Origin of the sequence: Pseudomonas sp. F8002, from assembly GCF_013385495.1 — a bacterium.
Classification (GTDB): Bacteria; Pseudomonadota; Gammaproteobacteria; order Pseudomonadales; family Pseudomonadaceae; genus Aquipseudomonas.
This window is the reverse complement of the sequence record NZ_JACAPW010000010.1, coordinates 112,746-162,943: the sequence shown is the minus strand read 5'-3', so window position 1 is coordinate 162,943 and position 50,198 is coordinate 112,746. Positions and strand designations below refer to the sequence as shown.

47 protein-coding genes (1 of these 47 only partly in view) are annotated in these 50,198 nt (G+C 61.7%); 21 read left to right on the top strand and 26 right to left on the bottom strand.

Annotated features, from left to right (window positions below):
• The 8 genes from HX811_RS31855 to HX811_RS08945 form a co-directional block, all read left to right on the top strand.
• Positions 1-242 (top strand): hypothetical protein (locus HX811_RS31855; protein WP_218172272.1); only part of this gene is annotated, 242 nt, incomplete at its 5' end.
• 21 nt (positions 243-263) lie between these two features.
• Entirely contained in the window at positions 264-845 is a 582-nt protein-coding gene (locus HX811_RS08975; RefSeq protein WP_003211820.1) for an alpha/beta hydrolase, read from the top strand.
• 48 nt (positions 846-893) lie between these two features.
• The gene (locus HX811_RS08970; RefSeq protein ID WP_177045603.1) at positions 894-1,820 is read left to right on the top strand and encodes a sigma 54-interacting transcriptional regulator; all 927 of its coding nucleotides are present in this window, start codon (positions 894-896) and stop codon (positions 1,818-1,820) included.
• 148 nt (positions 1,821-1,968) lie between these two features.
• Positions 1,969-2,751, top strand: coding sequence for a MetQ/NlpA family ABC transporter substrate-binding protein (locus tag HX811_RS08965; protein ID WP_003211822.1), 783 nt, complete (start codon positions 1,969-1,971; stop codon positions 2,749-2,751).
• A gap of 559 nt (positions 2,752-3,310) precedes the next feature.
• Positions 3,311-3,976 (top strand): amino acid ABC transporter permease, encoded by a 666-nt coding sequence (locus tag HX811_RS08960; RefSeq protein ID WP_003211825.1) that lies wholly within the window; start codon positions 3,311-3,313, stop codon positions 3,974-3,976.
• Complete coding sequence (locus HX811_RS08955) at positions 3,957-4,616, top strand: amino acid ABC transporter permease (RefSeq protein WP_008435829.1); 660 nt, start codon at positions 3,957-3,959, stop codon at positions 4,614-4,616. The genes HX811_RS08960 and HX811_RS08955 overlap by 20 nt, the downstream gene beginning before the upstream one ends.
• Positions 4,613-5,389: an amino acid ABC transporter ATP-binding protein gene (locus HX811_RS08950; RefSeq protein ID WP_003211829.1), complete on the top strand. Its 777-nt coding sequence runs from the start codon at positions 4,613-4,615 to the stop codon at positions 5,387-5,389. Before HX811_RS08955 ends, HX811_RS08950 begins: the two co-directional genes overlap by 4 nt.
• On the top strand, positions 5,386-6,261 hold the full coding sequence (locus tag HX811_RS08945; RefSeq protein ID WP_003211830.1) for a transporter substrate-binding domain-containing protein: 876 nt from the start codon (positions 5,386-5,388) through the stop codon (positions 6,259-6,261). Before HX811_RS08950 ends, HX811_RS08945 begins: the two co-directional genes overlap by 4 nt.
• 134 nt (positions 6,262-6,395) lie before the next feature.
• On the opposite strand, the gene HX811_RS08940 is transcribed toward HX811_RS08945, so the two are convergent.
• Positions 6,396-7,556: an AAA family ATPase gene (locus HX811_RS08940; protein ID WP_177045601.1), complete on the bottom strand. Its 1,161-nt coding sequence runs from the start codon at positions 7,554-7,556 to the stop codon at positions 6,396-6,398.
• A gap of 122 nt (positions 7,557-7,678) precedes the next feature.
• On the opposite strand from HX811_RS08940, the gene HX811_RS08935 reads away from it, so the two are divergent.
• The 4 genes from HX811_RS08935 (at position 7,679) to HX811_RS08920 (ending at position 15,204) form a co-directional block, all read left to right on the top strand.
• Positions 7,679-8,782: an efflux RND transporter periplasmic adaptor subunit gene (locus HX811_RS08935; RefSeq protein WP_177045599.1), complete on the top strand. Its 1,104-nt coding sequence runs from the start codon at positions 7,679-7,681 to the stop codon at positions 8,780-8,782.
• Positions 8,779-9,849, top strand: coding sequence for an efflux RND transporter periplasmic adaptor subunit (locus HX811_RS08930; RefSeq protein WP_177045597.1), 1,071 nt, complete (start codon positions 8,779-8,781; stop codon positions 9,847-9,849). Before HX811_RS08935 ends, HX811_RS08930 begins: the two co-directional genes overlap by 4 nt.
• A complete protein-coding gene (locus HX811_RS08925; protein ID WP_087692737.1) occupies positions 9,846-12,899 on the top strand; it encodes an efflux RND transporter permease subunit in 3,054 nt (1,017 codons plus the stop codon). The genes HX811_RS08930 and HX811_RS08925 overlap by 4 nt, the downstream gene beginning before the upstream one ends.
• Before the next feature lie 121 nt (positions 12,900-13,020).
• Entirely contained in the window at positions 13,021-15,204 is a 2,184-nt protein-coding gene (locus tag HX811_RS08920) for a glycoside hydrolase (protein WP_177045595.1), read from the top strand.
• A 94-nt stretch (positions 15,205-15,298) separates the two neighbouring features.
• Here the strand turns inward: HX811_RS08920 and HX811_RS08915 are convergent, their stop codons facing one another.
• The 12 genes from HX811_RS08915 to HX811_RS08860 all read right to left on the bottom strand — a co-directional run bounded on the left by HX811_RS08915 (position 15,299) and on the right by HX811_RS08860 (position 27,162).
• Positions 15,299-15,925, bottom strand: a complete 627-nt coding sequence (locus tag HX811_RS08915) for a bifunctional 2-polyprenyl-6-hydroxyphenol methylase/3-demethylubiquinol 3-O-methyltransferase UbiG (protein WP_177021017.1) — start codon at positions 15,923-15,925, stop codon at positions 15,299-15,301.
• A gap of 39 nt (positions 15,926-15,964) precedes the next feature.
• Positions 15,965-16,609, bottom strand: a complete 645-nt coding sequence (locus HX811_RS08910) for a methionine ABC transporter permease (protein WP_003211840.1) — start codon at positions 16,607-16,609, stop codon at positions 15,965-15,967.
• Positions 16,599-17,717 carry a methionine ABC transporter ATP-binding protein gene (locus tag HX811_RS08905; RefSeq protein WP_003211842.1) on the bottom strand — a complete coding sequence of 373 codons (1,119 nt, stop codon included), beginning with the start codon at positions 17,715-17,717 and terminating at the stop codon, positions 16,599-16,601. The genes HX811_RS08910 and HX811_RS08905 overlap by 11 nt, the downstream gene beginning before the upstream one ends.
• Positions 17,714-18,529 (bottom strand): MetQ/NlpA family ABC transporter substrate-binding protein, encoded by an 816-nt coding sequence (locus HX811_RS08900; protein WP_177045593.1) that lies wholly within the window; start codon positions 18,527-18,529, stop codon positions 17,714-17,716. Before HX811_RS08900 ends, HX811_RS08905 begins: the two co-directional genes overlap by 4 nt.
• 81 nt (positions 18,530-18,610) lie before the next feature.
• The gene (locus HX811_RS08895) at positions 18,611-19,963 is read right to left on the bottom strand and encodes an LLM class flavin-dependent oxidoreductase (RefSeq protein ID WP_177045591.1); all 1,353 of its coding nucleotides are present in this window, start codon (positions 19,961-19,963) and stop codon (positions 18,611-18,613) included.
• A complete protein-coding gene (locus HX811_RS08890) occupies positions 19,963-21,156 on the bottom strand; it encodes an SfnB family sulfur acquisition oxidoreductase (protein ID WP_177045589.1) in 1,194 nt (397 codons plus the stop codon). The genes HX811_RS08895 and HX811_RS08890 overlap by 1 nt, the downstream gene beginning before the upstream one ends.
• Positions 21,157-21,179: 23 nt before the next feature.
• On the bottom strand, positions 21,180-22,421 hold the full coding sequence (locus HX811_RS08885; protein WP_008435817.1) for an SfnB family sulfur acquisition oxidoreductase: 1,242 nt from the start codon (positions 22,419-22,421) through the stop codon (positions 21,180-21,182).
• 184 nt (positions 22,422-22,605) lie between these two features.
• Positions 22,606-23,391: a hypothetical protein gene (locus HX811_RS08880; protein ID WP_177021886.1), complete on the bottom strand. Its 786-nt coding sequence runs from the start codon at positions 23,389-23,391 to the stop codon at positions 22,606-22,608.
• 337 nt (positions 23,392-23,728) lie between these two features.
• The gene (gene tcyN / locus HX811_RS08875; RefSeq protein WP_003211855.1) at positions 23,729-24,475 is read right to left on the bottom strand and encodes an L-cystine ABC transporter ATP-binding protein TcyN; all 747 of its coding nucleotides are present in this window, start codon (positions 24,473-24,475) and stop codon (positions 23,729-23,731) included.
• A gap of 3 nt (positions 24,476-24,478) precedes the next feature.
• Positions 24,479-25,144 carry a cystine ABC transporter permease gene (gene tcyL / locus HX811_RS08870; protein WP_003211857.1) on the bottom strand — a complete coding sequence of 222 codons (666 nt, stop codon included), beginning with the start codon at positions 25,142-25,144 and terminating at the stop codon, positions 24,479-24,481.
• The gene (gene tcyJ, locus HX811_RS08865) at positions 25,144-25,938 is read right to left on the bottom strand and encodes a cystine ABC transporter substrate-binding protein (protein WP_003211859.1); all 795 of its coding nucleotides are present in this window, start codon (positions 25,936-25,938) and stop codon (positions 25,144-25,146) included. The genes tcyL and tcyJ overlap by 1 nt, the downstream gene beginning before the upstream one ends.
• Before the next feature lie 231 nt (positions 25,939-26,169).
• On the bottom strand, positions 26,170-27,162 hold the full coding sequence (locus HX811_RS08860) for a D-cysteine desulfhydrase (RefSeq protein ID WP_008435811.1): 993 nt from the start codon (positions 27,160-27,162) through the stop codon (positions 26,170-26,172).
• A 166-nt stretch (positions 27,163-27,328) separates the two neighbouring features.
• Here HX811_RS08860 and epsC point away from each other — a divergent pair, with 166 nt between their 5' ends.
• Positions 27,329-28,255: a serine O-acetyltransferase EpsC gene (gene epsC, locus HX811_RS08855; RefSeq protein WP_008435810.1), complete on the top strand. Its 927-nt coding sequence runs from the start codon at positions 27,329-27,331 to the stop codon at positions 28,253-28,255.
• A 422-nt stretch (positions 28,256-28,677) separates the two neighbouring features.
• Positions 28,678-30,639: a choline transporter BetT gene (gene betT, locus HX811_RS08850; RefSeq protein WP_003211865.1), complete on the top strand. Its 1,962-nt coding sequence runs from the start codon at positions 28,678-28,680 to the stop codon at positions 30,637-30,639.
• A gap of 3 nt (positions 30,640-30,642) precedes the next feature.
• On the opposite strand, the gene HX811_RS08845 is transcribed toward betT, so the two are convergent.
• Positions 30,643-30,891, bottom strand: coding sequence for a hypothetical protein (locus tag HX811_RS08845; protein WP_003211868.1), 249 nt, complete (start codon positions 30,889-30,891; stop codon positions 30,643-30,645).
• A 177-nt stretch (positions 30,892-31,068) separates the two neighbouring features.
• Positions 31,069-31,800: an SDR family oxidoreductase gene (locus HX811_RS08840; RefSeq protein WP_008435807.1), complete on the bottom strand. Its 732-nt coding sequence runs from the start codon at positions 31,798-31,800 to the stop codon at positions 31,069-31,071.
• Between the two features lie 119 nt (positions 31,801-31,919).
• Between HX811_RS08840 and HX811_RS08835 the strand changes: the two genes are divergently transcribed.
• The 3 genes from HX811_RS08835 (at position 31,920) to mgrA (ending at position 35,447) form a co-directional block, all read left to right on the top strand.
• The gene (locus HX811_RS08835) at positions 31,920-32,810 is read left to right on the top strand and encodes a LysR family transcriptional regulator (protein ID WP_177045587.1); all 891 of its coding nucleotides are present in this window, start codon (positions 31,920-31,922) and stop codon (positions 32,808-32,810) included.
• A gap of 161 nt (positions 32,811-32,971) precedes the next feature.
• On the top strand, positions 32,972-34,300 hold the full coding sequence (locus HX811_RS08830) for an OprD family outer membrane porin (RefSeq protein WP_177045673.1): 1,329 nt from the start codon (positions 32,972-32,974) through the stop codon (positions 34,298-34,300).
• Positions 34,301-34,409: 109 nt separating this feature from the next.
• Positions 34,410-35,447, top strand: coding sequence for an L-glyceraldehyde 3-phosphate reductase (mgrA, locus tag HX811_RS08825; RefSeq protein WP_003211877.1), 1,038 nt, complete (start codon positions 34,410-34,412; stop codon positions 35,445-35,447).
• A 147-nt stretch (positions 35,448-35,594) separates the two neighbouring features.
• Here mgrA and tauD read toward each other — a convergent pair whose 3' ends face one another.
• The 7 genes from tauD to HX811_RS08790 all read right to left on the bottom strand — a co-directional run bounded on the left by tauD (position 35,595) and on the right by HX811_RS08790 (position 43,828).
• Positions 35,595-36,431 (bottom strand): taurine dioxygenase, encoded by an 837-nt coding sequence (tauD, locus tag HX811_RS08820; RefSeq protein WP_003213162.1) that lies wholly within the window; start codon positions 36,429-36,431, stop codon positions 35,595-35,597.
• 21 nt (positions 36,432-36,452) lie between these two features.
• Positions 36,453-37,289, bottom strand: a complete 837-nt coding sequence (gene tauC, locus HX811_RS08815; RefSeq protein ID WP_003213163.1) for a taurine ABC transporter permease TauC — start codon at positions 37,287-37,289, stop codon at positions 36,453-36,455.
• Entirely contained in the window at positions 37,286-38,065 is a 780-nt protein-coding gene (gene tauB, locus HX811_RS08810) for a taurine ABC transporter ATP-binding subunit (RefSeq protein ID WP_177045585.1), read from the bottom strand. The genes tauC and tauB overlap by 4 nt, the downstream gene beginning before the upstream one ends.
• 18 nt (positions 38,066-38,083) lie before the next feature.
• Positions 38,084-39,061 carry a taurine ABC transporter substrate-binding protein gene (gene tauA / locus HX811_RS08805; protein WP_003213167.1) on the bottom strand — a complete coding sequence of 326 codons (978 nt, stop codon included), beginning with the start codon at positions 39,059-39,061 and terminating at the stop codon, positions 38,084-38,086.
• A gap of 261 nt (positions 39,062-39,322) precedes the next feature.
• Positions 39,323-40,906 (bottom strand): glutamate--cysteine ligase, encoded by a 1,584-nt coding sequence (gshA, locus tag HX811_RS08800; RefSeq protein WP_177045583.1) that lies wholly within the window; start codon positions 40,904-40,906, stop codon positions 39,323-39,325.
• A 214-nt stretch (positions 40,907-41,120) separates the two neighbouring features.
• Positions 41,121-41,504: a PaaI family thioesterase gene (locus HX811_RS08795; RefSeq protein ID WP_003213170.1), complete on the bottom strand. Its 384-nt coding sequence runs from the start codon at positions 41,502-41,504 to the stop codon at positions 41,121-41,123.
• Positions 41,504-43,828 carry a Tex family protein gene (locus HX811_RS08790; protein ID WP_177045581.1) on the bottom strand — a complete coding sequence of 775 codons (2,325 nt, stop codon included), beginning with the start codon at positions 43,826-43,828 and terminating at the stop codon, positions 41,504-41,506. Before HX811_RS08790 ends, HX811_RS08795 begins: the two co-directional genes overlap by 1 nt.
• 357 nt (positions 43,829-44,185) lie before the next feature.
• Here HX811_RS08790 and ompR point away from each other — a divergent pair, with 357 nt between their 5' ends.
• Together ompR and HX811_RS08780 are read left to right on the top strand one after the other, a co-directional pair.
• The gene (gene ompR / locus HX811_RS08785) at positions 44,186-44,926 is read left to right on the top strand and encodes a two-component system response regulator OmpR (protein WP_003213175.1); all 741 of its coding nucleotides are present in this window, start codon (positions 44,186-44,188) and stop codon (positions 44,924-44,926) included.
• A gap of 116 nt (positions 44,927-45,042) precedes the next feature.
• Positions 45,043-46,356, top strand: coding sequence for an ATP-binding protein (locus HX811_RS08780; protein ID WP_003213176.1), 1,314 nt, complete (start codon positions 45,043-45,045; stop codon positions 46,354-46,356).
• Positions 46,357-46,480: 124 nt separating this feature from the next.
• On the opposite strand, the gene rimK is transcribed toward HX811_RS08780, so the two are convergent.
• From rimK to HX811_RS08765, 3 genes are read right to left on the bottom strand one after another with little or no spacing between them, the layout of a single operon-like run.
• Complete coding sequence (gene rimK, locus HX811_RS08775) at positions 46,481-47,386, bottom strand: 30S ribosomal protein S6--L-glutamate ligase (protein WP_003213178.1); 906 nt, start codon at positions 47,384-47,386, stop codon at positions 46,481-46,483.
• Complete coding sequence (locus HX811_RS08770; RefSeq protein ID WP_371132397.1) at positions 47,383-47,847, bottom strand: ATP-dependent zinc protease; 465 nt, start codon at positions 47,845-47,847, stop codon at positions 47,383-47,385. Before HX811_RS08770 ends, rimK begins: the two co-directional genes overlap by 4 nt.
• A gap of 34 nt (positions 47,848-47,881) precedes the next feature.
• Positions 47,882-48,661 (bottom strand): EAL domain-containing protein, encoded by a 780-nt coding sequence (locus HX811_RS08765; protein WP_177045579.1) that lies wholly within the window; start codon positions 48,659-48,661, stop codon positions 47,882-47,884.
• A gap of 116 nt (positions 48,662-48,777) precedes the next feature.
• On the opposite strand from HX811_RS08765, the gene HX811_RS08760 reads away from it, so the two are divergent.
• Complete coding sequence (locus HX811_RS08760) at positions 48,778-49,185, top strand: RNA-binding S4 domain-containing protein (RefSeq protein ID WP_003213184.1); 408 nt, start codon at positions 48,778-48,780, stop codon at positions 49,183-49,185.
• A gap of 42 nt (positions 49,186-49,227) precedes the next feature.
• On the opposite strand, the gene HX811_RS08755 is transcribed toward HX811_RS08760, so the two are convergent.
• Entirely contained in the window at positions 49,228-50,028 is an 801-nt protein-coding gene (locus tag HX811_RS08755) for a phosphatase PAP2 family protein (RefSeq protein WP_134325547.1), read from the bottom strand.
• Between the two features lie 125 nt (positions 50,029-50,153).
• On the opposite strand from HX811_RS08755, the gene hslO reads away from it, so the two are divergent.
• Positions 50,154-50,198, top strand: partial view of an Hsp33 family molecular chaperone HslO gene (gene hslO / locus HX811_RS08750; protein WP_102367891.1) — the 5' portion only. It continues 858 nt past the right edge of the window; only the first 45 of its 903 coding nucleotides appear in the window; the start codon lies at positions 50,154-50,156; its stop codon lies off the right edge, out of view.

The window sequence follows — 50,198 nt, the reverse complement described above, 5'->3', positions numbered from 1 at the left end:
CAAAAGCTGAAGCGGGCACGGTTCAAATGTGGGAGCTGGCTTGCCTGCGATGGCATCTCCTCGGTGTGTCTGATGTACCGAGTTGTCTGCATCGCAGGCAAGCCAGCTCCCACAGAAAAGCAGCTCTGCTTTCGCTCTGGTTTTTGATTTGGCTTTTAACACTCGATTTTTGGTTATTAATAAATAGCTTCTTATTCCTTAACGAATATATACCCCGTGCCTATACTGACCCACAACGTTAAACGCTGCAGGAGGGCACACCCATGCACAGCGAGTCGATTCGTTATCTGATCGTGCCGGGCTGGCAAGGATCGCCAGAAGATCATTGGCAAAGTCATTGGCAGAACAGCCTGCCCAACAGCGCTCGCGTGGAGCAGGCCGACTGGCTCACCCCACGCCGCGAAGACTGGGTGGCAGCCCTGGCCGAAGCCATCGCCGCCGACAGCACCCCGGTGATTCTGATCGCCCACAGCCTGGGCTGCATCACCGTCGCCCATTGGGCGGCCACCGCACCGGTGCAGTTCCTGCGTCAGGTACGCGGCGCCCTGCTGGTGGCCCCGGCCGATGTCGAACGCCCTGCCTGCGCACCCGCCCTGCGTAACTTTGCGCCAATCCCCAGCCACCTGTTGCCCTTCCCAAGCCAGGTCGTCAGCTCCGACAACGACAGTGCCGTCAGCGCCACCCGCGCCCTGGAACTGGCACGTAACTGGGGCGCCGAAGCGGGAATTCTCGCGGGCGCCGGGCACATCAACGTGAAGTCCGGCCATCAACGCTGGGAACAGGGTTTCGCCTACCTCTATCGCCTGCAAAATCGCCTGGAACATCACTCCCGGCGCCGTGCATAAAATTTTTTAAACGCCCCTTCCCCTTCGTGGATGGGGCGGGAGCCTGCCATGAGCCTGCATGAAACCTTCGGTCAGCCCCTGCTGACCTTCCCCGACGCCGAAAAAAGCCCCCTGAGCATTCGTGCCAAGGCGCTGGTGTTTGTCGACCCGCGTTCGCGGCAACTGCGCGAAGACCTCGAAAACCTCGCCCCCCGCGCCTTGCCCGTGTTGATACGCGGCGAAACCGGCAGCGGCAAGGAGTTGCTCGCCCGGCATATCCACCGTGGCAGCGACCGCACCGGCCTGTTTGTCTCGGTGAATTGCGGCGCCATCAGCCCGACATACGCCGACGCCGAACTGTTCGGCTACGCCGCAGGCAGCCACAGCGGCGCAGCCAGCAGCCGCGCCGGCTGGTTTGGCTCAGCCAACGGCGGCACGTTGTACCTGGATGAAATCGGCGACTTGCCGCTGCCGATCCAGGTCAAGCTGCTGGCGGCGCTGGAAAACCACGAAGTCACTCGCGTCGGCGCCCATCAGCCAAGCCCGGTGGATGTGCGGCTGGTGGCGGCCACCAGCATCGATCTCGCCCAGGCCGTGGCGGCCGGCAAGTTTCATGAGCGCCTGTTCCATTACCTCAGCGAAGGCCAACTGGAGCTGCCCGCACTGCGCGAGCGGGTGGGCGACATCCTGTCACTGGCCGAATATTTCCTCGGCATCTACAGCCAGCGCCTCGACCTGCCGGTGCCGCTGATCAGCGACGAAGCCCAGCGCGTGCTGGAGCATCACAGCTGGCCGGGCAACACCCGGGAGTTGGAGAACGTGATTCACTTTGCCTTGCTGGTCAGCAGTGGCGACGAGATTTTGCCTGAGCATTTGAACCTGCCGCTGCCTTCGGTGGAGCAGATCGAACATCAGGCGCGGCAGATCCTCAGCAGCGGTACCGAGGCCGAACGTGATGCGTTGAAGCGTCTATTGAAAGGGTTGGGGTCTGCATGAACAAAATGGAATATCAAAGTGAATAAAAAGTATTGTTCTGGAATAAAAAACCTCGGTATTGTCCGCTGCACGCCGCGATAGCACTTCGCTGGCATCCACTAAAAAAGCGGCCGTCCCAGACGACCCGGATTTTCGATAAGGACACTGCATGAAAAAGGTTCTGTTGTTTACCGCACTGGCGGCTGCCCTGACTGCAAGCTTCGCCCAGGCCAACGAGAAACTGGTGGTAGCCGCTACCCCGATCCCGCACGCCGAGATCCTTGAGCTGGTCAAGCCGACCCTGGCCAAAGAAGGCGTGGACCTGGAAATCAAAGTCTTCACCGACTACGTACAACCGAACGTACAGGTGGCCGAGAAGCGTCTGGACGCCAACTACTTCCAGACCCTGCCGTACCTGGAAAACTTCAACAAGGGTAAAGGCACCAACCTGGTCACCGTAGTGGGTGTGCACGTTGAACCCTTCGGCGGCTACTCGAAAAAGATCAAAAACATCTCTGAGCTCAAAGATGGCGCCACCGTGGCGATCCCGAACGAAGGCAGCAACTCCGGCCGTGCCCTGCTGCTGCTGCAAAAGGCTGGCGTGATCACCCTGAAAGACCCGACCAACGCCCTGGCCACGCCGAAAGACATCGCCAGCAACCCGAAACACCTGAAATTCAAAGAGCTGGAATCGGCGCTGCTGCCACGCGTCCTGGACCAGGTTGACCTGGACCTGATCAACACCAACTACGCCCTGGAAGCCGGCCTGAACCCGGCCAAGGACGCGTTGATCATCGAAGACGCCAAGTCGCCGTACGTGAACTTCCTGGTTGCCCGCCCGGACAACAAGGACAGCGACGCGATCCAGAAGCTGGCCAAAGCCCTGACCAGCCCTGAAGTGAAAGCTTTCATCGAGAAGAAATACAACGGCGCGGTCGTGCCGGCGTTCTGATCGAACCCAAAAACCTCCTTCAAGGTTTAAACGCCGACGGCTTCTACAGCGTCGGCGTTTTTTATGGCTGGAACACAATCGAAATGTGGGAGCGGGCTTGCTCGCGAATGCGGTGGGTCAGCCAACACATCTGCTGACTGATACACCGCATTCGCGAGCAAGCCCGCTCCCACATTTGGGACTGTGTCAGCTCAGATATTTCGACTGTTAATGGCCCTGCGCAGTGCCACCAGCCACTTCACCAGTTCCTGCGGATCAATCGGTTTTGCCTCGTTCATCGTTCACTCCCTCGCTGTTGATTGGCCGTCAGTCTGGCCACGCGCTGCCTATTCCTGAAGTGCAGCTCCGATAAAAAGACCCGTCCTACTTCCCTGGGAACAGTAGCTGTCATCCATCTGCACCGCGAATCCGCAGGTTATCTATTTGGGTGATATCAATATGCTATTTCGGTATTTAAATTTTGCTTTTTATACCTTTAAAGTCGGCGCTACCCGGCGTTACCCACGCTGGACCGGACCGCACCAACGCCGCTTTACCCCTGCGGCGTCAGGGATTTCAGATGACCTTCGATTACGCATTTATCCTCAGCACGCTGCCAGCGTTTCTCAAGGCCGTGGGCGTTACCCTGCAAGTCGGCCTGATCGCCATTGGCACCTCCATGCTGGTGGCCTTGATCAACGCCGCGCTGCTGGTGTTTCGCACGCCCTACGTGTGGCGCCTGGTGGCGCTGTACGTGGAGTTGGCGCGCAACACACCGCTGCTGATCCAACTGTTTTTCGTCTATTTCGCGTTGCCGGCCCTGGGGCTGAATATCTCCGGGTTCTGGGCGGCAATCATCACCATGACCTTTCTCGGCGGCGCCTACCTCACGGAAGTGTTGCGCGCCGGTGTCGAGGCGGTGCCGCTGGCACAGATCGAATCGGGCAAGTCCATCGGGCTGTCCCACTGGCAACTGCTGCGCCATGTGATCCTGCCCCAGGCCGGGATCCTCAGCCTGCCGGCGCTGTTTGCGAACTTTATTTTCCTGCTCAAGGAAACCACGATCGTGTCGGCGGTGGCGGTGCCGGAGATTCTCTACACCACCAAAAGCTATATCGCCCTCTACTACAAAACCTACGAAATGCTCGCGGTGCTCACGTTGATCTGCGTGCTGTTATTCCTGCCACTGTCGCTGCTGCTCAGCCGCCTTGAAAGGAGGCTCCAGCATGGCCAGTTCGGGTCTTGAATTACTCTGGGTGTCCTTGCCGCAACTGGGCAAGGGCGCGGCGCAAACCCTGTCGATCTCGTTCTTGAGCATCGCCTTCAGCACTGTCGGCGGCGTGGTGTATGGCGTGCTGCGCACGTTGAATTCGAAAGCGATCAACCTGGTGCTGCGGATTTACCTGGAGCTGTTCCGCGCCATTCCGGTGTTGGTGTGGTTGTACTTGCTGTTCTTCGGCCTGCCGATTTTCTTTGGCCTGAGCATTCCGAGCTTCTGGTGCGCCGTGCTGGTGTTGTCACTGTGGGGCGCCAGTGAAGTCGGCGAAGTGGTGCGCGGTGCGTTGCATTCGTTGCCCCGTGGCCAGCGTGAAGCCGGCCTGTCGATTGGCCTGTCGGACCCGCAACTGTACGGCTACGTGCTGCTGCCCCAGGCCCTGAAACGCATGACCCCGCCGACCATCAACGTCTACACCCGCATCATCAAGACCAGCTCCCTGGCGGTGCTGATCGGTGTGGTGGACGTGATCAAGGTCGGCCAGCAAATCATCGAGCGCACCTACGAGTCGGTATTGATCTACGGCGCGCTGTTCCTGTTTTTCTTCTTTATCTGCTACCCGTTGTCGGCCGCCTCCAAGGTGCTGGAACGGCGCTGGGCCCAAGCATGAGCGCATTGATCGAGTTCCAGGGTTTCAACAAGTTTTTCGGCGACCAGCAGGTGCTCGACGGCATCGACCTGAGTGTGCAAAGCGGCGAAGTGGTGGTAATCCTCGGGCCCAGCGGTTGCGGCAAAAGCACCTTGCTGCGGTGCCTCAATGGCCTGGAAGTGGCCCACAGCGGCAGCCTGCGTTTTGCCGGCAAGGAGCTGCTGGACAAGGCCACCGACTGGCGCCAGGTGCGCCAGGACGTGGGCATGGTGTTCCAGAGTTATCACCTGTTCCCGCACATGAGCGTGCTCGACAACCTCCTGCTCGGCCCGCTGAAAGTGCAAAAGCGCGAGCCCCGCGAAGCCCGGGCCCAGGCAGAAAAACTGCTGGAACGGGTGGGCCTCTCCGACAAACGCGACGCCTACCCGCGCCAGCTGTCGGGCGGCCAGCAGCAACGCATCGCCATCGTTCGCTCGCTGTGCATGAACCCGCAGGTCATGCTGTTTGACGAAGTCACCGCCGCCCTCGACCCGGAAATGGTCAAGGAAGTACTGGAAGTGATCCAGGGCCTGGCCCGGGACGGCATGACGCTGCTGATCGTCACCCATGAAATGGCCTTCGCCCGCGCCGTCGCCGACCGCGTGGTGTTCATGGAGGCCGGCCGCATCCTCGAACAAAACACCCCCGAGGCATTCTTTACGAACCCGCAAACCGCACGCGCGCAGCAGTTCCTGGAGAAGTTCTCCTTCGTTTCAACACTGCCCAAAAGAACCAAGGAACTGGAGCTGTCATGAAAACTGCCAAGTTGTTATTCCCCCTGTTCGGCCTCGCTTTGCTGGCCGGCTGCAATAAGTCCGAAGAGCCCGCCAAGACGGCTGCCGCTGCCACCCCGGCACCCGCTGCGGTGAGCTACATCGACAAGATCAAGGCGCGGGACAAGCTGATCGTCGGCGTATTCACCGACAAGCCGCCGTTTGGTTTCGTGGATGAGTCCGGCCGCTATGTCGGCTTCGATACCGACATCGGCCGCCGTTTCGCCAAGGACCTGCTGGGCGACGAGAACAAGGTTGAATTCGTCGCCGTGGAGCCGGCGAGCCGCATTCCGTTCCTGCAAAGCGACAAGGTCGACCTGATCCTCGCCAACATGACGGTGACGCCGGAGCGCAAGGAAGCGGTGGACTTCACCAACCCGAACCTGAAAGTCGCGGTGCAGGCCCTGGTGCCGCAGGACAGCTCGGTGAAGAGCCTGGACGACCTGGCGACCCGCACCACCATCGTCACCACCGGCACTACCGCGGATATCTGGCTGACCAAGAACCACCCGGACTGGAAACTGCTGAAGTTCGAGAAAAATTCCGAGTCGCTGCAAGCGTTGTCGGCGGGCCGTGGTGATGCCTATGCCCAGGACAACCTGGTGCTGTTCAGCTGGGCCAAGCAGAACCCGGGCTATCGCGTGCTGGAGCAGAAACTGGGGGATGAAGCGCCGATTGCGCCGGCGGTGAAGAAGGGCAACATCGAATTGCGGGATTGGGTGAATACCGAGCTGGCAAAGTTGGGCGAAGAGAAGTATTTGCTCAAGCTGTATGACCAATATGTTCGCAAGGAACTGAGCGATGACACCAAGCCGGAAAGCGTGATTGTTGAAGGCGGGAAGTGGCAGGGTTGATCAGTTAGCTGTTGGGTGACTGATCTACCGTCTTCGCGAGCAAGCCCGCTCCCACATTCGACCGAGTTCCACCTTTGGAATGCGGACAAATGTGGGAGCGGGCTTGCTCGCGAAGAGGCCCTCACAGGCGCCGCCTAACTGGGCCAATGCCACGCCGGCTCATCCAGCACCCGCTGCCCCACCACCTGCGTCTGCCCCATCACCTTCTCCAGCACAATCGAATTACACCCTTCACCCTGCTGCAACGCCGCAATCAAGCGGCTGGCATGGGACACCACCCACACCTGACACTGCTGCGACACCTGAATGATCAGCCGCGCCAACGCCGGCAAAAGATCCGGGTGCAAGCTGGTTTCCGGTTCGTTCAATACCATCATCGTCGGTGGCCTCGGCGTCAGCAGCGCCGCCACCAGCAGCAAGTAGCGCAAGGTCCCGTCAGACAGCTCCGCCGCCGATAACGGCCGCAGCAATCCTTCCTGATAAAACTCGATGGCAAAGCGTCCGCCCTGCAACGGCTCGATATTCAACCGCGCGCCCGGAAACGCATCGCTGATCGCCCGCTGCAACGCCTCGGGGTCGCCGATCTCGCGGATGGTCTGCAACGCCGCCGCCAAGTCCCGCCCATCGTGATGCAGCACCGGCGTACGCGTGCCCAGTTGCGGCTGGCGCACCGGGGCGTCGACGTCGCTGCGAAAGTGGTCATAAAAGCGCCAGCCGCGAATGCTTTCGCGCAGCAGCAATACCTCCGGCGAACCCCGCAGGCTGCCGACCTGATCGAACAGGCTGTGGTAGTTCGGCGTGTGCTGGGCCAGTACATCCCAGGCGCGGCCATCGCGGGCACGTACCATCGGGCCGGAGCGCTGCACCAGCAGGCTCGCCGGGCGAAATACATGCCCGGCCCAGATGCATTCTTTCTTGATCTCCGGGTCCAGGGAAAAATAGGACAAGGTTTTCTCGGGCAACCCCAGGGAAATCGCATAGCTGAAATCCTCTGCGGCAAACCCCAGGCGCAGGCGCTTGGCGCCCTGGCGCACGATGGGCTCCACCGCCACTTCACCACTGAGCATGCGCCGACTGATGCTTTCCGGCCCGGCCCAGAAGGTTGAATCCAGCCCACCCTCGCGGGCCAGTGCGTTGATCACGCCGCCCTGGGCCGTTTCCGCCAGCAGCCGCAGGGCGCGGTACAGGTTGGACTTGCCGCTGCCATTGGGGCCGGTAATCAGGTTCAACCGATCCAGCGGCACCACCAATTTGTTGATCGAGCGGTAATTGGCCACCGCGAGGGTCTTGAGCATGAGAAAAATTATCGGTTTGGGAACCCCTGGAGTATGGGATTCTCCATGCAGATAAGGAACCCTGTTCTAAGCTCACAGTCGCATAGACACTGGCACGTCGGCATCACGCAAAAGGAGCCTGCATGGGCGGTCCCAAACTCACATTTATCCTCGGCCTTGGCCTGCTGGCGCTGCTGAGCGGTTGCGGCCAGGAAAAAGCCGAACCCAAGGAACATTCCCGGGTGTTTGTGCAGACGGTGAAGTCCACCGACTTTGCCGCCGCCGTGACCTTGACCGGCGATATCCAGGCCCGGGTGCAGACCGATCTGTCGTTCCGCGTCGGCGGCAAGATCATCCAGCGCATGGTGGATGTCGGCGACCGCGTCAGCGCCAAGCAGGTGCTGGCCAAGCTCGATCCGAAAGATTTGCAGACCAACGTCGACTCCGCCCAGGCCCAGGTGGTCGCCGAGCAGGCGCGGGTCAAACAGACCGCCGCCGCGTTTGTGCGCCAGGAAAAACTCTTGCCCAAGGGCTACACCAGCCGCAGCGAATACGACTCCGCCCAGGCCGCGTTGCGCAGCAGCCAGAGCGCGCTGACCGCGGCCCAGGCGCAGTTGGCCAATGCCCGCGAGCAGTTGGGCTACACCTCGCTGGTCGCCGACGCGCCGGGCATCATCACCGCCCGCCAGGCCGAGGTGGGCCAGGTGGTGCAGGCCACCGTGCCGATTTTCAGCCTGGCCCGGGATGGCGAGCGCGACGCGGTGTTCAACGTCTATGAATCGCTGCTGGTGGAGCCGCCGCCGGACAAACCGATTACCGTCAGCCTGCTGGAAAATCCGCAGATCACCGCCGTGGGCAAGGTGCGCGAAGTCACCCCGGCCGTTGCCGCCAATACCGGCACGGTGCAAGTCAAAATCGCCCTCGACGCGCTGCCCAAGGGCATGCAACTGGGCTCGGTGGTCAGCGCCACGGCCAACGGGCCGGCCAAGGCCAGCATCGAATTGCCGTGGGCAGCCTTGACCAAAGACATCAGTGCGCCGGCTGTCTGGCTGATTGACGGCGACGGCAAGGCGCAACTGCACAAGGTCACGGTCGCGCGTTATCTCACCGGCAAGGTGATCATCAGCGACGGCCTCAAGGGCGGCGAAAAAGTCGTGGTGGCCGGCGGGCAATTGCTGCATCCCGGCATGATCGTGGAAATCGCCCAGCCGCCGGATCAGGCCCAGGCCCAGGGAGTGCAGCCATGAAGCAGATGACGTGTGTTCTCGCCGCCAGCCTGCTGTTGATGGCGTGTTCCGAGGAAGAACCGGCGCCGGAACCGGTGCGCCCGGTGCTGTCGATTGAAGTGAAAGCCGAGGACCAGGAAAACCTCGGCCGCTTCGCCGGAACGATCCAGGCCCGCTACGAAAGCAATCTCGGTTTCCGTGTGCCAGGCCGTATCGCCCGGCGCGCGGTCGACGTGGGCGCTGAAGTGCAGCAGGGCGCGTTGCTCGCCGTGCTCGACCCCACCGATCAACAGAACCAGTTGCGCGCTGCCCAGGGCGACCTGGCCCGGGTCCAGGCACAGTGGATCAACGCCCAGGCCAATGCCCGCCGCCAGCAGGAATTGTTCAACCGTGGCGTCGGCGCCCAGGCCCAACTGGACATCGCCCAGACTGACTTGAAAACCACCCAGGCTTCCCTGGATCAGGCCAGGGCCTCGGTCAACCAGGCCAAGGACCAGCTCAACTACGCCGAACTGCGCACCGACCATGCAGGCATCGTCACCGCCTGGAATGCCGAGGCCGGCCAGGTGGTCAGCGCCGGGCAGCAAGTGGTGACCCTGGCACGACCGGACATCAAGGAAGCCGTCATCGACTTGCCCGCCGGCCTCGCCGAACGCCTGCCACCGGATGTGGTGTTCCTGGTCGCCGGGCAGATGGACCCCACGGTCAGCACCACCGCCACCGTTCGCGAGATCGAACCCCAGGCCCAAAGCGCCACGCGCACCCGTCGCGCCCGCCTGACCCTGGCGGAAACACCGCCCGCGTTCCGCCTTGGCACCGCCATCAGCGTGACCCTGAGTTCAGCCATCGCGCCGCGTATCGAACTGCCCCTCAGCGCCTTGCAGGAAGCCGACGGCAAGACCCGCATCTGGGTCATCGACACCCAAAGCCAGACCGTACAGCCCCGTGACGTCAGCATCGTCAGCCGTGACGCCGACAGCGCCTTGCTCAACGCAGGCGTCAAACCCGGCGAGCGGGTGGTGAGTGCCGGCGTTAACAGCCTGAAGCCCGGGCAAAAAGTCAAAATCGACGAGGACAGCCCGCGATGAAAGGGAGCTTCAACTTATCCGACTGGGCCCTCAAGCATCAGTCCTTCGTCTGGTACCTGATGTTCGTCGCGCTGCTGATGGGCGTGTTCTCGTACATGAACCTCGGTCGCGAGGAAGACCCGTCGTTCACCATCAAGACCATGGTGATCCAGACCCGCTGGCCGGGCGCGACCCAGGAAGAAACCCTCAAGCAGGTCACCGACCGCATCGAGAAAAAACTCGAAGAGCTGGACTCCCTCGACTACGTGAAGAGCTACACCCGGCCCGGCGAGTCCACGGTGTTCGTGTTCCTGCGGGACACCACCAGCGCCAAGGACATCCCGCAGATCTGGTACCAGGTCCGCAAGAAGATCGACGATATTCGCGGCAGCTTCCCCCAAGGCTTGCAGGGGCCGGCGTTCAACGACGAGTTCGGGGATGTGTTCGGCTCGGTGTACGCGTTTACCGCCGACGGCCTGTCGATGCGCCAGCTGCGCGATTACGTGGAGCAAGTGCGCGCCGAAATTCGTTCGGTACCGGGGCTGGGCAAGGTCGAGATGATCGGCCAGCAGGACGAAGTGATTTACCTGAATTTCTCCACTCGCAAACTCGCAGCGCTGGGGATCGATCAGCGCCAGGTGGTGCAGAGCCTGCAATCGCAGAACGCCGTGACCCCGGCTGGGGTGATCGAGGCCGGGCCGGAGCGGATTTCGGTGCGCACCTCCGGGCAGTTCGCCTCGGAGAAGGACCTGGCCAACGTCAACCTGCGGCTCAATGACCGTTTCTATCGGCTGGCCGACGTGGCGGAAATCACCCGTGGCTATGTCGACCCGTCGACGCCGATGTTCCGCTTCAACGGCAAACCCGCCATCGGCTTGGCCATCGCCATGCAGAAGGGCGGCAACATCCAGGACTTCGGCAAGGCCCTGCACAAACGCATGGACGACCTGACCGCCGACCTGCCGGTGGGTGTGGGCGTGCATAAGGTTTCCGACCAGGCCGAGGTGGTGGAGGAGGCCGTCGGCGGCTTTACCAGCGCGTTGTTCGAGGCGGTGATCATCGTACTGGTGGTGAGCTTTATCAGCCTCGGCGTGCGTGCCGGGTTGGTGGTGGCGTGCTCGATCCCGCTGGTGCTGGCGCTGGTGTTCGTGTTCATGGAATACAGCGGCATCACCATGCAGCGGGTGTCGCTGGGCGCGTTGATCATTGCCCTCGGCCTGTTGGTGGACGACGCGATGATCACCGTGGAGATGATGATCACGCGCCTGGAAAAAGGCGAGACCAAGGAGCAGGCGGCGACGTTCGCCTACACCTCCACCGCATTCCCGATGTTGACCGGCACGCTGGTGACCGTCGCCGGGTTTGTGCCGATTGGCCTCAACGCCAGTTCGGCGGGGGAGTACACCTTCACGCTGTTCGCGGTGATTGCCGTGGCAATGCTGGTGTCGTGGGTGGTCGCGGTATTGTTCGCGCCGGTGCTGGGCGTGCACATCCTCAGCAGCAAGGTAAAACCCCACAATGCCGAGCCCGGCCGGGTGGGCCGGGCGTTCAATGGCGGTATGCTGTGGGCGATGCGTAACCGCTGGTGGGCCATTGGCATTACCGTGCTGCTGTTTGTGGCGTCGGTGTTTTCGATGCAGTTTGTGCAGAACCAGTTCTTCCCGTCTTCTGACCGTCCGGAAATTCTCGTCGACCTCAACCTGCCGCAAAACGCCTCGATCAACGAGACCCGCAAGGCCGTCGACCGTCTTGAGGCGATCATCAAGGACGACCCGGACATCGCCCGCTGGAGCACCTATATCGGCCAGGGCGCGATCCGCTTCTACCTGCCGCTGGACCAGCAACTGGAGAACCCGTACTACGCGCAACTGGTGATCGTCAGCAAGGGCCTGGAAGAGCGCGGCGCCTTGATTGCGCGCCTGCAAAAACGCCTGCGGGAAGATTTTGTCGGCGTGGGCAGTTTCGTGCAGCCACTGGAAATGGGGCCGCCGGTGGGGCGTCCGATCCAGTATCGGGTGTCTGGCAAGGACATCGACCAAGTGCGCAAACACGCGATCGAGCTGGCGACCATGCTCGATAAAAACACCCACATGGGCGAAATCATCTACGACTGGAACGAGCCCGGCAAAGTCCTGCGGGTGGACATCGCCCAGGACAAGGCGCGGCAACTGGGGCTGTCGTCGGAAGACGTGGCGCAGTTGATGAACAGCGTGGTCAGCGGTGCGTCGGTGACCCAGGTGCATGACGATATCTACCTGATCAATGTGGTCGGTCGCGCCGAAGATGCCGAACGCGGTACGCCGGAAACCTTGCAGAACCTGCAGATCGTCACGCCCAACGGCACCTCGATTCCGCTGCTGGCGTTTGCCACCGTGCGTTATGAGCTGGAACAGCCGTTGGTATGGCGTCGCGACCGCAAGCCGACCATCACCATCAAGGCGGCGGTGCGCGACGACATGCAGCCGACCGACCTGGTGAAACAGCTCAAGCCGGACATCGACAAGTTCAGTGCTGGGTTGCCGGTGGGCTACAAGGTCGCCACCGGCGGCACCGTGGAAGAAAGCGGCAAGGCCCAGGGCCCGATTGCCAAGGTAGTGCCGTTGATGCTGTTTCTGATGGCGACCTTCCTGATGATCCAGCTGCACAGCGTGCAGAAGATGTTCCTGGTGGCCAGCGTGGCGCCGCTGGGGCTGATTGGCGTGGTGTTGGCGCTGATTCCCACGGGCACGCCCATGGGCTTTGTGGCGATTCTCGGGATCCTTGCGCTGATCGGCATCATCATCCGTAACTCGGTGATCCTGGTGACGCAGATCGACGCCTACGAGCGCGACGGCTACACGCCGTGGGACGCGGTGGTGGAAGCTACCGAACACCGGCGCCGGCCGATCCTGCTGACCGCAGCAGCGGCCAGCCTGGGCATGATCCCTATCGCCCGTGAAGTGTTCTGGGGCCCGATGGCCTACGCGATGATCGGCGGGATCATCATCGCCACCTTGCTCACGCTGCTGTTCCTGCCGGCGCTGTACGTGGCCTGGTACAAGATTCGCGAGCCGAAGAAAGAACAAGCCTGACGGCCACAGCGGTGACATTCCTACACGGACGTGGGAATGTTCCCTGAAACATTTTTTTGCCCTTCGCACCCGATCAATTGTTTTACCCTCCGGGCCTGATCCTTTTGTCAAGGCCTGCCCCATGCGTTGTTTCCTGCTGGTTTGTAGCTTGTTACTGTCGCCCGTGGCCCTTGCCGGCACGGTGCTGGAGAACGCCCTGTGGCGGGTTGAGATCGACCCGGCGACCCTTGCGATCCACGTTTTCCCCAGCGACAAGACCGCTGTGCAGGCTTCAAGCGGAGGCCCTGCGCACAGGGTCAACCAGCTCTCCCAAAGCACCCGTCAGGCCAGTTGGCAATGGGACGATGGCGCCTATCGCCTGAGCGCCACCCTCGAGCAACGGGATCTTGCCCTGACGATTGCCGCCCGTGATGCCGGTGAGTTGGCGATCCTGCGCCAACCCGCCAGCGCCATGGGCAAGGGCCTGATCTGGCCCCTGGCCGAGGGGCATTACGTGCCGGCGGGCAATGGTGTGTGGCAGGACTTCCTGCTGGAACAGGGCGACGTCAACACCACCCAGGACCTCAGCTTGCCGCTGTGGGGCGTGGATCACGGCGCGTTTACCCTCAACTGGCTGATGACCAATCCTTACAACAACCGTCTGCACTGGCAGGCCGACGGCAAAGGACTGGCGTTGTCCGCCTTCCATGAATTCACCACGCTGGACCCCGCAGCGCCGATGACCGTTCTGTTGCACCTGGGCGAAAGCGACCCGCTGGCCGGCGCCAAGCGTTATCACCAGTGGCTGGTGGAGCAGGGACTGTTTGAACCGTTGGCGGACAAGTTGCGGCAAACCCCGGAAGCGGAAAAGCTGCTGGGCGCCAGCCATATCTACCTGTGGGGCAATGATCTGCTGGCTCCGGGGGATGTGCGCGACTGGCCGCAACTGCTCAAGCTGCTACGCAGCGGCAAAGGCTTGGCGGCTGAATTGAATGGCTTGCTGGACAAAGAGGCTGCGCAGGTTCGGCAGGTCAAGCAACCGTATGAGCAGGCTGTCCTGCTGCGCGGCCTGAACGCGGCGATCAACACAAAGGCCCGGCAAAGCTGGCAGCCCTCCACCGAGCCGAATATGACCCAACTCGCTGATGGCTATGGTGCTCTGCGTCGTGAGTTGGCCGTGGCTTTTGCGGGTGCATTGAGCGCAACGCCCGAGACCTGGGGCAATACCTTGTCGGTCACCAATGCATTGAAAGGCGCTGGCCTCAAACGCTTGTTGGTGACCCAGGGCGAAGGCTGGGAAGGCGGGCTCTGGCATCCTGAGGCGGTGAAGACCGGGGTCGACGCCGGTTACTTGATGGCGCCCTACGACTCTTATGAAACGGCACTGTCGGCCACCGAAAATCCCGACTGGACCACCGCGCACCTGGGCAGCAAGGCCTATGGCGAGTGCGCGATCGTGTTGAAGGGCGGCCAGCTCAAGACAGGCTTCCAGAAGTCCGGCCACTACACCGACCCGCGCTGCGTGCGGCCGTTGCTGGAGGCGCGGATCAAGGCGGTGCAGGCCAAGTCCGGGTTCAACGCCTGGTTCCTCGACGCCTATGCCACCAGCATGTTGTTCGACAGCTATCGCACGGGTGCGAGCATGACCCAGGCACAAAATGCCGAAGGCAATATCGATGCGGCCCGCTGGATCAATACGGCGCTGAAGTTGCCGGCAGGTTCCGAGGACGGCAACGCGATCACCGCCCGAGGCATCCTGTTTGCCCACGGCATGCAAACGCCGGTGCTGGGCTGGGGTGATCGTGAGATGACCAAGGACAAGCAGTCGCCGTATTACGTCGGGGCTTGGTACCCGCTGGAACAGCCGGCGGTGTTCTTCAAGTCGGTGCCGTTGAAAGAGCCGTTTCGCACGGTCTACTTTGACCCGACGATGCGCCTGCCGCTGTATCAGGCGGTGTTCCATGGCTCGGTGATCACCACCCACCATTGGCTGTTCGACAGCCTGAAACTGAGCAACGTGCGGGCCGAAAACGAGCTGACGCAACTGCTCTACAACGTGCCGCCGCTGTATCACCTGAGTGCGGCGACAGTGAAGCAGCGCTTGCCGGTGATTCAGCGCCAGGACGCGTTCTTCCGGCCGCTGCATGAGCGGTTGGCGACTCAGGCGATGACCGATTTTCGCTGGCTGACGGAAGATAAACAGGTGCAGCAGACCACGTTTGCCGATGGGACGCGGTTGGTGGCGAATTTTGCTGAGGGGCGTATTACGGCTTTTGTACCTGGCGCCCAGGCTGTGGTGTATCAGGTGGATGAGTGGCGGCTGTGAGTCCTTCGCGAGCAAGCCCGCTCCCACAGGGGAATGCATTCCAAAATGTGGGAGCGGGCTTGCTCGCGAAGGCGTAAGCCCAAACAACAAAGACCTACAGCTTGCGCCACACACTCGCCAGCCACGGCTGTTGTTCCCGAGGCAATCCCGCTGGCCGGTAGTAATGCTCCAGCTCCACAAACCCCGCAGCCGTCAGCAATTCCTGCCACGCCTGCAAGTCGTGATACGAGCCATACCGCGGCCCATTCCAGCCCTCCTGGTTTTCACCTCGAGGGTTTGAGCTGAACAACACTCCACCGACCTTCAACGCCCCATGCAACTGCCCAAGAATGCGCGGCAGTTCCTGCTTGGGAATATGAAACAGCACCGCATTGGCGAAGATCCCGTCGAAACGGCCGGCCGGCAAATCCAGCTTCAGGAAGTCCTGTTGCAGCACTTCACAGCCGCTGTCTTCCCGGGCCATCTGTGCAAAGCGCTCCGAACCATCGAGCCCCACCGCGATGTGGCCCATGCGGGTAAACGTCTGCAAATCCCGCCCCGGCCCGCAGCCGAAGTCCAGCACGGTAAACGGTGCGTCGCCCTGGATATGCCGCAGCAACGCATCAATGTTCTGGCTCACATCGTGATCGCGGGTGCCTTCACGAAAATCCTCGGCCACTTTGTTGTAGTGGCCAAGGGTGGTGGAGGTGATCTGGTCGAGGTCGTCGGGGGCGAGTTTCATGGCGGGTTATACCGGGCGCTGAGATGGCCCGACTATACCTCACCTCTTGTTCAGAACCCTGGCCAACCGATCGCCGCCCAACTGAATCACGGCTACCAGGATCACCAGCAGCACAATCACGGTGAGCATGATCTGCGTGTCAAAACGCTGATAGCCATAGCGATAGGCAATATCCCCCAGCCCACCGGCGCCAATTGCCCCGGCCATGGCCGAGGAGTTGATCATCGTCACCAGGGTAATCGTGAACCCGCCGACAATCCCCGGCAGCGCCTCCGGCAGCAGCACATGCCAGACGATATGCCAGCGCCGGCAACCCATGGCCTGCGCCGCCTCGATCAAGCCGTGGTCGACTTCGCGCAAGCTGACTTCGGCGATCCGCGCAAAGAACGGCGTGGCCGCGATGGTCAACGGCACCACCGCCGCCCACACGCCATAGGTGGTGCCGACGATCAACCGGGTGAACGGAATCAGCGCCACCATCAAAATCAAAAACGGGATCGAGCGGAACAGGTTAACGAACGCCCCCAGCACCCGATTCAAGGCAGGCGCCTGATAGATGCCGCCCTTGTCGCTGGTCACCAGGAACACCGCCAGCGGAATCCCCACCAGCAATGCAATCAACGACGACACTCCGACCATCAACAGTGTGTCGATGGCGCCCTGCAATAAACGATCAAACCACATAGCCCAGCACCTCCACCTGTTGTGCCCAGCGCCCGGCGCGGCTGCGCAGTTCTTCGGCGGTCAGGGACGAGCCGCTCACCGCCAGCAGCAATTGCCCCAAGGCGTGGCCCTGGATGCGTTCCACACCGCCTTGCAGCAAGCGCACGCGCCCGCCGAGGGCGCTGAACAACGCAGCAAGATCGGGTTCGTCTTCGGCACTGCCAGTCAGTTGCAAGCGCAGCACCACGGCGGCGTCCTTTGAGGTCGGATTGGCCTGCAGGCGGCTTTGCAACTCTTCAGGCAGGCCATGTTGCAGCGGCGCCAGCAGGGTTTTACTGACCTCATGCTGCGGGTTGCCGAACACTTCCCACACCGGGCCTTGCTCGACCACATGGCCGTGTTCCAGCACCACCACGCGGTCGCAGATTTCGCGAATCACGGCCATTTCGTGGGTGATCAGCACGATGGTCAAGCCCAGGCGTTTGTTGATCTCCCGCAGCAGGCCGAGGATGGATTGCGTGGTCTCAGGGTCGAGCGCCGAAGTGGCTTCATCGCACAACAGAATCTGTGGGTCATGCACCAGTGAGCGGGCGATGCCCACCCGCTGTTTCTGCCCGCCGGACAGCTGCGCCGGGTAAGCCTTGTGCTTATCCTGCAAACCGACCAATTCCAGCAGTTCACGAACCTTCTTCTCGCGCTGCTCCTTGGGCACGCCTGCGACTTTCAACGGCAGTTCGACGTTCTGCCACACAGTCTTGGCCGACATCAGGTTGAAGTGCTGGAAGATCATGCCGATGCGTCGGCGCAGGGCGACCAGGCGGTCTTCGTCGAAGTCGCCGATGTCCACCTGGTCAATCAATACCCGGCCGCTGCTCGGTTGTTCCAGGCGGTTGATGGTGCGGATCAGCGACGACTTGCCGGCGCCGCTGCGGCCGATGATGCCAAAGACTTCGCCGCGCTGGATCGCCAGGTCGATGCCTTGCAGGGCGGGCACGGATTGGCCGTCATAGGTCTTGCCCAGGTTGATAAAGCGCACGTGCGCGCGGTTCAGGTCCGGGTGCAGTTCTGTCTGCTCGGCGTCCCTGGGCGGCAGGCCCAGGTCGCGCAGTTGAGAGTGGGCGGCGGTCATTTTTTATCTTCCCAGCCCACTTGGTAGAGCTTGCCAAGGGATTTATCCAACGCGGCGCGCACCACCGGCGAGTGCTGGTAGATGTCGACGAACTTGATCACCCGCGGGTCGGTTTTGCTCTTGGGCTGGACCACGAACTGGATCACGTATTCCGGGTGGTCGAGGCCGTCGAACAGCAGCGCTGACTCGGCATCGAAGGTCTTGGACAGGCGGATATACGCCGGGTAGCCCTGCACCAGGTCGGCGTCGTCATAGGCGCGCACCAGTTGCACGGCTTCGACTTGCAGGATCTTGATCTTCTTCGGGTTGGTGACGATGTCTTCTTCAGTGGCCTTGTAGCCCACGCCCGGCTTGAGCGTGATCAAGCCGGCCTTGGCCAGCAGTTGCAAGCCGCGACCGCTGTTGATCGGGTCGTTGGCAATCGCCACGCTGGCGCCCTGGGGCAGGTCGTTGATGCTCTTGTACTTCTTCGAATACAGCCCGACGTTGTTGATGATGCCCGGCGCGTACGGCACCAGGTCAAAGCCGGCGGCGGCCTTGGCGTTTTCCAAAAACGGGATGTGCTGGAAGTAGTTCACGTCGATATCGCCGGCTGCCAGGCTGACGTTGGGTGCGATCCAGTCGGTGAATTCCACCAGTTCGACTTTCAAACCCTGTTTGCCGGCCTCGGAGGCGGCGGCCTCCAGTGGAATGGCGAAGGCGGCGGTGGTGCCGACTTTCAAGGGAGCGTCAGCGGCGAATACCGCCGAGCTGAACAATCCGAGGGCGAGCGCCAGTGCTTTGACTGGGTGGCTGAGCAATGTTTTTTTCATAGTGGATTTCCAGTCATAAGGTGTGAGTGCAAACAACTCGGTCAACTGTGGGAGCAGGCAAGCCAGCTCCCACATTTTGGTTCAGTGGCGGTAGGTGGAGCCGGTGTGTTGTTCAGGCAGGTGCGCGGAGTGGTGGAAGACTTTCTCCCGCAGCGTCCCGGTGTCATACGCGGTCTTGTACGAGCCCCGGCGCTGCAGCTCCGGCACCACCAGTTCGATGAAGTCGACGTAGCTTTCCGGGGTGACGATGCGCGTCAGGTTGAAGCCATCCAGGCCGGTTTCGCTGATCCAAGATTCAAGTTCATCCGCCACCTGTGCCGGCGAACCCACCAGGGTGATGTAGCGCCCGCCCAGGGCGTGCTGCTCAAGCAACTTGCGCCGGGTCCAGTCATTGTTCTGCAGGTTCTTGGTCGCGGACTGGATGGCGTTGCTCTTCACGTACTGGATCGGTTCGTCGATTTCGTACTGTGAAAAATCAATCGCCGTGGATGCCGAGAAATGCGCCACGCCGGCTTCCGCACTGGCGTAGCTCAGGTACTCGGCGTGCTTGGCCCACGCAGCTTCTTCGGTGGCGCCGACAATCACGTTCAGCCCCATGAACACCTTGATGTCGTCCGGGTTACGCCCGGCTTCCACGGCGCTGGCGCGCACCTTGTCCACCTGGATCTTGGTCGAGGCCTTGTTCTGCCCGCTGATGAACACGCACTCGGCGTGACGCCCGGCAAACAGCAGCCCACGGTCGGAGCTGCCCGCCTGGAACAGCACCGGCGTGCGTTGCGGCGACGGCTCGCACAGGTGATAGCCCTCGACCTGATAGAACTCGCCCTTGTGCTCGATCTTGTGCACTTTCTCCGGCTGGGCATACACCCGCGCCTGCGGATCGTTGATCACCGCGTCGTTTTCCCAGCTGCCTTCCCAGAGTTTGTAGAGCACTTCCAGGTATTCGTCGGCCTGGTCGTAGCGCCGGTCGTGCTCGACCTGCTCGGTCAGGCCCATGGCCTTGGCAGCGCTGTCGAGGTAGCCGGTGACGATGTTCCAGCCCACCCGGCCGCGGCTCAGGTGGTCGAGGGTCGACATGCGCCGGGCGAACAGATACGGCGGTTCGTAGGTGAGGTTGGCGGTCAGGCCGAAGCCAAGGTTTTTGGTCACCGCCGCCATGGCCGAGACCAGCAGCAACGGGTCGTTGACCGGCAGCTGGATCGCTTCCTTGAGCGGCACGTCCACCGAGTTCTGGTAGACGTCATACACGCCGACGATGTCGGCGATGAACAGCCCGTCGAACAGTCCGCGTTCCAGCAACTGCGCCAGTTCGGTCCAGTACTCGATGGTTTTGTACTGGGTCGAGTTGTCCCGTGGATGGGTCCACAGGCCATGGTTGATGTGCCCGATGCAGTTCATATTGAAGGCATTGAGCAGGATCTTTTTCTTCGCCATCAGATAGTCCCCCGCAGTGGCGGGTTTTCATCGTTGAGGTAGTAATTGCCCACAGCAAAGTACTTCCAGCGCACCGGGTCGTGCAGGGTGTGCACCCGGGCGTTGCGCCAGTGGCGGTCCAGGCCGTGTTCGGCGAGGGTCGCCTGGCTGCCGGCGAGTTCGAACAGGGTGCTGCCGGCCGCCAGGGAAATCTCGGTGCTGAGGGCGCGCACTTCGGCGACCGCGATGGATGCGGCCGCGACGGTGTCGGCATTGCTGTCGGCCTGGGCGCGGTCGAGGAATTCGCCTGAGCGTTCCAGCAGGGCTTCGGTGGCGTGCAGGCGGATGCTCAAGTGGCCGAAGCTTTTCAGGGTCAGCGGATCTTCGGTGGCCTTGTCGCTGGTGGCGTCGATCCACGGCCGGGTCTTGGTGCGCACGAAGTGCAGCGCATCCTCATAGGCAGCGCGGGCGATACCGGTGTCGATGGCGGCGTGAAGGATCTGCGCCAGCGGGCCGACAGTGGTCGGGCGCTCGAAGGCACTCTGGAACGGGATCACGTCCTGGGCCGCGACCCACACGTTATCGAACACCACCGAACCGCTGCCGGTGGTGCGCTGGCCGAAGCCGCTCCAGTCGTCGATCACGCTCAGGCCCTCGCTGTCACGGGTGACAAAGGCCAGTTGCTGCACACCGTTTTCGTCCACCACGGAAGTGGAAATACGTTGGGCGTAGATCGCGCCGGTCGAGTAGAACTTGCGGCCGGTGATACGGAAACCGTCACCGTCGCGGGTGATCTTGGTGATGCGGTCGTGGGCGGTCTTGGTGCCCAGTTCTGCCAGCGCATTGCCGAAGCGCTGGCCGGCGAGCACTTCGGCGTACAGGCGTTTTTGCTGCGCCGGGCTGCCGTTCACCCGCAGCACTTCGAGGGCATAAAAATGGTTCTGCGGGATCTGCCCCAGGGACGCATCCGCCTGGGCAATCAGTGCCGTGACCTTGGCCAGGGTGACGTTGGAAACGCCGGCACCACCGAACTCCTTGGGTACGCTGATGCCCCACAGGCCGGAGCGGGAAAACACGTCCAGCTCAGGCAAGGGCAGGCGGCGTTCACGGTCACGCAAGGCGCTGTCGCGGCGGAAGTCTTCGGCCAGGTCGCTGGCGACAATGAGGGCTTGTTCATCGCTGGTAATAACCGCGACGTGATGAGAAAGGGTCATAGGTTTCTCCAGAGGTCTGGTCGTTAAATCCAGGAATGCCGGGCAGGCAAAGTGCCGTTGAGGTGGTAAGCGCCCACCGCGTGGTACTTCCAGCGCACCGGGTCGTGCAGGGTGTGCACCCGGGCGTTGCGCCAGTGGCGGTCGAGGTTGAATTCGGCGAGGGTCGCGCGGCTGCCGGCCAGCTCGAACAGCTTTTCGCTGGCGAGCAGGGAAATCTCGGTGGTCAGCACCTTGGCTTCGGCCACGGCAATCGAGGCGCGTGCGGCGGACTGCGCGGTGATCGGCGCGGCGCTGACTTGGTCCAGTACCTGGCCGGCCTTGCGCAGCAGGGCTTCAGCGGCGTGCAGTTCGATCTTCAGCTTGCCGATATCGGCGATCACATACAGGTCATCGCTGGCCCGTTCGACCTTGGCGTCGATCCATGGCCGCGAGCGTTCGCGTACAAAGCTGATGGTGTCGTCGATCGCGCCACGGGCGATGCCGGCGTCGATGGCCGCCTGGATCAATTGCGAGACTGCACCCTGGATGCCCGGTGTTTCGCCGAGTCGCCAGGTTTCCACCACCAGTTCGGCGTCCACCGCCACTTGATCCAGCAGCACTGTGCCGCTGGCGGTGGTGCGTTGGCCAAAGCCTGACCAGTCATCGACGATACGCAGGCCTTCGGTGCCACGGCGCACGAACGCCATGACGACTTTGCCGTCATCGTTCAAGGCCTTGACCGCCACCCAATGGGCGAACAGCGCGCCAGTGGAGTAGAACTTCTGGCCACTGACGACGTAGCCGTCACCTTCGGCGGTGATGCGTGACTTGAGGTCCAGGGTGTTTTTGGTACCGCGTTCCGGGCCGCCGTTGCCGATGCGCCAGCCGTCCAGCACGCTCTGGAACAGCTGCTTTTTCTGGCGCTCGCTGGCCGCACCTTGCAGCACGTGCAGGATGCCGAAATGGTTCTGCGGGATTTGCCCCAGCGCCGGGTCGGCCGCGCTGATGATCGCGAACACCTCGGCCAGGGTCACGAAGGACACCTGCGGGCCGCCGTACTCACGGGGAATGGAAATACTGCCCAGGCCGCTGCGGGTGAAGTGTTCGATTTCAGCCCAGGGCAGTTTGCGTTGCTGATCGCGCCTGGCCGCTTGCAGGCGCGCGGCCTGTGCCAGCTCGTGGGCGGCGCTCAGGGCCTCGGCGTCGTTGCGCAGCACTTTGGCGGGCAACAACAGCGGGGCAACGTCCAGATCACTCTGGGGGGGTGTTTGTGCCAAGTTAGACATCAGCGCCGCTCCTTGGCTGCACGCAATGCCCTGGCGTTACGCACCGGGGTAATTTTGACCATACCTACCTCACATCCGTTGAAAAGATAAAAAAATCAGGAATGTCCGGTGGTCCGGTGCATATACCCTAAGCGTGTTAAATTTTTTAATAAACTAACTTTTAGGAATATGCATAGAAGGTCTGTCACCCCGGTTCACAGGGCGAGCCGGGGCGACGGGGTTGGTAGGCCAGCGGGGCCCTGGCGGGGCTGGTCGGGGCCTGGGGAGCGAGCGCGGCGATGCGCAGGATGCGGGCTGGCGCCCAGCTTGAATTGTTGCCGACCCGGTCGAGAATGCAGTAGGTCACCTCGAGACGATGGTCATCCCCGGCTTCGACAATGATGGCCGACGGCACCCACACCTGCACCGCCTTGCCCACATCGTCGGCCTGGATGCTCGGCAGGTCCAGGCGCACGTCACCCCAGCGCAGGGTGATCTCGTCATCGGTCGCCATGTTCAGGTACGGCTCGATGGTCAGGGGCACGCCACGGCGGATCTGGCTGCTGTTGACGCCATGGCGACGGATGGTCTCGGGCAGGCTGACGGCGGCCAGGTTCTGGTTTTCATCAAGGCTCAGTGCCGAGGGCATGCCGCCGGGGTAGTCGGTCTTGACCTGCACCCGGGTGATGGCCGAGCGCGCCGGGCCGTGACCGACCTGCATGACCCGGTAATGAATCCGTGCCGGGCCATTTTGCACAAAGCTCTCCGGCACTCGCAGGCTGGTGGGCATGCCGATCTTGCCGGCGGTGATGCGCCGGGAGGCGGCAAAGCAGTTGTTCCAGAACAACTCGATCAGGTCGCCCTCGTCCATGCCGCAGTAAGGCGCGATATCGACCTGCAGGTTTGTCGCAGCGAGGGCATTGATGCCTTCTCGATGGGCCTGGGGCAAGGTCGGGGCAGTGAGCAGCGCCTGGGTGGAAATACGCTTCATAAATAATCTCCTTGGTGCAGCCAGCAGCAATCGTTCCGGACATCAGGCGCGGGCAGGCGACGTAGTCCGAAAGAAACGATTTAATAAAAAACCAGAATGGATCCAATCCTCTGGACGTTAGATAAGAGGCTTGGTTAGTTGGCGTCAAGAGGTTGGGCGGGGCAAACAGGGGGTTATGGAATATTCAGAAGGGTCTTACTGGGAGGGCGCTGCAAGTGCGTGCTTCAGGGGGACTTTTACCCAATGAATAAAGGGTTTTTCCCCAAAAACACTAAAGAGGCGAGTTGCCTTTCGGCAACTCTATAAAGCGAAGCTTCTTACAATGAATCGGCGCAAGTTAGTTGTTGATGAACTTGCTGAGAAACTGCCGGGTACGTTCTTCTTTCGGGTTGGCAAACAGCGCCTTGGCTTCGCCTTGTTCAACAATGACGCCCTTGTCGAAGAAGATCACCCGGTTGGCCACATCCCGGGCGAAACTCATTTCGTGGGTCACGATGACCATGGTGCGGTTTTCTTCCGCGAGGCTGCGAATGGTCGCCAGCACTTCGCCTACCAGCTCCGGGTCCAGGGCCGAAGTCGGCTCATCGAACAGGATCACCTCCGGCTCCATCGCCAGGGCCCGGGCAATGGCCACCCGTTGCTGCTGCCCACCGGAGAGGCGGCGTGGGTAGGCGTCTTCCTTGCCTGCCAGGCCGACCCGGGCCAATAGCTTGCGGCCCAGGGCATCTGCGGCGGTCCGGGGCATCTTCTTGACCACGATCGGGCCTTCGATGACGTTCTCCAGGGCCGTGCGGTGCGGGAACAGGTTGAAGTTCTGGAACACAAAACCCACGTGCTGGCGCAGGCGCCGCACCAGGCTTTGCTGTTGGTTGAGCGGGCGGCTGCTGTCGATCTCGATGTCACCGACCTTGATTCGGCCACTGGTGGGTTCTTCGAGGAAATTCAGGCAGCGCAGCAAGGTGGTCTTGCCGGAACCGCTGGGGCCGATGATGGCGACGACTTCGCCTTCCTTGACCTCAAGGTCGATCCCGTTAAGCACCACCTGACCCTTGAATTGTTTGGTCAGTTTTTCAACCACGATCATGCTTCAAGACTCCAGGTCATGCCGGTTGACTCGTGCTTCCAGGCGGTTTTGCACGTGCGCCAGGACGCTGGCAAGAATCCAGTAGATCAAGGCGGCGGACAGATACATGGTGAAAATTTCGAAGGTACGGGCCGAGACCAATTGCGCCTGGCGGAACAGCTCCGGCACCTGGATGGTGGCGGCCAGGGCGGTGTCCTTGACCAGGGAAATAAAGCTGTTGCCCAACGGCGGCAAGGCCGTGCGCATGGCCTGCGGCAGGATGGCCCGGCGCAGGGTCTGCGCACGGGTCATACCGATACTGGCCGCAGCTTCCCACTGGCCGCGCTCGATGGAACCGATGGCGGCACGCAGGATTTCACAGGCGTAAGCAGCCATGTTCAGCGAAAAGCCGATCATGGCCGCCGGGATCGGATCCAGCTCGATGCCCACTTGCGGCAAGCCGTAGTAGATCAGGAACAGCTGTACCAGCAAGGGCGTGCCGCGAAAGAACGACACGTAGACGCGGGCGGTCCAGCTCAACAGCTTGAAGCGCGACAGGCGCATCAAGGCCAGGCCGAAGCCCAGCAGCAAGCCGAAAAACATCCCGCCGAGGCTAAGGATGACCGTGAAGTACGCGCCCTTGAGCAGAAAGGGCGCGGAGTCCAGCGCGAGTTGGAAACCTGCTTCCATTATTGAGTAACGTCAGCGTTGAAGTACTTCTCGGACAGCTTCTTCAAGGTACCGTCGGCGCGCAGTTCGTCCAGAGCCTTGTTCACCGCGGCCAGCAGTTCAGGCTCGCCTTTGCGCAGGGCAATACCGGCTTCCTGACGGGAGAACGCAGCACCTGCAGCGGCGGTGTCCTTGGCTTTTTTCGCGTATTCCAGCGCGGCGAGGCGGTCGATCAGGATGGCGTCGACACGGCCGATGCGCAGGTCCTGGAACTTGGTTGGGTCATCGTTGTAGGTTTTGACGATGGCTTTCGGTTGGTTTTCCTTGAGCCATTGTTCGTAGTTGGTGCCCAGGCCCACACCGATTTTCTTGCCGGCCAGGTCGTCGGCGGTCTTGATGGTGTCGACGTTCTTCGCCAGGGTCAGCGCCTGGATCCCGGAGACGGTGTAAGGCTTGGAGAAGTCATACTTTTCCTTGCGCGCATCGGAGATGGTCACCTGGTTGACGACCGCATCCAGACGCTTGGATTCCAGGGCGGCGAGGATGCCATCCCACGGCGTGGCTTGCAGCTTGACCTTGACGCCCAGCTTCTTGGCCAGCGCTTCAGACAACTCGACCTCGAAACCGCTGAGCTTGCCGCTTTCATCGACGAAGCTGAACGGCGGGTAGGTGCCTTCCAGGCCAATCTTGATTTCGCCGGCTTTCTTGATGTTGTCCAACTGCTCGCCGGCAACTGCCTGACCGAGCCACCCGGCGCCAAGCGCCAGCCCCAATGTGCCAACCAGTAACGTGCGACGGAATACGGAAATAGTCATGAAGAGCCCCTGTGTTTTTTATGTTGAGCGATGCAGGTGACGCGGTAGTCGTATCCTGCCTTAAAAGCGCGGTGTGTGGGAGCCGGGCTTGCCCGCGATTGCATCAACTCGGTGTTTTGGATCTGCCCAGTCATGCGTATCGCCATCAAGCTCGCCTACGGCGCGACTATAAAGCCGGTTTTTAAGACTTGAAAATAATATAAAATCAGATTGATATTTCTTTATGGAATATCAAAAGCTCGAATCATAAGCAAACAACGCCGGTGCGCCACCCGTGTGCAGGAAGATGATCGGCCCCTCTTCAAAGCGCTGGCGTCCAATGCCATCCAGCAACCCGGCCATGGCCTTGCCCGTGTAGACCGGGTCCAGCAGCAGGCCTTCCTGGCTGGCTACCAGCTTGATCGCCGCCAGCGTGCCGGCACTCGGCTCGCCATAACGGGGGGCGAAGTACTCGTCCCACAGGATCACCTTGAACGCGTCCGGCAGCGGCACGCCGAGCAGTTCGGCGGTACGTTCGGCCAGGCCCTGCACCTTGGGGCGCTGGGCTTCGTCGGTACGGGACACCGTTATGCCAATCACTTGCAGCTCGGGCAGTACTTCGGCCAGCGCCAGGGCCAGGCCGCTGTGGGTGCCGGCGCTGCCGGAGGCCAGGACCACGGTGGAGAACGGGATGCCGCTGTCTTCAATCTGCCCGGCCAGCTCCAGCCCGGCGCGCACGTAACCCAGGGCGCCGAGGGCGTTGGAGCCGCCGATGGGCACCAGGTACGGCTTCTTGCCGTTGCTGCGCAGGCGGTCGGCGAGGGCGTTGAGCTGGTCGTCGACGTTGTCCAGGTTCTCCACCAACTCGACCTTGGCGTCGAACAGCTCCAGCAACAGGCGGTTGCCGTTGGCCAGGTAGTTGGGGTCTTCGGTGCCCGTCGGGTTTTCCAGCAGGGCAACGCAGCCCAGGCCCAGCTTGGCGGCCAGCGCAGCGGTCTGGCGTACATGGTTGGACTGGATCGCGCCGGCGGTCACCAGGGTATCGGCACCCTGGGCCAGCGCATCGGCGGCAAGGTATTCGAGTTTGCGCAGCTTGTTGCCGCCCATCGCCAGCGGCGTGGTGTCGTCGCGTTTGACGTAGACGTCACGCCCCAGCCAGGCCGACAGCCGCTCGAGTTTTTCCAGGGCGGTGGCGCCGCCCAGCAGTTCCAGACGGTTAAAGCGGTCGAGCTGTTGTTTGATCATGGCTACGCACGGGTGGTCAGAGATGCTGGGACTATAGGCAGGCACTTTTGCGTCGGCAACCGCCAATCGCTTATGTCGGCGGGTTATTAGCATTGCACTATTGGTTCTTAAGGACGCTCAGGTTCCTTGCCGTAAAGTGATGGGCATTTCGTCAGGAGTGAAGACCGTGAGTGAGCGTTCCAGTCATTGGCAATTACAGACCATCGTCAGCCAGCTGCGCAGCGCCCGGGACCAGTGGCGCACCCGCAACGGCCGGGTCAGCGGCGAGCAGGGCGGGCGCGAGCTGCCTTCACGGGAAGCCGTGGCGCAGATTCTCGAGGCGTTGTGTGGTGCGCTGTTCCCCATGCGTCTGGGGCCGGTGGACCTGCGTGAAGAAAGTGAAGACTTCTACGTCGGCCACACCCTGGATGTGGCGCTGAATGCATTGCTCGCCCAGGCGCGCCTGGAGCTGCGATATGCCGCGCGGCAAGGTGGCGAGGATGACAGTGAAGTCGACGCCCATGCCATCCACCTGATCCAGGATTTCGCCCTGGCGTTGCCAGGCTTGCGCAGCCTGTTGGACACCGACGTGCTCGCCGCCTACCACGGCGACCCGGCGGCGCGCAGCGTGGATGAAGTGCTGTTGTGCTACCCGGGGATTTTGGCGGTGATTCACCATCGCCTGGCGCACCACTTGTATCGGGCAGGCTTGCCGTTGCTGGCGCGCATCAGCGCGGAAATCGCGCATTCGGCGACCGGGATTGATATTCACCCGGGCGCGCAGATCGGCCCGAGCTTCTTTATCGACCACGGGACGGGTGTGGTGATTGGCGAGACGGCGATCATCGGCGAGCGGGTACGGATCTACCAGGCCGTGACATTGGGCGCCAAGCGTTTCCCGGCGGATGAGGATGGGCAATTGCAGAAAGGCCATCCGCGGCATCCGATTGTCGAGGATGATGTGGTGATCTATGCCGGGGCGACAATCCTGGGGCGGATTACGATCGGCAAGGGCTCGACCATTGGCGGCAATGTGTGGCTGACGCGCAGTGTGCCGGCGGGGGCGAACCTGACCCAGGCGAATCTGCAGCATGATGATGGGACGCAGAAGTAGAACCCCTCTCTCAAGATCACACAGATCAAATGTGGGAGCTGGCTTGCCTGCGATAGCGGTGTACCAGCAACAGATGTATGGCTGACCCACCGCAATCGCAGGCAAGCCAGCTCCCACAATGGATCGCGTTCCAGTCTCGGCCAGTATTTCACTCAGCAATCGCTGAACGTTTCGTCATCCTCATACGTCATACCTTTCCTTGAGCTAGTGTAGGAAACACCTACCACTCGGCCCTGCGATTAGTCCTCAAACCCCTATCCATGTTTAACTTGACTGTTCGTTCAAGTTAAATCGGTGGTTCGCTGCCCGCTCACAACAGGAGGCTTACCTTTGCTGAGTCCGTTTTTTACAGCCACATCCCATACCCTTGAGGTGCGCCCTACATGAGTGCATCGTCCACACCTTCCAGCGGTCTGGTCCGCATGAACCCGCCGGTGTTTTACTTCGCCGCGAGCTTCATCCTGCTGTTCGGCCTGACCGTCATCGCGATTCCCGAACAAGCCGGCGCCTGGCTGCTGGCCGCACAAAACTGGGCGGCCAACACGGTCGGCTGGTACTACATGCTGGCGATGACCCTGTATCTGGTCTTCGTGGTGGTCACCGCGTTATCGGGCTACGGCAAGATCAAACTCGGTGCCGACCACGACGAGCCCGAATTCAGTTACCTGTCCTGGGCCGGCATGCTGTTCGCCGCCGGGATCAGCATCACGCTGTTTTTCTTCTGCGTGTCCGAACCCCTGACTCACCTGGTGCAACCGCCCCAGGGCGAGGCCCTGAACGGTGACGCGGCGCGCCAGGCCATGCAGATCCTGTTTCTGCACTGGGGCCTGCATGGCTGGGGCGTGTTCGCCTTCGTCGGCATGGCCCTGGCGTACTTCGCCTACCGGCATAACCTGCCGCTGGCGTTGCGCTCGGCGCTGTATCCGCTGATCGGCAAGCGCATCAACGGCCCCATCGGTTATGCGGTGGACGGCTTCGGCATCATCGCCACGGTGTTCGGCCTCGGCGCCGACATGGGCTTTGGCGTGTTGCATCTCAACTCCGGGCTCGATTACCTGTTCGGCGTGGCCCACACCCAGTGGATCCAGGTCGGCCTCATCACCTTGATGATGGGCGCGGCGATCCTGGTGGCGGTCTCCGGCGTCGACAAGGGCGTGCGGGTGATGTCCGACATCAACATGCTGCTGGCCTGCGCGCTGCTGCTGTTCGTGTTGTTCGCCGGCCCTACCCAGCACTTGCTCAACACCCTGATCCAGAACATCGGCGACTACCTCGGCGCCTTGCCGACCAAGAGTTTCGACCTCTACGCCTACGACAAACCGAGCGACTGGCTGGGCGGCTGGACCGTGTTCTATTGGGCCTGGTGGATCGCATGGTCGCCGTTCGTAGGCCTGTTTATCGCGCGCATTTCCCGCGGTCGTACCATCCGTGAATTCGTGTTCGGCGTGCTGTTGATCCCGCTGGGCTTCACCCTGGCGTGGATGTCGATCTTCGGCAACAGCGCCATCGACCAGGTGCTCAACCACGGCCTCACGGCGCTGGGACAGTCGGCCATTGATGACCCGTCGATGAGCCTCTACCTGCTGCTGGAAACCTACCCGTGGAGCAAGACCGTTATCGCGGTCACGGTGTTTATCAGCTTCGTGTTCTTCGTCACCTCGGCCGACTCCGGCACGGTGGTGCTCTCGACCTTGTCGGCCAAAGGCGGCAACGCCGATGAAGACGGGCCGAAGTGGCTGCGGGTGTTCTGGGGCGCGATGACCGCGTTGGTGACCAGCGCGCTGCTGTTTGCCGGCAGCATCGACTCGCTCAAGTCGGCCGTGGTGCTGACCTCGCTACCGTTCTCGATGATCCTGCTGCTGATGATGTGGGGGCTGCACAAGGCGTTCTACCTTGAGTCGCAGAAGCAGATTGCGCAGATGCATTCCCTCGCGCCGGTATCGGGCTCACGCAAGGGCACCGGCGGTTGGCGCCAGCGCCTGAGCCAGGCGGTGCATTTCCCGTCACGGGATGAGGTGTACCGTTTCCTCGAGACCACGGTGCGCCCGGCCATCGAAGAAGTGACGGCGGTGTTTGTCGAAAAAGGCCTCAACGTGGTCACCCAGCCTGACCCGGCCAATGACAGCGTCAGCCTGGAGATCGGCCACGGCGAGCAGCACCCGTTTGTGTATCAGGTGCAGATGCGCGGCTATTTCACCCCGTCATTCGCACGGGGCGGCATGGGTTCCAAGCAGCTCAACAACCGCCGCTACTACCGGGCGGAAGTGCACTTGAGCGAGGGCAGTCAGGACTACGACCTGGTGGGCTACACCAAGGAGCAGATCATCAACGACATCCTCGACCAGTACGAACGGCACATGCAGTTCCTGCACCTGGTTCGTTAAGGCTCAGGCCCTGATAAACAGGGCCAGTGCCACCAACGGCGCACCGAATACCCCGCTGCCGATCACCAGCTCCGAGACCAGGGGCTGGCCGGCAGTGACCACACCTACCGCGCCGTTCACCACCGACACCACCAACCAGATCCCGACAAAGCTGTAGGCCAGAATGTGCCGGCTGACGCCCAGCTTTTGGCCGATGAACAGCATCAGCGCGAGGAGGATCAGGCCGGCGGTGATGACGAGGGCGGTGTGCATATCTGAAGTCTCCTGATACCCGCTGATTTTCCATGAACACCAAACCTGTGGCGAGGGAGCTTGCTCCCGCTGGGCTGCGCAGCGGCCCCAAAAAAGATGGGAGCGCTGCGCACTCCAGCGGGAGCAAGCTCCCTCGCCACAATAGTAGTTTGCCGTTGAACGAGCGTTTGCCGGTCTTCAGACCAAACCACCATTGGCCCGCAGGATTTGCCCGTTCACCCAACCACCGGCCGGGCTCACCAGGAACGCCACCACGCGTGCGATATCTTCCGGTTGGCCCAGGCGTTCCAGGGGTGCCATCTTGGCCAGGCCCTGGATCTGCTCTTCGCTTTTGCCATGCAGGAACAGTTCGGTCGCCACCGGGCCCGGGGCAACGGCGTTGACGGTGATGCGCCGGCCGCGCATTTCCTTGGCGAACACCTGGGTCAGGGATTCCACCGCCGCCTTGCTGGCGATGTACACCGCATAACCGGGGAAGTTGAGGCCGACGGTGCTGCTGGAGAAATTGACGATGCGCCCGCCGTCGTTCAGGCGGGTGGCGGCTTCACGCAGGGCGTTGAAGGTGCCGCGGGTATGGATGTCGAAGTTCTGGTTGTAGAGCTCATCGCTGTGTTGGGCCAGCGGCAGCACCTTGAGAATCCCGGCGTTGTTGATCAGCACATCAACCTTGCCCAGCTGGGCTTCGGTCTCGTCGAACAGGCGCTTGACGTCGGCGGCGCTGGCCACGTCGCCCTGGATCGCTATGGCTTGGTGGCCGGCCTGGCGCAACTCCACTACCAGCCTTGACGCTTCGGTGGCGCTGTTGGCGTAGTTGATGGCGACGGCATAACCGTCGGCAGCCAGTTGTCTGGCAACCACGGCGCCGATGCCGCGTGAGGCGCCGGTAACGATAGCAACTTGGGTAGTCATGATCTGGTTTCCTTGGGGCAGTGGTTGGGTGTGGAAGCAGATTCACATGTTTACCCAGGCCGATAAATGCGCCAGAGTTGCCTTGACTGTTCAAGAATCGCCAACAATGGAGACGCGCCGTGGACCAGGTCAAAGCGATGAAAGTGTTCGTGAGGATTTACGAACGCAGCAGCTTCACGCTGGCGGCCGATGACCTGAACCTGCCGCGCGCCACCCTGACCCACACCCTCAACCAGTTCGAGGCCTGGCTCGGCACGCGCCTGCTGGAACGCAGCACCCGCCGCGTCCGCCCCACGCTGGATGGCGAGGCCTATTACCTGCGCTGTGTGCAACTGCTGGCGGAGCTGGAAGAGGCGGAACTGGCCTTCCGTTCGGTGGCCCCCAAGGGCCGCCTGCGGGTGGATTTGCACGGCACCCTGGCCAAGTACTTCGTGATCCCGGCGCTGCCGCAATTCATGGCGCGCTACCCGGAAATCGAGCTGTCCATCAGCGAGGCGGACCGCTTCGTCGACCTGATCGCCGAAGGCGTGGATTGTGTGCTGCGGGCGGGCACCCTGGGGGATTCGGCATTGATCGGTCGCCGGGTGGCGACGCTGCGCCAGGTGACCTGCGCGAGCCCGGCCTACCTGCGCAAATACGGCGAGCCGAAGCGCCTCGCCGACCTGGGCGAGCACCGTGCGGTGAACTATGTTTCACGCACCACCGCGAAGCTGTTCCCCTTCGAATTCATGGTCGACGGCCAGGTGCAGGAAGTGACGATCGAGGGGGCACTGTCGGTGTTCGGTGCAGAGATTTATTCCGCCAGCGCAGTCGCCGGACTGGGCATTATCCAGTGCCCGCACTACCGCATCGCCGAGCTGATTGACCAGGGCGTGATGCAGGAAATCCTCATTGATACACCACCGCCGCCCATGCCGGTTTCAGTGCTCTACCCGCAAAACCGACACATGTCGCCGAGGGTGCGGGTGTTCGTCGATTGGCTCGCCGAAATCTTCGCCACTGCCCGCTAACCCGCGTCTTTACTGGGTTTCTTAAATTTAATTTCATCCGGGTAAAGGGTGTTTTGACTCCGAACTGTCACATGGCCATCGCCTAATTGTGTGAAGCGTTTGACGCTTTCATTTCAGAACAGTGACGGAGACCGGTACCAATGAAGACGTTATTAAGCCCCATGGTGGGTGCCGCCATGGCGAGCTTTATGCTGTCCGCCCACGCCGATTTTATCGATGACAGCCACGCCGACGTGACCCTGCTCAACCGCTACCTCAACCAGCAGGGGCGGGATGTGGTGAACAGCAATAACAAGGCCCACAGCATCCGCGATTGGGGCCAGGGTTTTGAGTTCAATTTCAAGTCCGGCTACACCGATGGGCCGGTGGGCTTTGGCCTGGACCTGCAGGCGTTCTACGGTTTGAAACTGGACTCCGGCGGCGACCTCAATGACAAGGATCACCAGGGCCGCTACCCCGGCAGCATGTTCCCGCTGGATAACGGCAAGTCGGCCGACCAGTTCGGCGTGCTCAGCCCGACCTTCAAGATGCGCTTCGCCCAGGATGAATTGCGCGTCGGTACGCTGTACGGCAACAACCCGGTGCTGGCCAACACCGACGGCCGCCTGTACCAGCAGACCAACACCGGCGTGCAGTTGGTTTCCAAGGACTTGACCGACTTCACCTTTACCGCCGGTGACATCCTCAAGACCAAGATCCGCAACGAAACCGGCGACCAGGGCATGATCACCGCCGGCGGCACCAAAGAGAGCGATCGCTTCCTCTACGGCGGTGCGGACTACAAAGGTTTGCCGGACACCACCGTCAGCCTGTGGTACTCCAACCTTGAGGATTACTACCAGCAGTTCTTCCTCGGTGCCAAGCGTCATGACGCCTTGCCTGTCGGCGCGATCGACACCGACGTGCGCCTGTACCGCAGCCTGGGTGTGGGTGAAAACGCCGCGGGCGACAAAGACTATTCCGCGGCGGGTCTCTACGGCGATGGCACCTCCAAGGGCCGCATCAACCAGTCCACCGTCAGCCTGTTGGAAAGCTACAGCCTGGACGGCCATACCGTCGGCCTGGGCCTCCAGAAAAACAGCGGCGACAGCGACTTCCCGTACCTGGATTCCGGCCTGAACAGCGGTGCCAGCAACCAGGGCCCGGGCTCGGGCGCCGACACCCCGGCACTCACCAACATGCAACTGAACAAATTCCAGCATGCCGGCGAGCGCACCTGGCTGGCGCAGTACAAATATGACTTCGGCAAACTCGGCCTTAACGGCCTGACCTTCGCCACGTCCTACGCACACGGTGATGACATCCGCACCACCCAAGGCACTACCAGTGAATGGGAACGTAACGTCACCGTGGCTTACCAGGTGCCCACCGGCACCCTCAAAGGCCTGGGCGTGACCTGGCGAAATGCCCACGCCAGCCCGGATATCACCGGTGCCACGGTGCAAGATGAAAACCGCTTCTATGTAAGCTACGTCGTTCCACTCTGGTAGGACTTTGCTGTAAAAGGGATAGGCAGACTTAAGCGATTCAGCTGCTTAAAAGGCCCGGGAATATGCTTATTCCCGGGCCTTATTTGCCCCAAGTCCAAGAGAGGATTCGATGACTTACATTGCTGCCGAAAACCGCTATGAATCTATTCCTTACCGCCGCGTAGGTCGCAGCGGACTGGTGCTGCCGGCACTGTCCCTGGGGCTGTGGCACAACTTTGGCGACAGCACCCCGATCGACACCCAGCGCGCCTTGCTGCGCACCGCGTTCGACCTGGGTATCAACCACTTCGACCTGGCCAACAACTACGGCCCTCCATACGGCAGCGCCGAGATCAACTTCGGTCGTTTGCTGCGGGAAGACTTCAAGCATTACCGCGATGAACTGATCATCTCCAGCAAGGCGGGCTGGGACATGTGGCCAGGCCCTTATGGCCAGGGCGGCGGTTCGCGCAAGTACGTGCTGGCGAGCCTCGACCAGAGCCTGCAACGCCTGGGCGTCGACTACGTGGACATCTTCTATTCCCACCGTTTTGATGCCGACACCCCGCTGGAAGAAACCGCCAGCGCACTGGCCACCGCCGTGCAACAGGGCAAGGCGTTGTACATCGGGATCTCGTCCTACTCCGGCGTGAAAACCCGGGAAATTGCGGCGCTGCTCCAGGAGTGGAAAGTCCCGCTGCTGATCCACCAGCCGGCCTACAACCTGCTCAACCGCTGGGTGGAAAAAGACCTGCTGGACGTCACCGAAGAACTCGGTGCCGGGGTGATCGCGTTCACGCCTTTGGCCCAGGGCCTGCTGACCGACAAATACCTCAACGGCGTACCGGCGGATGCGCGGGTGAATCGCCCGGGGGGTGGTTCGTTGCAGGCCAAGCACTTGTCCGAGGCCAACATCGCCCACGCCCGCGCGCTGAATGAAATTGCCAAGCGCCGTGGCCAGAGCCTGGCGCAGATGGCGTTGGCGTGGACGTTGCGTGATCCACGGGTCACCAGCGCCCTGATCGGCGCGAGCCGGCCGGAGCAGATCATTGAAAACGTCGGTGCGTTGCAGAACCTGAGCTTCAGCGCGCAGGAGCTGGCGGAGATTGATCGGTTTGCCCAGGAAGGCGGGATTAACTTGTGGGAGAAGCCGTCTACGGCTGAATAAGCGGTAGAGCCCGATTCCTGCATCAACCTCTACCCAATGTGGGAGCGGGCTTGCTCGCAAAAGCGGAGTGTCAGTCACTGGATATGTCGACTGATTCACCGCTTTCGCGAGCAAGCCCGCTCCCACATTTGATTTGTGGTGTGCCTGCTAGAACGGCACATCTCCAAGAATCGTCGCCCGATGCATCACCCGCCGCTGCGGCCGGTAATCATCCACCGCGTAATGCTGGGTCACGCGGTTATCCCAGAACGCCACGTCATTTTCCTGCCAACGCCAGCGAATGGTGAATTCCGGTCGTGTTGCATGGGCAAACAGCAGCTTCAACACCACGTCGCTTTCCGCCGGCTCCAGTTCGTTGATCTTGCTGGTGAACCCCTCGCTGACGAACAGCGACTTACGCCCGCTCACCGGGTGTGTACGAATCACCGGGTGAGACAGCGGCGGGTTCTTGCGCCGGGCTTCTTCCCAGCGCGCCAAATCTTCCGGCGTGTTGCCATAACGCTCCAGCGGGAAGGAGCGGGTGAAGTCATGGGTTGCCGTCAAACCGTCCAACAGTTTCTTGAACGGCTCGGACAACGCCTCATACGCGGCAATCCCGCTGGCCCACAACGTATCGCCACCAAACTCCGGCAGCAGCTTGGCGCTCAGTACCGCACCGAGGGCCGGGGTGGGCAGGAAGGTCACGTCGGTGTGCCAGATGGCGTTGTCGCGCACGTCGGTCACGGCGGTGTCGAGGATCAGCACTTCTGGCTGCTCCGGCACGTTGGGGTAGATCGGGTGAATGTGCAGGTCGCCGAAATTCGCCGCGAACCGCGCCTGTTGCTGCGGGTTGATCGGCTGGTTACGGAAGAACAGCACCGAATGCTTGAGCAGCGCCTGTTCGATGGCGTCGCGGTCTTCAATGTTCAGCGGTTGGGTGATGTCGACGCCACTGATCTGGGCGCCAAGGGCGGTGCTGAGAGGTGTTACGGTCAGGCTGCTCATGGGATTCTCGTCGAAAATTTTTCAGTGTGCCTGGCCATGCCACGGCACCAATTTGCGCTGCAGGGCACGCAAGCCCATTTCCATGGCGAAGGCGATCAGCGCGATCACCAGAATCCCCAGCACCACCACGTCGGTGACCAGGAATTGCGCGGCGGACTGCACCATGAAGCCCAGGCCGCTGGTGGCCGCGATCAATTCTGCGGCTACCAGGGTCGACCAACCCACGCCCAGGCCAATCCGCACGCCGGTGAGGATGTCGGGCAGGGCGCTCGGCAGGATCACATGGCGAATCAGTTGTGCCCGGGTAGCGCCCAACGACTGCGCGGCGCGCAGTTTGGCCGGGTCGACGGTACGTACGCCGGTGGCGGTCGCGATGGCAATCGGCGCAAAAATCGCCAGGTAGATCAGCAACACCTTGGACAGCTCGCCGATGCCGCACCAGATCACGATCAGCGGCAGGTAGGCCAGTGGTGGAATCGGCCGGTAGAACTCGATCAGCGGGTCGAGAATGCCCCGGGCGATGCGGTTGGAGCCGATGGCAATCCCCACCGGCACGGCGGTCAGCACGGCAAAGCCGAGGCCCAGGCCGATGCGCTTGAGGCTCGCGCCCAGGTGCTGCCACAGGGTGGAATCCATGTAGCCGGTGGTCGCCAGCAGCCAGCCTTTTTGCAGCACGGCCGAAGGCGGTGGCAGGAACAGCGGCTCGATCAGCCCGCTGGCGGTCACGGCCCACCAGATGGCAACCAGGGTCACCAGGGTCAGCACGCTGATCCAGCGGGTGCTCAGGCTGCGGCGTACGGGCACGACGGGTTTGCTCGCCGGCTTGGTGGCCGTGGCCGGTAATTCGTAACTGCTCATGCGGACACCTGCCGTTGCGAGAACACCTTGCCCAGCACGTGTTCGCGGGTTTCGATAAAGCGCGGGTCGGACTTGATCGCGCGTGCCGACTCGCCGGCGGCGTAGCGCTGGCCGAAGTCCAGGCTCAGGCGCTCGACGATCTGGCCGGGGTTGGGCGCCAGCAGAATCAAATCCGTGGCGAGGAACACCGCTTCTTCGATGTCGTGGGTAATCAGGAATACCGGTTTGGCCGTGCGCCGCCAGACTTGCAGCAACAGCTCCTGCATCTGTTCGCGGGTGAAGGCATCGAGGGCGCCGAAGGGTTCGTCCATCAGCAGTACGCGGGGGTCGGCAGCCAATGCACGGGCCAGGCCGACACGTTGCTTCTGGCCACCGGAGAGTTGCCAGATACGACGGCGGTCGAAACCGGCGAGGTCCACCAGGGCGAGCATTTCCCGGGCGCGGATTTCCCGCTGGTCCTTGGGCACGCCTGCCAACTCCAGGCCGAAGCCGACGTTGGCCAGCACGTCCTGCCAGGGCAGCAGGGCGTCGTCCTGGAACACCACGCCGCGTTCGGCGCTCGGTCCTTTTACCGGCACACCGTCAAGGGTGATGCGCCCGGCGCTGGGTTCGACAAAGCCGGCAATCAGGTTCAACAGCGAAGTCTTGCCACTGCCGGAAGGGCCGAGGGCCACCAGCAATTGCTGGGGCCCAAGGCTCAGGGAAATATCTGCCAGTACTGGCTCCGGGCTGCCTGGGTACTGTGCGCTGATGCGCTCCAGTTGTAGCAAGGCCATCGCGGTTAACTCCTGGTATCAGTTAGTGATGAACTTCGGGCTGACGTACGGGGCGTAGTCCGGCAGTACGGCGTCGACCTTGCCTTGTTCCTTGAGGAATGCGGCGGTGTCGGTGACAGCCTTGGTGGTCGGTGCGCCGAGCAGGGTGACCTGGTCAGCCGCCAGCGGGTAGACGTTGCCTTGCAGCAGCAGCGGAATGTCGCTGGCCTTGGCCCCGGAGAGCTTCACCAGTTTGTCGACGTTGCCTTTGTCAGCCAGCCAGGCTTGTGGGTCTTTGCGGTAAGCGGCGTAGGCATCCAGGGTGACCTTGGCAAAAGCCGTGACGATTTCCGGGTGCTTCTCGGCGAAATCCTTACGCACGATCCAGGCATCGAAGGTCGGCGCGCCGAACTTGGCCAGTTCGCCGGAGGTGATCAGCACCTTGCCGTTTTCCTTGGCTACGCCAAGCGCTGGGTCCCACACGTAGGTGGCGTCGATATCACCACGTTTCCAGGCGGCGATGATGGCCGGCGGGGCGAGGTTGAGAATGGTCACTTTGGACGGGTCGATGTTCCAGTGCTTCAACGCGGCCAGCAGGCTGTAGTGGCCGGTGGAAACGAATGGCACGGCGACTTTCTTGCCGATTAGGTCCTGCGGGCTGTTGATCCCGGAACCGTTGCGGGCCACCAGGGCCTCGGCCCCGCCGATCTGGGTGGCGATCAGGAAGGTTTCCACCGGAACCTTGCGGGTCACGGCAGCGGTCAGCGGGCTGGAACCGAGGTAGCCGATCTGCACGTCACCGGAAGCGATGGCGGCGATGATGTCGGCACCGTTGTCGAATTTGCGCCAGTCGATCTTGGCGTTGGTGGCTTTTTCGTACGCGCCGTCGGCCTGGGCGACTTTCGCCGGGTCAACGGTGGTCTGGTAAGCGATGGTCACGTCGGCGGCCTGGGCAAACAGGCTGGCACCGGCCAGGGACAACGCCGCCAAGAGGCGAAGGGGGAAGTGCAGTTTCAAGGGGGAAGTCCTCATCAGGCGGCCGGAGGTCGGCGTGTGAGAAGACTAAATGATCTAAGAATCCGAAAATAAATAACATTTTCGAATTAGCTTATGAGGAGAAACTCGCGCGCCAGGCTAGAAGGCGCGTAGGTCAAATGTGGGAGCGGGCTTGCCTGCGATAGCATCGACTCGGTACTGATGAAATACCGCGGCGCCTGCATCGCGGGCAAGCCCGGCTCCCACTAGAGCCCCGCCCCCACAGGGGTCTGTGTCAGGCTTTTAGTTGCTGATGGCGAGGATGCTCGCCTGGTACGACCCGACAAACACGTCAAAATCACCCACTTCGTTCTGCTCAAGCTCCGCCTGCTGCGCCAGCGAACTGCGCGCCAGCTCTTCAAAGCGTGCCTGTTCCTCTGCCTTCAACGGCTCGCTGCGGAAGTACTCCGCATGCACCTGGCTCTGATGCAGCGAGAACTGCGCAAAGCTCTCTTTACGCTCGCTCATCGCCGCCAGCACCTGGGCCGACGGGGTCAGGGACGAATCCTTGACCTTCGCCAGCTGCGCGTCCAGCGCCAGGCTGTGTTCATTGATGCCCTGGCTCTGGTCCAGCATCGCCGCCAGCGGAGCAATCTGCTCCAGCAGCTCTGCCGCCCATTCCTTCATGTCCACCGATTCGCCACGGCGCTGCAATTGCAGGCCCGGACGGCGGCCTTCCTTGACCACGCTGAGGAAGTTGGAGGTGGCGTTGCCGCACTCATTGTCGGCGAACAGCGGGCTGTCATTCAGCGCGCAATACAGCAGGAACGCATCGAGGAAGCGCGACTCTTGCAAGTCGATGCCCATCGGCAGGAACGGGTTGATGTCCAGGCAGCGCACTTCAATGTACTGGATGCCACGGGCCATCAGCGCCTGGATCGGCCGTTCGCCGGTGTAGGTCACGCGCTTGGGCCGGATGTTGGAGTAGTACTCGTTTTCGATCTGCAGGATGTTGGTGTTGAGCTGAACCCACTCACCGTCCTTATGGGTACCGACTTCGACGTACGGTGCGTAGGGTGTTGCCACAGCTTCGCGCAGGCTGTCGGTGTAGCTCGCCAGGTCGTTGTAGCACGGCGTCAGGCCGGCCTGGGCGTTGCTCTGGTAACCCAGGTCGCTCATGCGCAGGCTGGTGGCGTACGGCAGGTACAGGGTGTCGGCGTCCAGCACTTCGAGCTGGTGCGAACGACCGCGCAGGAAACCCGCGTCCAGGGCCGGCGAGGCGCCGAACAGGTACATCAGCAGCCAGCTGTAGCGGCGGAAGTTACGGATCAGCGCGATATAGGCCGTGGACTGGTAATCCCGGTCGGTGCCCACGAAGCCTTCGGCTTCCTTGAGCAACGGCCAGAGGTCTTCCGGCAGGGAAAAGTTGTAGTGGATCCCGGCGATGCACTGCATGGTCTTGCCGTACCGCAGGGCCAGGCCCTTGCGATACACGTACTTGAGCTGTCCGATGTTGGAGGTGCCGTAGTAGGCAATCGGAATATCTTCCTCGGCCGGCAACGGGCACGGCATCGATGGACTCCACAGGTACTCGCTGCCGAGCTTGCTGTAGGCAAAACGGTGGATCTTGTCGAGGCTGCTCAGGGTATCGGCCGGGTTGGGTAACGCCGGCGTGATGAACTCAAGCAGCGACTCGGAATAGTCGGTGGTGATCTGTTCGTGGGTCAGTGCAGCGCCCAGGGCCTCGGGATGCGGCGTTTGTGCCAGTCGGCCTTCACCGGTGACGCGCAGGCATTCGCGCTCGATGCCGTGCAGGCATTGCTCGAGCAAAGAGAGGTGTTCGTGCTTGCCGAGCAGGGCCAGGCGGCGGTTGAGAAGTTCGCTCAAGTTGGATTCCTTCACGCGTCAGTCGCCCCAATATGGGGGTGGTCAGGACGGTCTACAAGGGTGAAGTGGAAACTGGCGTTATCGCCTGGTTTTTGAGCCGGATTGACCCACTCTGAAAGAGCCGCCCTCGTCCCTGAATCTGGCTATCGCGCACGAGGAAAAGTTCGGCGCAACTTTCGAAGCGCCGAAATTAACTCAAATCGATGACAGGGAGCTATAGGACAGCGAAGGTGCCTTGTGCTTTTGCGACCAGTTTTTCGTCCTGGTACACGTCCGCCTCGACCACCAGCGTGCGCCGGCCCGGGTGAATCACTCGGGCGGTGCACAGCACATCGCCGTCGGAAACGGCGCGGATGTAGTTGATCTTGCATTCGATGGTCGCGCTCTGCTGGTCGAAACCATGGGAGCTGGAACACGCCAACCCCATGGCAATGTCCACCAGGCTGAAGATCGCCCCGCCATGGAGCTTGCCAGCGCGGTTGCGCAACTGCGGTTCCAGGGTCAAGGCCACCTCGGCAACACCGGTTTCCAGGCGCTGCAGGCGGCAGCCAATGAGTTCGCTGAACGCGCTGTGGGTCAAGCCGGCTGGCAGTTCCATTAACGTTTCTTCAGTTGTTTGGCGTTGGCGAACAGCGAAGCCATGGCGTTGTTGGCCGGGGCTGGCGCAGCGGTTTCCTTGCGGGGGGCGGCGCCTTGGGACTGGCGTGGCGCCGAGCCCGGGCGTGCGCCGCGGGCACCGTCGATTTTCTCGCCCGGGGTGTCGCTCATGCGCATCGACAGGCCGACGCGTTTGCGCGGGATGTCGACTTCCATGACCTTGACCTTGACCACATCACCGGCTTTCACCGCTTCACGCGGGTCCTTGATGAACTTCTCCGAAAGCGCAGAGATGTGCACCAAACCGTCCTGATGCACGCCGATATCCACAAACGCGCCGAAGTTGGTCACGTTGGTCACCACGCCTTCGAGGATCATCCCCAGTTGCAGGTCCTTGAGGTCTTCGACGCCTTCCTGGAACTCGGCGGTCTTGAACTCGGGACGCGGGTCGCGGCCAGGTTTTTCCAGCTCTTGCAGGATGTCGGTGATGGTCGGCACGCCGAAGGTTTCGTCGGTGTACTTCTTCGGGTCCAGGCGCTTGAGGAACGCGGCGTCGCCGATCAGCGAGCGGATGTCGCGGTCGGTTTCAGCGGCGATGCGTTGTACCAGCGGGTAGGCTTCCGGATGGACAGCCGAGGAGTCCAGCGGGTTGTCACCGTTCATGACGCGCAGGAAGCCGGCGGCTTGCTCGAAGGTTTTTTCGCCAAGGCGTGCGACTTTTTTCAGCGCTGCACGGGTCTTGAACGCACCGTTTTCGTCGCGGTGGGTCACGATGTTCTGCGCCAGGGTGGCGTTGAGGCCGGAGATGCGGGCCAGCAGCGCAACCGAAGCGGTGTTTACGTCCACGCCCACGGCGTTCACGCAGTCTTCAACCACGGCGTCCAGGCCGCGAGCCAGTTTCAGCTGCGACACGTCGTGCTGGTACTGGCCGACGCCGATGGATTTCGGGTCGATCTTCACCAGCTCGGCCAGTGGGTCCTGCAGGCGGCGAGCAATGGACACAGCGCCACGGATCGACACGTCGAGGTCCGGGAATTCCTTGGAAGCCAGTTCAGACGCGGAGTACACCGAAGCGCCGGCCTCGGAGACCATCACCTTGGTCATCTGCATGCCTGGGTATTTTTTGATCAGCTCGGCGGCCAGCTTGTCGGTTTCACGGCTGGCGGTGCCGTTGCCGATGGCGATCAGGTCCACCGAGTGCTTGGCGCACAGGGCGGCCAGGATGGCGATGGTCTGGTCCCACTTGTTGTGCGGCACGTGGGGGTAAACCGTGGCGTGATCCAGCAGCTTGCCGGTGGCGTCGACCACGGCAACCTTGCAGCCGGTGCGCAGGCCCGGGTCGAGGCCCAGGGTCGCGCGTGGGCCGGCGGGTGCGGCCAGCAGCAGGTCGTGCAGGTTGTGGGCGAATACGCTGATGGCTTCGGTTTCGGCGCCGTCGCGCAACTCGCCCAGCAGGTCGGTTTCCAGGTGGGTGTAGAGCTTGACCTTCCAGGTCCAGCGCACGACCTCACCGAGCCACTTGTCCGCAGGACGATTCTGATTCTGGATGCCGAACTGTTGACCGATCATGCCTTCGCACGGGTGCATGGTGCCTGGCAGCTCGTCGCCGACTTTCAGCGCGGAGCTCAGGATGCCTTCGTTGCGGCCGCGGAAAATCGCCAGTGCACGGTGGGACGGCATGCTTTTCAGCGGCTCGTCGTGTTCGAAATAATCGCGGAACTTGGCGCCTTCCTCTTCCTTGCCGGCGATCACGCGGGCACTGAGGGTGGCTTCCTGCTTCAGGTAGTTGCGCAGTTTTTCCAGCAGGTTGGCGTCTTCGGCGAAGCGCTCCATGAGGATGTACTTGGCGCCTTCGAGGGCGGCCTTGACGTCGGCCACGCCTTTTTCGGCATCGACAAAGCGTGCAGCTTCGGTTTCCGGGGCCAGGGACGGGTCATTGAACAGACCGTCGGCCAGCTCGCCGAGGCCGGCTTCCAGGGCGATCTGGCCCTTGGTGCGGCGCTTCTGCTTGTACGGCAGGTACAAGTCTTCGAGGCGGGTCTTGGTGTCGGCGAGCTTGATGTCGCGTTCCAGCTGCGGGGTCAGCTTGCCTTGCTCTTCGATGCTGGCGAGGATACTGATACGCCGTTCGTCGAGTTCTCGCAGGTAGCGCAGGCGCTCTTCCAGATGCCGCAACTGGATATCATCGAGGCTGCCGGTGACTTCTTTACGGTAACGGGCGATGAAGGGCACTGTGGAGCCTTCATCCAGTAGAGCGACGGCCGCTTCGACCTGTTGTGGGCGTACGCCGAGTTCCTCGGCGATGCGGCTGTTGATGCTGTCCATAAAACCACCTGAAATTCTGAAAGCAGGCTCGCAGGCCCGGAAAACAAGGCTCGCGAGGCTGGTTGAGCGGCCCGTCTGGCGCCGCTGCCTGGGTCAAGAGGCAGCCTATTGACCCTCGAAATCGAAAAAATCACTACAAGCGGGTGAAAAAAATCCCCTGGCAGTAAACGGTAACGAACTGACGTTGCCCTGCACAAAGGCGCCGCATTATAACCAGCGTTCTGCCCTTGGGGGGATTGCCGCCAAGGTTGTAGGGCGCGGGTTCGCTGGCGGTAGAGGAAAAATCTGCTAACAATGCACACGGTGCGTATAACGGCAGCTACGCCATAATGCGCGCCGAGATAAGAGGAGCATCTAATGAGCAGCACTGCACAAACTGCTGAAGGCGAAAAAATTCTCATCGTTGATGACGATCCGGGGCTGAGCAGCCTGCTGGAGCGTTTCTTCAACTCCAAGGGCTACCGTGCCCGCGCGGTGCCAAACACCGAACAGATGGACCGCCTGTTGGGACGTGAAGTCTTCAACCTGGTGGTGCTGGACCTGATGCTGCCCGGCGAAGACGGCCTGACCGCCTGCAAACGCCTGCGCGGCGCCAACAATCAGATCCCGATCATCATGCTGACCGCCAAGGGCGATGAGCTGAGCCGCATCAAGGGCCTGGAACTGGGCGCCGACGATTACCTGGCCAAGCCGTTCAACCCGGACGAGCTGATGGCACGGGTCAAGGCCGTACTGCGTCGCCAGGCCGCCCCGGTACCGGGCGCTCCAGGCAGCGAAGACGAAAGCGTGACCTTCGGCGACTACGAGTTGTCGCTGGCCACCCGTGAGCTCAAGCGTGGCGATGAAGTGCACATGCTGACCACCGGCGAATTCGCCGTGCTCAAGGCACTGGTGATGAACGCTCGCCAGCCGCTGACCCGCGACAAGCTGATGAACCTGGCCCGTGGCCGTGAGTGGGACGCCCTCGAGCGCTCCATCGACGTACAGATCTCCCGTCTGCGCCGGATGATCGAGCCCGATCCATCCAAGCCGCGTTATATCCAGACGGTGTGGGGTGTGGGTTACGTGTTTGTGCCGGATGGCACTGCAACCAAGTGACCGATGATTTGCAGAGGCGGGCGTGCCGGTGATGACTCGATAAGAGTCAGCCGGTTGCCCGGCGTTTGCAATTCTGCGAGCTTGGCTCGCTCCTGCAAGGTGTCCAGCTGTCTTTTATGAAAACCCCGTTGTGGTTCCCGCAGAGTTTCTTCTCACGCACCCTTTGGCTGGTGCTCATCGTCGTACTGTTTTCCAAGGCCCTGACACTGGTTTATCTGTTGATGAACGAAGACGTGCTGGTGGACCGGCAGTACAGCCACGGTGTCGCGCTGACCTTGCGCGCCTACTGGGCCGCAGACCCCGAGAACCGCGAGAAGATCGCCAAGGCCGCTACCCTGGTCCGGGTCGCGGGCGCGGGCGTGCCCGAGGGCGAGCAACATTGGCCCTACAGCGAAATCTACCAGCGCCAGATGCAGGCCGAACTGGGTGAAGACACCGAGGTGCGGCTGCGCATGCATGTGTCGCCGGCGCTGTGGGTGCGAGCGCCGAGCCTGGGGGAGGACTGGCTGAAAGTGCCGCTGTATCCGCATCCGTTGCGGGGGCAGAAGATCTGGAACGTGCTGGGCTGGTTCCTGGCGATTGGCTTGCTTTCCACCGCGTCTGCCTGGATTTTCGTGCGTCAGCTCAACCAGCCGCTCAAGCGCCTGGTGTTTGCGGCACGCCAGCTGGGCCAGGGCCGCAGTGTGCGCCTGCCCATCAGCGATACGCCGAGTGAAATGACCGAGGTGTACAGCGCATTCAACCAGATGGCCGAGGATGTCGAACAGGCGGGGCGCGAGCGCGAGCTGATGCTGGCGGGGGTGTCCCATGACCTGCGCACGCCGCTGACGCGATTGCGGCTTTCCCTGGAGCTGATGGGTAACCACACCGACCTTACCGACGACATGGTTCGAGACATCGAGGACATGGACGCGATTCTCGACCAGTTCCTCGCGTTTATCCGCGATGGCCGGGACGAGGTGGTGGAAGAGGTCGACCTGACGGACCTGGTTCGCGAGGTGGTTGCGCCCTATAACCAGAATGGCGAGCAGGTGCGGATGCGCCTGGAGCCGATCCAGCCGTTCGCGTTGCGTCGGGTCTCGATGAAGCGCCTGCTGAATAACCTGATTGGTAACGCGCTGCATCACGCCGGTTCCGATGTGGAAGTAGCAGCCTACGTTTCCGGGGATACCAGCGCGCCTTACGTGGTGCTGAGTGTCATGGACCGTGGGGCCGGCATCGATCCGGCGGAACTGGAAGGTATCTTCAACCCGTTCACCCGCGGCGACCGTGCCCGGGGTGGCAAAGGCACGGGCCTGGGGCTGGCGATTGTGCGGCGGATTGCTTCGATGCATGGCGGCAATGTCGAATTGCGCAACCGGCCGGATGGCGGCCTGGAAGCGCGAGTGCGCTTGCCGTTGGGGCTGATGTTGCCCAGGGACGCGGTCTAAATGTGGGAGCGGGCTTGCTCGCGAAGGCGGTGGGTCAGTCCATAGAAATGTCGACTGATCCACCGCCTTCGCGAGCAAGCCCGCTCCCACACTGGTTTTGCGGTGCTTTACAGGTTGGGTGTCCTCAACCTTTGCCTTTGGTCCTGGTCATATTCGGCCCACCACTCTTCTCCAGATGCTGAATGATGATCCCCGCCACATCCTTGCCGGTGGTGGTCTCAATTCCTTCCAGGCCCGGTGACGAGTTCACCTCCATCACCAGCGGCCCGTGGTTGGAGCGCAATATATCCACACCCGCCACGCTCAACCCCATGACCTTGGCTGCCCGCAGTGCGGTCATGCGTTCTTCCGGGGTGATCTTGATCAGGCTGGCACTGCCGCCACGGTGCAGGTTGGACCGAAACTCACCCGGCTTGGCCTGGCGCTTCATCGCGGCAATCACCTTGTCGCCCACCACGAAGCAGCGGATATCCGCACCGCCGGCTTCCTTGATGTACTCCTGCACCATGATGTTCTGCTTGAGGCCCATGAACGCCTCGATCACCGACTCGGCCGCAGTCGCGGTTTCACACAGCACCACGCCGATGCCCTGGGTGCCTTCCAGCACCTTGATCACCAGCGGCGCGCCGTTGACCATCTCGATCAGGTCGGGAATGTCATCCGGGGAGTGCGCAAAGCCGGTGACCGGCAAGCCAATGCCACGGCGCGACAGCAACTGCAGCGAGCGCAGCTTGTCCCGCGAACGGGCGATAGCCACCGATTCATTGAGGGGAGACACCCCCATCATTTCAAACTGGCGCAGTACCGCGCAGCCATAGAACGTCACCGAAGCACCGATACGCGGGATCACCGCGTCGAAGCCTTCCAGCGGTTTGCCCCGGTAGTGGATCTGCGGCTTATGACTGGCAATGTTCATATAGGCGCGCAACGTATCGATCACCACCATCTCATGGCCACGTTCGGTGCCGGCCTCGACCAGGCGACGGGTGGAATACAGACGCGGGTTACGCGACAGCACAGCGATCTTCATGCAGCACCTGTGGCAGAGGTAGTAGAGACCGGGAACACCGGCTTGTCTTGAACGTATTTGACGCCGGGACTGACCACCAGTTGGCCGTCAATCAGGGCCTTGGAGCCCAGCAACAGGCGGTAACGCATGGCCTTGCGGCAGGCGAGGGTGAATTCCACCCGCCATACCCGATCGCCCAGGGCCAGGGTGGTGCTGATCACATACCGCACCTGGGCCTGGCCGTTGGAGCTTTTAATGGTTTTCATCGCCACCAGCGGTGCTTCGCAGCGCCGGTGACGCAGTTGCACCACGCTGCCCAGGTGCGCGGTGAAGCGCACCCACTTTGCACCGTCGCGCTCAAATGGCTCGATCTCGGTGGCATGCAGGCTTGAGGTACTGGCGCCGGTGTCGATCTTGGCGCGCAGGCCTGCCACTCCCAAGTCGGGAAGTGCCACCCACTCACGCAGACCCACAACGGTCAAATGGTCAAATGTCTTCAATATGAATAACCGGCAATTAATTCGCCCAGGCGGCGGGTGATACCTCGGCCAGGGCTTTGAATGCAGGCTTGGCGAACCAGTAGCCCTGCATCAGAAATATTCCACAGTCGGCGAGAAAATCCCGCTCGCCGGCACTTTCGATGCCCTCGGCGATGACAGTAACGCCCAACTGCTCACAGATTGTGACAATCCCCCGGACGATCACCTGACGGACACGATCACGGTCGACATCGCGGATCAGCGCCATGTCGAGTTTGATCAGGTCAGGTTGGAAATCGGCCAGCAGATTCAGCCCCGAATAGCCCGCCCCGAAATCGTCGATGGCGGTCTTGAAGCCGAATTCGCGGTATTCACGCAGAATATTCGTCAAATGGCGATAGTTATCTACATGCTCGCTTTCCAGGGTCTCGAAAATCAGCCGATCCAACGGAAAATTATGCGCCCGGGCCGCCTCCAGGGTGCTGCGGATGCACAGTTCTGGTCGATAGACCGCATTGGGCATGAAGTTGATTGAAAGGTGCGTCTGCATGTTGAGTGTCGAAGCGGTGGCGATCGCGCGGGTGCGGCATTGCTGGTCGAAACGGTAGCGATTGCTGTCGTTGACCTGATCCAGCACCGTCAACGCGCCCTCACCGTTGACGCCGCGCACCAAGGCTTCATGGGCAAAGATCGACTGGTCACGCAGGTCCACGATAGGCTGATACGCAAAGGCGAACTCAAAGCCCAGCGGCTCACTTTGCTGGCAGCCCGCACAGGCTTGTTTGGGCGAGGTCAGTGAAATGGGAAAGTCGGTCACACGTTAACCTCGCGAAAACAGGATGCTACCTGGCGTATCTTAGGTGAGCTCAAGGGTTTATGCGTTGAAGGGTTTCAACGGTAAAGTTGCGACATTTTTCAAAGCGAGGAATTCAAGTGGCTCAGAAGCAGGAAGAGGAAGAAAAAGTCCGTTTGGACAAGTGGTTGTGGGCGGCGCGTTTCTTCAAGACCCGTGCCTTGGCCAAGGCGGCGATCGAGAGTGGCAAGGTGCATTGGCGCGGCGAGCGTTGCAAGCCCGGCAAGGAGCCACGCATCGGCGATGAGTTCCAGATCCGTGCCGGGTTTGATGAACGAACCGTCGTGGTCCAGGCGCTTTCAATTGTGCGAAGGGGCGCTCCCGAGGCGCAGGCGTTGTATACCGAGACCGAAGCCAGCATCGCCAAGCGCGAAAACGCGGCGGCCATGCGCAAGGCGGGGTCCCTGGGCATGACCACCGACGGCAAGCCAAGCAAGAAACAGCGGCGCGACCTGTTCAAGTTTCGCGGCAGTGGCAATGATGATTAATCGGCAGACCGCAGGAGCCAGGTCGGCTCCTGCTATTTCAACTCAAACGCTGCGAATCACGCTCAAGCGATTAACCAGCGGTACTCGCCGAAACAACTCAAACACCGGGCCCGTCACTCGCACCAGCCCCCGCGAAACCTTCGCTGCAAAGGGTGTGTAGTAACCCCAGCCCAACGCCAACAGCGCCAGCAACACCCCACCGATATAATCGTCCTGCCCCCAATGCGCACCGGCCACCAGCCGCGGCATCATGAACAGCAGCGCCAAGCCCCAGATCACCAGCACCTGCCCGATCCGCTTGGCAAACACGGTCATGAACATCCCCCAGATCAGCAATACCGATGCATGATCCCCCGGGAAGCTCTGGCTGGAGCGGTCCTTCAACTCCCATGTCTTCTCCAGGCCCGGGAAATAGTCGCTCATCTGAATCGCGCCGCTGATCACCATCGACGGGCTATGGTGTTGCCAGCCCATCTGCGCCGCCAGCTTGGAAAACAGCATGCGGATAAACAGCAACAGCAGCAGAATGCCCAGGAAGCCGAAAAACGCCTGGCGCACTTCAATCGCCTTGAACACCCAGTCGCCACGGATCAACAGCGTCAGCAGAATCACCCCGACCACCGCGTCAAACGGCCGCAAACTGGCCACCGCCCACACATGCAGCCACGCGGAGCTGCTTGCCAGCGGGTCATTGAGCAGATGAAACAGCCACTCGTCGAAAACCGTGCAGAGCGCCTGGCCCGCCGGCCAGAGCCAAAAACACAGCAGCCCCACAGCGAGTAAATTACACAGGGCCAATCGACCGAGGTCCCACCTGGCTTGGAACAAACCCGGATTGTTCATAAACTGTTTCCTCTTAGCTTTAAAGCGCTTCGTTTTCCCGCAGAAGGCCGCACCAAAACGGTGCTAAAGCGTGTAATTCTATAAACCTTGTCATCTTTTTGTCATCAATTCAGATACCCAGACCTATGACTGATCTACCGGATACCGACTTCACCCAACGCTTCATCTTC

Bases quoted from the DNA above. Each gene is read 5' to 3' on its own strand.
- HX811_RS08975 (WP_003211820.1), top strand. From the start codon at position 264: ATGCACAGCGAGTCGATTCGTTATCTGATCGTGCCGGGCTGGCAAGGA.
- HX811_RS08970 (WP_177045603.1), top strand. From the start codon at position 894: ATGAGCCTGCATGAAACCTTCGGTCAGCCCCTGCTGACCTTCCCCGAC.
- HX811_RS08965 (WP_003211822.1), top strand. From the start codon at position 1,969: ATGAAAAAGGTTCTGTTGTTTACCGCACTGGCGGCTGCCCTGACTGCA.
- HX811_RS08960 (WP_003211825.1), top strand. From the start codon at position 3,311: ATGACCTTCGATTACGCATTTATCCTCAGCACGCTGCCAGCGTTTCTC.
- HX811_RS08955 (WP_008435829.1), top strand. From the start codon at position 3,957: ATGGCCAGTTCGGGTCTTGAATTACTCTGGGTGTCCTTGCCGCAACTG.
- HX811_RS08950 (WP_003211829.1), top strand. From the start codon at position 4,613: ATGAGCGCATTGATCGAGTTCCAGGGTTTCAACAAGTTTTTCGGCGAC.
- HX811_RS08945 (WP_003211830.1), top strand. From the start codon at position 5,386: ATGAAAACTGCCAAGTTGTTATTCCCCCTGTTCGGCCTCGCTTTGCTG.
- HX811_RS08940 (WP_177045601.1), bottom strand. From the start codon at position 7,556: ATGCTCAAGACCCTCGCGGTGGCCAATTACCGCTCGATCAACAAATTG.
- HX811_RS08935 (WP_177045599.1), top strand. From the start codon at position 7,679: ATGGGCGGTCCCAAACTCACATTTATCCTCGGCCTTGGCCTGCTGGCG.
- HX811_RS08930 (WP_177045597.1), top strand. From the start codon at position 8,779: ATGAAGCAGATGACGTGTGTTCTCGCCGCCAGCCTGCTGTTGATGGCG.
- HX811_RS08925 (WP_087692737.1), top strand. From the start codon at position 9,846: ATGAAAGGGAGCTTCAACTTATCCGACTGGGCCCTCAAGCATCAGTCC.
- HX811_RS08920 (WP_177045595.1), top strand. From the start codon at position 13,021: ATGCGTTGTTTCCTGCTGGTTTGTAGCTTGTTACTGTCGCCCGTGGCC.
- HX811_RS08915 (WP_177021017.1), bottom strand. From the start codon at position 15,925: ATGAAACTCGCCCCCGACGACCTCGACCAGATCACCTCCACCACCCTT.
- HX811_RS08910 (WP_003211840.1), bottom strand. From the start codon at position 16,609: ATGTGGTTTGATCGTTTATTGCAGGGCGCCATCGACACACTGTTGATG.
- HX811_RS08905 (WP_003211842.1), bottom strand. From the start codon at position 17,717: ATGACCGCCGCCCACTCTCAACTGCGCGACCTGGGCCTGCCGCCCAGG.
- HX811_RS08900 (WP_177045593.1), bottom strand. From the start codon at position 18,529: ATGAAAAAAACATTGCTCAGCCACCCAGTCAAAGCACTGGCGCTCGCC.
- HX811_RS08895 (WP_177045591.1), bottom strand. From the start codon at position 19,963: ATGGCGAAGAAAAAGATCCTGCTCAATGCCTTCAATATGAACTGCATC.
- HX811_RS08890 (WP_177045589.1), bottom strand. From the start codon at position 21,156: ATGACCCTTTCTCATCACGTCGCGGTTATTACCAGCGATGAACAAGCC.
- HX811_RS08885 (WP_008435817.1), bottom strand. From the start codon at position 22,421: ATGTCTAACTTGGCACAAACACCCCCCCAGAGTGATCTGGACGTTGCC.
- HX811_RS08880 (WP_177021886.1), bottom strand. From the start codon at position 23,391: ATGAAGCGTATTTCCACCCAGGCGCTGCTCACTGCCCCGACCTTGCCC.
- tcyN (WP_003211855.1), bottom strand. From the start codon at position 24,475: ATGATCGTGGTTGAAAAACTGACCAAACAATTCAAGGGTCAGGTGGTG.
- tcyL (WP_003211857.1), bottom strand. From the start codon at position 25,144: ATGGAAGCAGGTTTCCAACTCGCGCTGGACTCCGCGCCCTTTCTGCTC.
- tcyJ (WP_003211859.1), bottom strand. From the start codon at position 25,938: ATGACTATTTCCGTATTCCGTCGCACGTTACTGGTTGGCACATTGGGG.
- HX811_RS08860 (WP_008435811.1), bottom strand. From the start codon at position 27,162: ATGATCAAACAACAGCTCGACCGCTTTAACCGTCTGGAACTGCTGGGC.
- betT (WP_003211865.1), top strand. From the start codon at position 28,678: ATGAACCCGCCGGTGTTTTACTTCGCCGCGAGCTTCATCCTGCTGTTC.
- HX811_RS08845 (WP_003211868.1), bottom strand. From the start codon at position 30,891: ATGCACACCGCCCTCGTCATCACCGCCGGCCTGATCCTCCTCGCGCTG.
- HX811_RS08840 (WP_008435807.1), bottom strand. From the start codon at position 31,800: ATGACTACCCAAGTTGCTATCGTTACCGGCGCCTCACGCGGCATCGGC.
- HX811_RS08830 (WP_177045673.1), top strand. From the start codon at position 32,972: ATGGTGGGTGCCGCCATGGCGAGCTTTATGCTGTCCGCCCACGCCGAT.
- mgrA (WP_003211877.1), top strand. From the start codon at position 34,410: ATGACTTACATTGCTGCCGAAAACCGCTATGAATCTATTCCTTACCGC.
- tauD (WP_003213162.1), bottom strand. From the start codon at position 36,431: ATGAGCAGCCTGACCGTAACACCTCTCAGCACCGCCCTTGGCGCCCAG.
- tauC (WP_003213163.1), bottom strand. From the start codon at position 37,289: ATGAGCAGTTACGAATTACCGGCCACGGCCACCAAGCCGGCGAGCAAA.
- tauB (WP_177045585.1), bottom strand. From the start codon at position 38,065: ATGGCCTTGCTACAACTGGAGCGCATCAGCGCACAGTACCCAGGCAGC.
- HX811_RS08795 (WP_003213170.1), bottom strand. From the start codon at position 41,504: ATGGAACTGCCAGCCGGCTTGACCCACAGCGCGTTCAGCGAACTCATT.
- HX811_RS08790 (WP_177045581.1), bottom strand. From the start codon at position 43,828: ATGGACAGCATCAACAGCCGCATCGCCGAGGAACTCGGCGTACGCCCA.
- ompR (WP_003213175.1), top strand. From the start codon at position 44,186: ATGAGCAGCACTGCACAAACTGCTGAAGGCGAAAAAATTCTCATCGTT.
- HX811_RS08780 (WP_003213176.1), top strand. From the start codon at position 45,043: ATGAAAACCCCGTTGTGGTTCCCGCAGAGTTTCTTCTCACGCACCCTT.
- rimK (WP_003213178.1), bottom strand. From the start codon at position 47,386: ATGAAGATCGCTGTGCTGTCGCGTAACCCGCGTCTGTATTCCACCCGT.
- HX811_RS08755 (WP_134325547.1), bottom strand. From the start codon at position 50,028: ATGAACAATCCGGGTTTGTTCCAAGCCAGGTGGGACCTCGGTCGATTG.